Source organism: Saccharopolyspora sp. NPDC002578 (genome assembly GCF_053592695.1).
Genome location: NZ_JBSFWJ010000052.1, coordinates 1 through 45,210 on the forward strand (window position 1 = coordinate 1; position 45,210 = coordinate 45,210).

The window sequence follows — 45,210 nt, forward strand, 5'->3', positions numbered from 1 at the left end:
TCAGTGGCTTCCTCGCGAGGACAGCTTTTTCCCTCGTGGCGGAGCCACTTGGGAAAAAGATCCCGCAGCGAGGAAGCCACTGAGGTTCCGCCACCTGACCCCTACCCAGGCCAGGGACAACCTCTCACGGCCAAGGCGGGAGGTAGTCCGGGAAGTCGGTGGTGACCCTGCCTGGGAAGTCGGCGGGGCGCTTCTCCAGGAACGAGGACACGCCTTCGGCCGCGTCCGGGCTCGCGCCGAGGCCGTGGATGGCGCGGGAATCGAGGCGGTGCGCCTCGAAGGGGTTGTCCGCGCTGAGCATGCTCCACATCAACCGCCTGGTCGCGGCGACCGACACCGGAGCGGTGTTGTGCACGATCTCCGCCGCGAGCTCCCGCGCGGTGGCGAGCAGGTCCGCGGCCGGGACCACGCGGGAGACCAGGCCGCCGGACTTCGCCTCGGTCGCGTCGAAGATGCGGCCGGTCGCGGCCCACTCCATCGCCTGCGAGATGCCGACCAGGCGCGGCAAGAACCACGTGGAGGCCGCCTCCGGCACCAGTCCGCGGCGGGCGAACACGAACCCGAACCGGGCGGCCGCACCTGCGAGGCGGATGTCGGCGGGCAGCAGCATCGTCGCGCCCACCCCGACCGCGGCGCCGTTGACGGCGGCGATCACCGGTTTCTTCGATGCCGCGATGCGCAGCGAGCAGGTGCCGCCGCCGTCGCGCGGCACGCCGTCCTCGGTCAGGCCCGTCGCCCGCGACTCCGGGTCTCGGGAGTCGTAGTCGAACGTGCCCGCGCCGCTGCTGAGGTCGGCGCCGGCGCAGAACGCCCGTCCCGCGCCGGTGAGGATCACCGCGCGCACCTCGTCGTCGGCGTCGGTGGCGTCGAAGGCGCCGAGCAGTTCGCGGCGCATCACGTCGGTGAACGCGTTGAGCTTCTCGGGGCGGTTCAACGTGATCGTGGCGACCTGCTCGTGCACCTCGTAGGAAATCTGCTGGTAGGTCAACCCACACCTCACATCCGCGACGGAGCGTTCAACGGGAATTTCTTGCGGAACCCTGCTGATCCGGACGACGAGGACCGCTCGGCGGTGCTCGTCCGTCCACCACGCCCGCCAAGGCTGCCGCCGGAGTCGTGCGGGGACTACACGCCCATCAGGTCCGCCAGCCGCAGCCGCCGGTCCCGTTCCGAGCCGAAAAGGACCTCGGAGGTCTTGGCGCGCTTGTAGTACAGGTGCGCGTCGTGCTCCCAGGTGTAGCCGATGCCGCCGTGCAGCACGACACCGTCGGCCGCCGCCCGGAACGCGGCCGGAGCGCAGAAGACCTGCGCGACGGCGGCGGCGATCGGCAGCTCGTCCGGGTCCTCGTCGGCGGCCCACGCGGCGTGGCGCAGCACGGAGACCGCCTGCTCCCAGGAGCCGTGGAGGTCCGCCAGCGCGTGCTTCACGCCCTGGTAGGAGCCGATCCGCCTGCCGAACTGCACCCGGACCTTCGCGTACTCGGTGGTCATCTCCAGCACGCGGCGCATCCCGCCCACCTGCTCGGCGGCCAGCGCCACCGCGGCCAGGTCGTCCACGCTCGACCGCACCGCGTCCGGGTCGGCCGTGTCCAGTCGCGTCGCGCGAGCGCCCGAGAGGTCGATCCGGGCGAGCCGCCGGGTCGGGTCGAGGGCGCGCAAGGTCGTGCGGTGCACTCCGGACGCCGTCGTGTCGAGGGCGAACCAGCCGGTGCCGTCCGGCGTCGCGGCGTGCACCAGCACCACATCGGCCACGTCACCGGAGATCACCGGTGCGAGCCTGCCGTCCAACCGCCAGCCACCGTCGCGTTCGGCGGCCTCGGCGCCGTGCGCGACGGTGCCGATGAGCTCCCCCGCCGCCAGCGGCGGCAGGTACCGCTCCCGCATCCCGACGTCGTCGACGGCGTTGAGCACGTCGACCGCCAGCACCGCCGAGGCGAGGAACGGGGACGGCACCAGCGTGGCGCCGAGTTCCTCCGCCACGACGGACCGCTCGACGTGCCCCGCGCCCGCTCCGCCGTGCTCCTCGGCGACGACGAGCCCGAGCACGCCGAGCTCCGCGCCGGCACGTCGCCACAGCACCCGGTCGAACCCGTCGGCGGTCTCCAGCACGTCCCGGACCCGCTCAGGCCCGGCCTGGTCGGCGAGGAAGTCGCGCACCGCCGTGCGCAGGTCCTCCTGCTGTCCGGTCAACACCAATCGCATGTGCGCACTCCCGGGTTCAGGTGGTTTCGCGTTGCGTGCCGACGCGGAGGTCGCGGAACGGCACGTCCCGATCGACCTGGGGTTCCTTGGGCAGGCCGAGGATCCGCTCGCCGATGATGTTGCGCTGCACGTTGTTCGTGCCACCGGCGATGCTGGAGGCGGGCACCGCGTTGATCGCCACCGCCAGTTCCTCCGCCGCCTCGTCACCGGGTTCCCAGGCCACCGCGTCGGTACCGGCGATCTCCCCGGCGGCGTGCAGGGCCTGCCACAGCAGCATGGCGCCGCCGAGCTTGCCCACCGAGCCGCGCGCGCCGGGTGGGGTCCCGGACTCCGCTTCCTGGCGCAGCCGGACGCTGAACAGCTCCAACGCCCGCTCCGCCGCGTGCAGACCGGCGAGTTCGGCGCGCACCTGCGGGTCGGCCGCGGTGCCGTTCTCACGCGCCAGCCGCGCCAGGTTCGCCGCACCCAGCGGCTCGTCGCGGCGCCGGGTGGCGCCGCCCAGCGAGACCCGCTCGTGGCCGAGCATCGTCACCGCCGCGCGCCAGCCCGCGCCGACCTCGCCGAGCACCGCGTCCGCGGGCAGCCGCACCTGGTCGAAGTGCACCTCGTTGAACGGGCTCCGGCCGGTCATGTCCCGCAGCGGGCGCACCGCGACGCCCGGGGCGCGCATGTCCACGATGAACATCGTCAAGCCCGCGTGCTTGGGCACGTCCGGGTCGGTGCGGGCCAGCAGCGCGCCGAAGTCGGCGTGCCGCGCGCCGGAGGTCCACACCTTCTGGCCCGTGACGATCCAGTCCTCGCCGTCGCGCACGGCCTTCGTCCGCAGGCTCGCCACGTCCGATCCGGCGTCGGGTTCGGAGAACAACTGGCACCAGATCTCCTCGCCGCGCAGCAGCGGCCGGACGTAGCGCTCCCGCTGCCGGTCGGTGCCGAGGTCGACCAGCGTCGGCCCGCACATCCCGAGGCCGATCACGAACGGCCCGGTCGGCAGGTCGTGCCCGGCGGCCTGCTCCCGGAACGCCTGCTCGTGGGCGGCGGTGGCGCCTTGGCCGCCGCACTCGGCGGGCCAGGTGATGCCGGCGAAACCGGCGTCGTAGAGCGCGGCCTGGAACTCCCGCGCGACCGGGATCAGCTCGGCCGGCTCCAGCTCCGACCAGTTCGCGGGTATCGCCGAGTCCAGGAATTCCCCGGCCCGCCGGGAGAATTCGCCGAGCGAAGCGGCCTCGGCCGCCGCGCCGGATCCGGTCGGCTCCGTCATCTGCGCCACCGTCCCTGTCCGAAGTCCGTGCGGAACGTTCTTTCCGCTGTGCTCGTCAGCGGCGGAACCGCTGCTTGACCAGGTCCACCACCGGCTGCGCTTCCTCGGAGCGTCCCACCGGGCAAGTCCGCCGGGAACGACTCGGTCAGAGCCGTTCCAAGATCGTCGCGTTGGCCTGGCCGCCGCCCTCGCACATGGTCTGCAGGCCGAACTCCGCGCCGCTGTCGCGCAAGTGGTGCACCAGGGTCGTCATGATGCGCGCCCCGCTCGCGCCCAGCGGATGCCCGAGCGCGATGGCACCGCCCAGCGGGTTGAGCGACTTGACGTCGGCACCGATCTCGGCGAGCCAGGCCAGCGGCACCGGCGCGAACGCCTCGTTCACCTCGAAGGCACCGATACGGTCCACCGACAACCCGCTGCGGCGCAACGCCTTCTTCGTCGCGGGGATCGGCGCGGTCAGCATGATCACCGGATCGTCCCCGGCGAGCACGGCGGTGTGCACGCGCGCCAGCGGGCGCAGGCCCAGCTGCGCGGCCTTCTCCCCGGTCATCATCAGCAGCGCCGCCGAGCCGTCGCTGATCTGCGAACTGTTCGCGGCGGTGATCACGCCGTCCTCGCGGAACGCGGGCTTGAGCCCGCCGAGCTTCTCGACGGTCCCGCCACGGCGGATGCCCTCGTCCTCGTCGACGACGGTGCCGTCGGGCAGCGCGATCGGCGCGATCTGCGCGTCGAAGGCTCCGGAATCCTGCGCGGCGGCGGCCTTCTCGTGCGAGCCGATGCTGAACTCGTCGAGCCGAGCGCGGCTGAGGCCCCAGCGCTGCGCGATCATCTCCGCGCCGATGCCCTGGTTCGGCGGGGTGCCGCCGTAGCGCTGCATCAGCCGCGTGCCGAACGGGTCGGCGCCGTTGACGGTGCTGCCCATCGGCACCCGGCTCATCGACTCGATGCCGCCCGCCACGACCACGTCGTAGTGCCCGGCGACGAGCCCGGCCGCGGCGAAGTGCACCGATTGCTGCGAGGAGCCGCACTGGCGGTCCACCGTCACGCCGGTCACCGTGTCCGGCCAGCCCGCCGCGAGCACCGCGTTGCGGGCGATGTCCAGGGTCTGCTCGCCGCCTTGGCCGACGCAGCCCCACACGACGTCGTCGACGACACCGGGGTCGATGCCGGTCCGGTCCACGAGCGCGTCCAGCACTTGGGCCGACAGGTCGACCGGGTGCACTCCGGACAGCGCTCCGTTCCGCTTGCCGACCGGGGTGCGCACTGCCTCCACGATCACCGCGTCGCGCATGGCGTTCCTCCCACCGAGATAAGCAGTCAACTCTGACTGTAAACGAGGTGGCGCCGTCCGGCGTTACGCCGAACGAGCGCGGTTCACACCGGTTCGGCCGCGTACCTGGCTTTCAGCACGCCCTTGACGAGCTTGCCCGTCGGCGTGCGCGGCAACTCGTCGAGGAAGTCCACGCTGCGCGGCACCTTGTAGTGCGCGATCCGGGCGCGCACGAACTCCAGCAGCTCCCGCTCCAGCTCCGGCCCGGACTCGACGCCGGGCGCGGGCTGCACCACCGCCTTCACCGCCTCGCCCATCTCCGGATCCGGGACGCCGATGACCGCCACGTCCGCGATCCGCGGGTGCAGCGCGAGCAGATCCTCGATCTCCTGCGGGTAGATGTTCACCCCACCGGAGATGATCATGAACGCCTTCCGGTCGGTGAGGAACAGGAAGTCCTCGTCGTCCAGGTAGCCCACGTCCCCGACCGTCGCCCAGTTCTCGTGCTCCGGATGCCGGGCCGCGCGGGTCTTGTCCGCATCGCCCCAGTACTCGAACGCCTGCTCCTCGCGGTCGAAGTAGACCGTGCCGACCTGGCCGACCGGGAGCTCGACCCCGTCGTCGTCGCAGATCCGCACCGTGCCGAGCACCGATTTCCCCACCGAGCCCGGTTTCCGCTGCCACTGCTGCGAATCGATGAACGTCATGCCGATGCCCTCGGTCGAGGAGTAGTACTCGTAGAGCACCGGCCCCCACCAGTCGATCATCGCCTGCTTCACCTCCGCCGGACACGGAGCCGCGGCGTGCACCGCGACCCGGTGACTGGAGAGGTCGTAGCGGTTCCGGACCTGCTCGGGCAGCTTCAACATCCGGATGAACATCGTCGGCACCCACTGGCTGTGCGTGGCGCCGTAGCGCTCGATCGCCCGCAGCGCCTGCTCCGGTTCGAACTTCTCCATCAGCACCACCGTGCCGCCCAGCGCGTGCGTCGAGGCGCAGTAGCGCAGCGGCGCCGCGTGGTAGATCGGCGCGGGCGAGAGGTACACCGAACCCGAGTCGATCCCGTACAGCTGCGAGGCGACCACCGTGAGGATGTCGCCCTCCTCGCCGACCTGGCGATCCGGGAGTTCCGGGCGAATCCCCTTGGGGCGCCCCGTGGTTCCCGACGAGTACAGCATGTCCGCGCCCCGCGGCTGGTCCGCGGGCGGCACCGGCGAGGACTCCGCCAGCGCCGCCTCGTAGTCGCCGTAGCCGTCGACCTCGCCGCCGAAGGCCAACCGGACCCGCACGTCCGGCGCGGACGCGGCCACTTCGGACGCCGCATCGGCGAGCGCGGCGGACGCGATCAGCGCCGCGGCTCCGGAATCGCCGACGATGTAGGAGATCTCGGCCGGGGTGAGGTGGCTGTTGACCGCGGTGACGTAGAGACCGGACCGCACGGCGGCCCAGTACACCTCGAAGGCCGGCAGCGCGTTGTCGGTCAGCAGCGCCACCACGTCGCCGCGCTCCAAGCCCGCTTCGCGCAGCGAGTGCGCCAGCCGGACCGACCGCTCCTCCAGCTCGCCGTAGGTGAGCCGATCCCCGGAACCCGCCATGATCACGGCGGGCCGGTCCGGGGCGGTCGCGGCATGGGCACCTGGATACATGCGGTTCCTCCTCGAACCTCGACCTCGCCGCGCGCCCGGCCGCCCACGCCGCGGGCCTCCGCCGCCCGGCGACGCGGCGGAGGCCACCGCGGCCCGGCGGCACCCGGCTCGGGCGCCCCGGACCAACCGAGCCTGGCACCGCCGCACGGCGGCGGTCAATGCCGACTGCTTCCGGGTCATGTTCAGTCCACCAGCGGGTACGCTGTCCCGGTGGTCGAGTCCGAAACGGCGAACGCACGCACCCCGAGCTCCGGCGGCGCACCCCGCACGCGCGAGGAACGCACCGCCGACAGCCGAGCGCTCATCCTCGACGCCGCCGTGGACTGCCTCATCGAGCACGGCTACGCCGGCGCCTCCACCCTCGTGATCCAGGCGAAGGCCGGAGTGTCCCGAGGGCGGCTGCTGCACCACTTCCCCTCGCGCGACGGGCTGCTGGTCGCCGCCGCGCAGCACCTGGCGAACACCCGGCTCGCGCAGACCCAGGTGCACGCCCAGCACAAGCTCGCCGAAGAACCCGAGGGCCCGGCGCGCGTCGACCGCTGCATCGAACTGCTGTGGGAGACCTTCCAGGAACCGCACTTCTGGGCCGCGATCGAACTGTGGACCGCCGCCCGCACCAACCCCGCGCTCGGCGCCGCGCTGCGCCCCGAGGAACGCGGGCTGCGCGCCGCGATCCGCGACGTCACCGACGGCATCTGGGGACCGGCCGTGCGCGAACACCCGCAGTACGAACTGCTCCGCGAGCTGCTGTTCACCAGCATGCGCGGCGCCGCGATGCCCTACGCCTTCGAAGACCGCTCCCCCGCCACCGACCCGCACTTGGCGCTGTGGAAGGGATTGGCCCGCAGGCTGCTGTTCGACCAGGAGTGAGCGGGTTCGGCGCCCTGGCGCGTGCGGCACCAGCTCGGTGGGTGCGTTCGCCCGTGAGTTCCGGCAGATCCTGAACGACCTCATGATGATCTTCGAAAGCACCGCGCCGCGATGGCCGCCGCGCGACAGCCGAGCACGCCCTCATCGCTCCGCCACCCCGAGAGCCGCAACCCTGTCCGGAGTGAACGGACCGTTCGTCCAATCCCGTTGGACAAGCGGTCCGTTCACCCACCGACCACCCGACTCCGCCGATGAGTGAACGGCCTGTTCGTCCAATCCCGTTGGACGAACAGGCCGTTCACTCCGAACCACAGCCGCACTGATGCACTGCTCATCGCGCCATGCGACGAATCTCCGCATGGCGCACGGGCTTTCCCGAGTGAACGGACCGTTCGTCCCATCTCGTTGGACGAACAGTCCGTTCACTCCGCGATCGCAGGTCTCGGCCGGAACCCGGAGGTGAGGTGAACGGCCCGTTCGCCCAATCCCGCTGGACGAACAGTCCGTTCACTCCGCGATCGCGGGCCTCGGCCGGAACCCGGAGGTGAGGTGAACGGCCCGTTCGCCCAATCCCGTTGGACGAACAGTCCGTTCACTCCGCGATCGCGGGCCTCGGCCGGAACCCGGAGGTGAGGTGAACGGCCCGTTCGCCCAATCCCGTTGGACGAACGGTCCGTTCACTCCGCGGGTCAGCGGGGTGCCATGCGGATGGAGCCGTCGAGGCGGATGACCTCGCCGTTGAGCATCGGGTTGGCGACGATGTGTTCGGCCAGAGCGCCGAATTCGTCGGGTTCGCCGAGCCGCGAGGGGTGCGGGACCTGCTCGCCGAGGGAGGCCTTGACCTCCTCGGACGCACCCGCCAGCAGCGGGGTGTTGAACAGGCCGGGTGCGATGGTGACGACCCGGATCAGGTGTTCGGCGAGGTCGCGGGCGATCGGCAGCGTCATGCCGACCACGCCACCCTTGGAGGCGGAGTAGGCGGCCTGCCCGACCTGGCCGTCGAAGGCGGCGGCGGAGGCGGTGTTGATGATGACGCCGCGCTCCTCCCCGACCGGTTCGTGCGCGATCATCCGCTCCGCCCCGAGGCGCAGCACGTTGAACGTGCCGATCAGGTTGATGTTGATGATCTTCGTGAACGCCTCCAGCGGGAACGGGCCGCGCTTGCGGCTCACGACCCGCAGCGCGTTGCCGAGGCCAGCGCAGTTGACGACCGCGCGCAGCGGCCCGAGCTCGTCGGCCACGTCGAGCGCGGCGGCAACCTGGGTCTCGTCGGTGACGTCGGCTGCCGCGAACCGCGCGGCGGAGCCGAGTTCGGCCGCGACCTGCTCGCCCTGGGACGTCGGCAGGTCCAGCAGCACGACGCTGCCGCCCGCCGCCACCAGCCGCTTGGCGGTGGCCAGTCCGAGCCCGGACGCTCCCCCGGTGATGACGGCGACGCCACCCGCGATGTCCATGCGTTCCTCCTCGCCCCGACGGGGCCGACCGAGGCCCCAGCCAGTCAGTGATGACTGTTTTCTACGGCACGCGGGGCGCGGAGGGCAAGAACCCCCTGAGCAGTCAGGGTTGACCGCCACAGGTCGACGATCGCACCATGGACACCGGACGACGCAAGCGGTCCGCACCCTCGACGACCGGCCGCCGAACGGTTCCCCCGGCTCGCAACACCCCATCGCCGACACGCCACGGCCCCCTGCCTCGTTGTCCTGACGTCACCGGATTTCGCCGCCCCATCCGCCCCTCAACGCCGAGGAACGCCGATGCACACGCCCCAGTCCGCAGGTACCGGCATGACCAGCAGCGACCAGGTCGCCCGGCACGCGCGCAAGATCCCCGACGCGGTCGCGCTGCGCTTCGGCGAGGACGGCCGCACCTACCGCGAGCTCGACGAGCGGCTCAGCAGGCTCGCGAACGCGCTGCTGGCGCGCGGGGTGCGGCCGGGAGACCGGGTCGCGGTGCTCGGGCTCAACGGACTCGAGGTCGCGGAGGCCTACCACGCCTGCGGGCGGATCGGGGCGATCTGCGTGCCGATCAACTTCCGCCTGGTCGCCGACGAGGTCGCCTACGCGCTCACCGACAGCGGAGCCGCCGCGGTCGTCGTCGACGCGCCGCTCGCGCCCGTGCTGGGCAAGGCCCGCGAGCAGGCCGACGTGCGGACCTGCCTGGTCGTCGGCGAGGACGCCACCGCAGCCGGGCCGGGCGCGGAGCGCTACGAGGACGTGCTCGCCGCGGCCGGTCCGGAACACCCCGGCATCGACGTGGACGAACGCTCACCGGCGTACATCATGTACACCTCCGGGACCACCGGCCGCCCCAAGGGCGCGGTGCTCACCCACCACAACCTGCTGCTGCACTCGTTCAGCATGATGGCGCACCTGGGCACGCCCGCCGGGGAGCGCGTCGGGATCTCCGGCGCTCCGCTGTTCCACATCGCCGGGGTCTCCGGCATGCTGCCGAACCTGCTGCTGGGCGGGAAGACGGTGCTCTCGCGCTCCGGGCGGTTCGACCCGGCGGAGATCGTGGACGTGCTGGAGCGCGAGCGCGTCTCGGACTGCTTCTTCGTTCCCGCGCAGTGGCAGGCGATCTGCGCGGTGCCGGGCGTCGCCGAGCGCGACCTCTCCGCGCTGCACCGGATCTCCTGGGGCGCCGCCCCCGCGTCCACCACGCTGCTGCGCACGATGATCGACACGTTCCCGCAGGCCCAAGTGGTGACCTCGTTCGGCCAGACCGAGTGCAGCCCGGTCACCACGTTGCTGCGCGGTGAGGACGCGTTGCGCAAGATCGGCTCCGTCGGCACGCCGATGCTCAACGTCGAGGTCCGCGTGGTGGACGTGGCGATGAACGACGTCCCGCGCGGCGAGGTCGGCGAGATCGTCTACCGCGGCCCGACGGTGATGCGGGAGTACTGGGGCAAGCCCGCCGAGACCGCGGACGCGTTCGAAGGCGGCTGGTTCCACTCCGGCGACCTGGTGCGCGAGGACGAGGACGGCTACTACTACGTGGTCGACCGGAAGAAGGACATGATCATCTCGGGCGGGGAGAACATCTACTGCGCCGAGGTGGAGGACGTGCTCGCCGGGCACCCGAAGGTCGCCGAGGTCGCGCTGATCGGCGTGCCGGACGAGAAGTGGGGCGAGACGCCGCTGGCGGTGCTCGTGGCCCGTGACCCGGCGGACCCGCCGACACCGCAGGACGTCGAGCGGTACTGCCGCGAGCACCTGGCCGGCTACAAGCGACCGCGCCACGTCACGATCCTGCCGGAACTGCCCCGGAATCCGAGCGGGAAGGTCCTCAAGACCCGCCTCCGGGCCGATCGCGAAGCGGGCGACCTCCCCGACGCGTGAGGGGCCGCCGATCGTGTTCCGCGCGGCGGCGGACCACGATCGGCCGCCGGTCAGTACCGGTCGCGCTGCCAGCTCGGAAGGCGGGAGTCGCCGAAGATCCGGCTGGCCTGCTCGGCGCTGGGCACGACGAACACCCCGGACGCCTCCACCAGCACCCGATCCGGTTCGTCCTGGGTGGTGATGGTGGCCTGCGGGCCGGTGCGGCGGTCGGTGATGGACTCCTCCGGAACCCACGCGGTCAGCCGCAGCGGTGTCTCCAGCGGAACGGGCCTCCGGTAGCGCAGCGACAGCGCCACGGTCATGCCGGGCCGCCCGAGGGCGGCGTGCGCGTGCCCGAGGATCTGGTCGATGAGCATCGCGCTCACCCCGCCGTGGGTGTAGCTGTGCGGCCCTTCGTAGGCGAGCCCGAGCGTGCAGGTGCCGACGACGACGCCGTCGCCGACCTCGACGCGCATCGGCGGTGCGATCGGGTTTCCCGGCCCGACCGCGGGGTTGTACATCCGCCTGCCCGGCTTGGCGTCGTCGATGGACGGCGCCGTGTGCCGGGTGCGGGAGGCCGCACTCAGCGGCCCGGTCAGGTCCCGCGCCTGATCGGCGATCTTGCGCAAGGTCGCGGCGTCCACCTCCGTGCTGGTGGCGGCGGCGGTGAGCGCGCGCAGCGCGTCGCCGAGTTCGCGCGCCGCGCGGGCTCGGTCCTGGTCTCGGTCCTCGCCGGAGCCTTCGGGGTCGGTCTCGGCGTCGGACTGGCGGTACGGGGCGATGGCGGTGCTCTCCTTGCTGGTCGTACGAGGCGGGTGCGGTTCGGTCACTCGCCGCGCCAGACGGGGGCGCGCTTCTCGGCGAACGCGCGGGCGCCTTCCTGGGCGTCGGCCGACGCGAACACCGGCCCCACCAGGTCGGCCTGCGCGGCGAACGCCTCGGCGTCGGTCCAGCGCACCGCGCCGGAGACGATCTGCTTGGTGGCGCGCACCGCGAGCGGCCCGTTGGCGGCGACGCGCGCCGCGAGCTCCTTCGCGCCGTCGAGCGCGCCGCCCGGTTCGGTGAGGGTGTTGATCAGGCCGTGAGCGTGCGCTTTCTCCGCGGTCAGCGGGTCGCCGGTGAGCGCGATCTCCATCGCCAGCTGGTAGGGCAGCGCCTTCGGCAGCCGCAGCAGCCCTCCTGCGGCGGCGACCAGTCCGCGCTTGACCTCGGGCAGCCCGAACTTCGCCTCCCGCGAGGCGACGACGAGGTCCGCCGACAGCGCCAGCTCGCACCCTCCGGCCAGCGCCCAGCCTTCGACGGCGGCGATGAGCGGCTTCTGCGGCGGCTGTTCGGTGAGCCCGCCGAAACCGCGGCCTGGCAGCGCGGGCCGCTCTCCTCGGGTGAACGCCTTGAGGTCCATGCCCGCGCAGAACGTGCCACCCGCTCCGGTGAGGATGCCGATGACCAGGTCGCTGCGGGATTCGAACTCGTCGATGGCGGCGGCGATGCCTTCGGCGACCGACTTGTCGACGGCGTTGCGCGCCTCGGGCCGGTCGATGGTGATCACGGCGATGCCGTCGCCGAATTCGGTGCGGACGCTGTCGCTCACGTGCTGTTCTCCTCTGTTCGCTGAGGGAATCGGCCGCCTCGCCGGTGGTTCGTCCCGCTGCGGAGCGCTGCCGGACTTCGAGTGTTACCCGCCCCCGGAAAAACAGTCAAGTCAGACCGTTCCAGGTCGATACCGGGACCCACCTGGCGATCTTCTCATCCACCCCGCCCGACGACCCGCCGACCGGGACGGCGACCGACCCTCCGGGCACGGTGCGCGAAGTGGAGTGTCGGGGGCGGGAGGGATGCTGCGGGGGCTTTCCGTTTGGGGAGCGGCGAGGGGCAGGAGGTGTCGGGTGCGGCAGGTCGCGTTGCTTCGCGGGATCAACCTGGGCAAGCACAACAGGATTCCGATGGCGGGATTGCGGGAGCTGCTGGCTCGGCTCGGCTTCGACGAGGCCGGGACGCACCTGCAGAGCGGCAACGCCGTGTTCTCCGCCGACATCTCCGCCGCGGAGTCGGAACGGGTGATCTCGGCGGGCATCGCCGAGGAGTTCGGGCTGGACGTGCCCGTGGTGGTCCGGACCCGCGACGAGCTGGCCGCGGTGGTGGCCGCCGACCCGCTGGCCGGGATCGCCGCGGTTCCGGCGCAGTACCTGGTCATCTTCCTGTCCGCGCGCCCCGATCCGGCGGTGCTCGCCGAGCTCGACCCGGCGGCCTTCGCGCCGGACGAGGTGCGGTTCGGCGAGCGCGAGGTCTACGTCTGGTGCCCGGAAGGAGTGCGGAACTCGCGGGTCCCGCAGTCCTGGTGGGAACGCCGGCTCGGCGTGCGCGCCACGGCCCGCAACTGGACCACGGTGACCCGGCTGCTGGAGCTCGCGAACTCCTGACCGTCCCGTTCCGGCGCGTCGCGGGACCACGGCGCGCCGCCGTCCGGCAAGGACGTTGTCCCCTACCGATGTGCCGCGCCGACCTCCGAGCCTGGAAGCAGGAGCCACGTGGTGACGCCGCACGGCCGGGCTGCGGTGTGGCCGAGGCGAGGAGGCGCAATGGGGCGAGCGGTGGGCATCGACCTGGGCACGACGAACTCCGTCGTGGCCGTGCTCGAAGGCGGCGACGCGACGGTCATCGCGAACTCGGAAGGGGCGCGCACCACGCCGTCGGTGGTGGCATTCGCCCGCAGCGGCGAACTGCTGACGGGACAACCGGCGAAGAACCAGGCGGTGACGAACGTCGACCGCACCATCCGGTCGGTCAAGCGCCACATGGGCACCGACTGGAAGACGACGATCGACGACAAGGACTACACCGCGCAGGAGATCAGCGCGCGAGTGCTGATGAAGCTCAAGCGCGACGCGGAGACCTACCTCGGCGAGGAGGTCACCGACGCGGTCGTCACCGTCCCCGCCTACTTCGACGACGCGCAGCGCCAGACCACGAAGGAAGCCGGTCAGATCGCCGGGCTCACCGTGCTGCGCATCATCAACGAGCCGACCGCCGCCGCGCTCGCCTACGGGCTGGAGAAGGGCGAGAAGGAGCAGACGATCCTGGTCTTCGACCTGGGCGGCGGCACGTTCGACGTGTCGCTGCTCGACGTGGGCGAGGGCCTGGTCGAGGTGAAGGCGACGTCCGGGGACACCGACCTCGGCGGCGACGACTGGGACCAGCGCATCGTCGACTGGCTGGTGGAGAAGTTCAAGGCGTCCTCCGGCATCGACCTCACCAAGGACAAGATGGCCTTGCAGCGGATCAAGGAAGCCGCGGAGAAGGCCAAGATCGAGCTCTCCAGCTCGTCGACCACCAACATCAACCTGCCCTACATCACGGTCGATTCCGAGAAGAACCCGATGTTCCTCGACGAGACGCTGTCCCGCGCGGAGTTCCAGCGGATCACCTCCGACCTGCTGGAGCGCACCCGCAAGCCATTCGAGAACGCGGTGCGCGACGCGGGGATCTCGGTGCAGGACGTGGACCACGTGGTGCTGGTGGGCGGGTCGACCCGGATGCCCGCGGTCACCGAGCTCGTCAAGGAGCTCACCGGCGGCAAGGAACCGCACAAGGGCGTCAACCCCGATGAGGTCGTCGCCGTCGGCGCCGCCCTGCAGGCCGGTGTGCTGCGCGGTGAGGTCAAGGACGTCCTGCTGCTCGACGTCACCCCGCTGTCGCTCGGGATCGAGACCAAGGGCGGCATCATGACCAAGCTGATCGAGCGCAACACCACGATCCCGACGAAGCGCTCCGAGACCTTCACGACGGCCGACGACAACCAGCCGTCCGTGCAGATCCAGGTCTTCCAGGGCGAGCGCGAGATGGCCGCGCACAACAAGAAGCTCGGCAGCTTCGACCTGACCGGGCTGCCGCCCGCTCCGCGCGGGGTGCCGCAGATCGAGGTGTCCTTCGACATCGACGCCAACGGCATCGTGCACGTCAACGCGAAGGACTTGGGGACCGGCAAGGAGCAGTCCATCCAGATCTCCGGCGGCTCGGCGCTGCCGAAGGAGGACATCGACCGGATGGTCTCCGACGCCGAAGCCCACGCCGACGAGGACAAGCAGCGCCGCGACGAGGCGGAAGCCCGCAACCAGGCCGAAACCCTCGTGTACCAGACCGAGAAGGTCCTGGCCGACAACGACGAGAAGCTGCCCGCCGACGTCAAGGACCGGGTGCGCGCGGCAATCGGCGAGACCAACGAGGCGTTGCGCGGCCAGGACGTCGCCGCGATCCAGGCGGCGGTGGAGAAGCTCGCCACCGAATCCCAAGCGCTGGGCCAGGCCCTCTACAGCGACACCGAATCCCCCGCCGGCGGCGCTTCGACGGGCGGAGCCGGTGCGGGCGGCGGATCCACCGGCGGTGGTTCGGGTTCCGACGACGTGGTGGACGCGGAGATCGTCGACGAGCCCGGTACCAAGGAGTGAGCGATGGACGACGATCGCCCCGACGGCCCGCGCCGGAACTCGTTGCCGGTGCCCGCGGAACATCGCCCCGGCAGGCCGCACGTCGTGACTTCGCCCAGGACCGAACCTCCGGGGACGACTCCCCCCGCCGAAGGCGGCGGCTCGGCTGAACCCGACGAGCAGATCAGCAGGCTGCGCGGGGAGCGCGACGCCCACTTGGAGACGTTGCGCCGGGTGACGGCGGAGTTCGACAACTACCGCAAGCGGATGCTGCGGGAGCAGACCGCGCACTTGGACCGCGCGGCCGAAGGCCTGCTGCGGGACCTGCTGCCGGTGCTCGACGCCGTCGAGATCGGCGCTGCGCACAACCCGGAGGCGCTGAGCGCCGTGCACTCGCAGTTGCAGCAGACTCTCGCCGCCGAAGGCCTGCACCGCATCGACCCGCTCGGCGAACCGTTCGACCCGGCCGAGCACGAGGCGGTACCGCCCGAGCGCTCCGAGCCGCGTGCCGTGATCCCGCTGCACCGCGAGGAGATCGGCCCGGGCGCGGTGATCACCGAAGTGCTCCGGCCCGGCTACCAGGTGCACGGCCACTTGATCCGGCCCGCGCTGGTGCGCGTCGGCCACTAACGCGCGGGACCGTTCAGCCGCAGTGAGCGCGGACCGCGTCGAGGATGAGGTCGAGCCGCCGGGCCGTCTTCTCCGGGGCGGCCTCGGCCGCGGCGGAGAAGAACACCCCGAGCAGCAGGGCGACGACGTCGTCGGCCGCCACGTCGGCGCGCAGCGAACCGGCGCGCACCCCGGCCGCGAGGATCGACTCGATCGCGGTGGTGATCCGCTCCCTCGTGGCGGGTGCGGCCATGCTGCCGGATTCCCACCCGGCGCGGAGCGTGTCGAGCATCCCGCGCTTCGTGGCGACGAAGGCCGCATACCGCTCCATCCACGCGCGCAGCGCCGCGTCGGGCGGCAGTTCGTCGAGCAGGGCGGTGGCGCTGGCGACCACGTCGTCGAGCTCGGCCGCGTAGACGGCCTCGACGAGCGCTTCGCGGGTCGGGAAGTGGCGGTAGAGGGTGCCGATGCCGACGCCCGCGTCGCGAGCGACGGCCTCCAGCGAGACGGTGCCCTCGGCGTCGGTGAACGCGGCGCACGCGGCGGCGAGGACCTTCTCGCGGTTGCGGCGCGCGTCGGCGCGGGCTGGACGGGTGTGCGCCGGGTCAGGCTCGGTCAAAATGGAGGTCCCTCCGTCTGTGCTACGGTCGCCATTACCGGAGGCGCCTCCGCCTCCTTCTCCCATCATCTCACCTGCGAGGACCGACCATGACTTCACCCACCTCTTCCTCTGGCGCGGCACGGCCCGGCGGTGTCGGCCACCTCACGGGCCGCACCGTGGCGCGGATCGGCTACGGAGCGATGCAGCTCGAACGACTGCGCGGCGACCGCCCGGCAGGTCTCGCGATCCTGCGCCGCGCCCTCGAACTCGGCGTCGACCACATCGACACCGCGCAGTTCTACGGGGACGGCTTCGCCAACGACGTCATCCGCGAGGCCGCCCGCGACGGCGTGCTCGTCGCCAGCAAGCTCGGCGCCACCCCCGACTCCGGCGGCCCGCTGCCCCTGCGCCTCGCGCAGCGTCCGGAAGAACTGCGCGCGGATCTCGAAGCCAACCTCGCGAGCCTCGGGCTCGACCGGATTCCCCTGGTCAACCTGCGGCGCGCGGACGTCGGCCCCGGACTGATCGCCGACGGCGACCAGCGGGTCGGCATCGACGACCAGCTCGCGGCGCTCACCGCGATGCGCGACGAGGGCAAGATCGGCGCGATCGGCCTCAGCAACGTCACCCTCGACGATCTGCGCCGCGCGCTCCCGGTGGGCATCGCCTGCGTGCAGAACGCTTACAGCCTGGTGGCCCGCAACGACGAGGAACTCTTGCGGCTCTGCGAGGCGCAGGACATCGCCTGGGTTCCGTTCTTCCCGCTGGGCAGCGCCTTCCCCGGCATGCCGAAGGTGACCGACGAACCCGCCGTCATCGCCGCCGCGCGTGCTTCGGGCAGCACGCCTTCGCAGATCGGCCTCGCCTGGCTGCTGCACCGCGCCCCGAACGTGCTGCTCATCCCGGGCACCGCGACCCTCCGGCACCTCGAGGAGAACATCGCCGCGGGTGCGATCACCCTCGACGAGGCGCCCCTCGCCTCGCTCAACGCGATCACGACCAAGCACGGCGACATCATCGGCCGTTGAGGTCGGGCATAGCGCCGAACCTGCGGCCCGCACCCCTACGCCGACGACGCGATTTCCGTGAGAACGTGCAACGCGCGAAGTGCGACGAACCGCGAGTCATATCTTGAGCACGCCGCTCGCATGAACATTCTGATTGGGGCCACCCTGTCCGATTCCGCGAAATCGCGCGTCGCCGAAACGAACGACGACGGGCGAGCGGTTCACGGGTGCAGGGCGAGGCGCTGCGCACTTGGAGCGCGACCCACACCCGCGGCTGCGCGTTGCCGGTGCCCGCGAAACGACCAGCTGCTGCCGGTGCTGGACGCCGTCGAGATCGGCGCCCGGCACCACCCCGAGGCGCTGAGCGCGGTGCACAAGCAGCTGCAACAGACGCTCGCCGCCGAGGGCCTGCACCGCATGGACCCGCTCGGCGAACCGTTCGACCCGAGCACGAGGCCGCTCACCGCGCCATTGGGTCCGCCCAGATCAGGTGCAGCTTGCGGCGGCGGGACAGGTGTCCGACGGCGGATTCGACGGACTTGAACCGCGCCCGGAAGTTCCCCACGGCGGCGACCAGTTCAGCGCAGTCGTCGAAGGCCAGACCCCAGTACCGGACGTGCCCGTCCTCGCGCTCACCGATCTCCTCGCACAACGCGAACACCCGCGGCGGATCGGCCGTCACCATCTCGCGCAATTCCCGCTGAAAATCCGCATACGTCGGTGCGGCGAAAATTCCCGACCAATCCACAACTTCCTCCATCAGTTCACTTTGGACACTCCGGCGGATCCGGCGAGAACGGGGATCGCTACGCTCTCGCCCAACTCGCTGACGGCCGGGAACGTAGCAACACCCGGCACAGCCTGAGAAGCAGCGGATCGCGGTGACACGTTCAGGTAATGCACGCGATCTCGAACATCCGGGGAGGTCGGAATTGCCGAAGTACGCGGGTTCTCAAGCCCGAGCCATCGGAGCTGAGATACGCCAGGCCCGAGATTCACTCGATTGGACACTTGAGAAGCTGGCAGCGGCAACGGACATCTCCCGCTCCACCCTCTCCAGAATCGAGACGGGCGCCCGGCGAGCCGACGTCAGCGAAGTCGCCTCCATCCTCACCGCCCTCGCGGTGACAGGAACGGCGAAGGACCGGCTGATCCGGCTCGCGGGCGACACATCAACAACCTGGGTCGGTATCGGAGATGGAATCCCGCCTCAGCTGAAGGCGATCTCCTCGTACGAAGCCGATGCCCACGCGATCCACGAGTTCCAGGTCTCGGTGATCCCCGGATTGCTCCAAACACCTGCGTACGCACGCTCGTTGATCGGTACATCACCACTGGGGTCCGTCGAACGCGAGCGAGCCGTGTTCTCCAGAGTTGAGCGCCAGGCCGTGCTGACCCGGCCTGGGCTTCGATGCCACAACGTCTTCATCGACGAAGCCGCGCTACGCCGAAACGTCACCGCGAACGCGCGCACGATGATGGAACAGTTGCAGAACTTGATCGCCGTAGGACATCTACCAGGACGATCCGTTCGGGTGATCCCCTTTTCCGCCGGTGCGTACTGGGGCTGCGAAAGCTCTTTCACGCTATACGAGCTCGACGGCAATCACGTGGCATACCAGGAGAACCAGGCCAGCGGGGTGTTCATCGAAGGCAAAGATGCAGACATATACGTGAAAGTCCTGGACAATCTCACCGATGTTGCACTGAGCTCGTCGGAGTCGAACGACTTGATGTCCACCTACCTGAAGGAACACGATCATGATCTTTGAGTTCCGCAAGAGCAGCTACAGCGGCGGCGGGGGCAGTGGGACCTGCGTCGAGGTCGCCCTCAACATCCCCGCAACCTGCGCCATCCGCGACAGCAAGAACCCCACCGCCACACCTCTGATCTTCTCCCGCCGACACTTCGCCACCTTCCTCGAAGGCCTCAAGCACAACACCCTCACCTCCTGACGCCGATGGAGCGAACGACCCCTTCGCCCAACGAGAACGGGCGAAGGCGGCGTTCATTCCCGGGGAACACGCATCGCGTCGAGCACGAGGTCGAGCCGCCGGGACGCCTGATCCTCGTCCCCCGTTCCCCGCTTCCGCGAAATCGCGTGTCGCCGAAACGAACGGCGTCGGGCGACCGGTTCACGGGTGCAGGACGAGCTTGCCGACGTGGTTGCGGCGCGCGAGTTCCTCCTGTGCCCGGGCGGCTTGCTCCAGCGGGAACGTCGCGGCGATCACGGGCTGGACCTCGGCGCGGCGGGCGAGGTCCACGAGCAGTTCGAAGTGGGCGGGCGTGTGCATCGCGGAGCCGATCACCTGCGCGTTGTGCAGGTAGAGGCGGCGCACGTCCAGGGTCGTGCGGTATCCGCCGAGCGCGCCCGCGATCACCCACCGGCCGCCTTCCCGCAGCAGCGCAACCCCTTCGCTCACCAGGTCTCCCGCCACGACGTCGAGCGCGACGTCGACGCCACCGGGCGCGGCGGCGCGGAGCTGGTCGACGACGTCGCCCGCGCGGTCGACGACAGCGTGCGCGCCCGCCTCCCGCACCGCCCGGATCTTGGATCCGCTGCTGATCGCGAGCACCGTCGCCCCGCGAGCACGGGCGAGCTGCACCAGCGCGATGCCGACGCCGCCGGAGGCGCCGGAGACCAGCACCGTCTCGCCCGCCCGCACCCGGCCCCGCTCGATCATGCCCAGCGCGGTGCCGTACGCGGTCGGCAGCGCCGCGATCTGGTCGTCGGTGAGCGGGGAGTCGGTGACGTCGTGGACCCGCCGCGCCGGTGCGGTCACGTACTCGGCGTAGCCGCCGTCGCGTTCGCTGCCCATCAGCCCGACCGGGTTCGCGTCCGGGCCGTCGGCGTCGTAGATCGCCGGGTCGACGACCACTCGGCGGCCGACGAGGTCGTCGGCCACGCCCGCGCCGACCGCGACGATCCGCCCCGCCACGTCGGCGCCCTGGATCCGCGGGAAGTCGATGGGGCCGCGCCAGCCCGACAGCGCCTCGGGGTCGTCCGGACGGCCGTAGGCACCGCCCCTGGTCCACAGGTCGGTGTTGTTCAACGCCACCGAAGCGACCCGCACCAGCACTTCCCCTTCGCCCGCGGCGGGCACTGCCGCTTCCACCGGTTCGAGGACCTCCGGTCCCCCGTGCGTCGTGATCCGGACCGCGCGCATGGTCTCGGGCATGACCATCGTGAACCTCCCTAGATATACTGATCGGTGAACCCCTGCCCACGGTACACCGACCTGTGAAGTGAGCTCGATGCAGGAAGCACGCCCCCTGACAGCGGCCGGGAGCCGCATCGCGACGGCCGCCGAGGAACTGTTCTACGCCAACGGAATCACCGCGGTCGGCGTTGACCTGATCGCCGAACGCTCCGGCGTCACCAAGCGAACCCTCTACAACCAGTTCGGGTCCAAGGACCGGCTCGTCGCGATCTACCTGGCGCAACGCGGCGAGCGCTGGCGGTCGCTGGTGCGCGCCACCGCGGACGCCTGCGAAGACCCCGCCGAGGCCGTCACCGCGCCCTTCGAAGCGCTGCGGACCTGGAGCGCGACCCACGCCCGCGGCTGCGCGTTCACCAACGCGCTGGCCGAGATCCCGGACCCCGCGCACCCGGCGCACGGCATCATCGCGGACCAGAAGTCCTGGTTGCGGGACCTCTTCGAGGAGCTCGCCACCGCCGCCGGCTGCCCGGACCCCGGCACCCTCGCCACCCGGCTCCTCCTCCTGCACGAGGGCGCGCTGGCGATGCAGCCACTCCCCCTCGACACCCTCGCGGACGCCATCGAGCTCGCGCGCGTCCTGGTCCGCTCGGACACCTCGCGCTGACGCACCGGCGGCGACCGGGCACGCATGGTCCCGGTCGCCGTCGCACCTCGCGTTCTCGCGGAGTCACCGGCCCCACCGGACCGGCGGCGGACAGCGGTCAGCTCGCCCGGACTGCCAGGCGGTGCAGCCGGAGCGCGGACAGCAGGAAGAAGATGCCGCCCAGCAGCGCATAACCGGCGATGGAGCCGAGCGAGGCGTCCGGCCCGTCGGCCATCAGGACGAAGCCGGTGCCCGCGATCGTGGAGATGCCCCCGCTGAGGATCATCGGCCACTGGCCGCCGAGCCGGTAGCGCAGGATCGCGACGAGCAGCTGCACGAGGCCCGCGGTGATCGCCCACGCCCCCCACACCCGCAGCACGCCGGGGATGCCGACGGGGATCGCGACGACCAGACCTGCCGCGGTGAGCAGGCTCAGCCCCATGTTGACGCAGAGCGGCGCCTTCGGTCGGCCGGCGCCCGACGAGCGGAAGTCGAGCACCGCCGCCGCCACGTCGAACAGCGGGTAGAGCACCAGCAGGACGATGACCGCCGGGCCGAGGGTCCCGGCCAGCACCGCCATCAGCGCTGCCCAGACCAGCGCGAATCCGAACCGGACGTAGTACAGCGCGCGCAGCGACTTGGTGGCCTCGGCGGCGGCCGTGCCGGTGCCGTCGGCTCGGGCGGCTGTTGCGGAGCTGGACATCGGAGCCCTCCCAGGGTGCGGTGTTCCGTTCCATCAGGGAGATAGAACGGTCGGTACACTTGAGCCTGCATCACCCGTCGCGCCGCGTCAAGACCGACCGTTCTATCTGCTAACCTCGCGGCGGCACTCCAGCGAAACGAACGGAGGACGGATGTCGGAGGCACGGGCTCGCCTGCTCGACGCGGCGACGGAGCTCTTCTACGCCGAAGGCCTGCACTCCGTGGGGGTCGATCGCGTCATCGCCCGAGCGCAGGTCACGCGCGCCACGCTCTACCGGCACTTCCCCAGCAAGGACGACCTGCTCGTCGCATACCTGTCCCGCGCCGACGAGGCCATCCGGGCGCGGACGGAGCAGGCGCGCGCCACCGGCACCGATCCGGACGACGTCGTGCGAGCCGTCGGCCGAGCCGTCACCGACGACATCCGGGGACCGGGATTCCGGGGCTGCGCGTTCCTCAACGCCGCCGCCGAGTACCCCGACCCGGAACACCCCGTCCACCAGGCAGTCCAGGCGCACCGGCAGTGGTACCTGGCGACGATGGTCGACCTGTTCACCGGGATCGGGAAGATCGACCCGGCCCCCGCCGCCCGGCACTTCGTGATGCTGCGCGACGGCGCGATGGCCGCGGGCTGCCTGACCGACCCGCAACCCGTGTGCGACACGTTCACGCGCGGAGTCGAGGGGCTGCTCACCTTCCGCAGCCGCGCGGAGCCCGAATCCTGACCTGAACGCGCGCGAACGGCCCGCCCTCCCGGCGAAGGGAGGACGGGCCGTTCGGGTGCGGCGGTCAGCCCAGGAACTTCTCCAGGGCATCGGCTCCGGCGGAGGCTCCACCCCCGGCGAGGACGGCCTCGCGCATCTCGGCCAGGTTGGCGCGGATCCGCTCGTCCGCTGCGACCTCGTCCACGGTCGTGCGCAGCAGCTCCGGCGTGAGGTCCGCGGCTTGCAAGCGCTTGCCGAGGCCGAGCTCTTCGGCGCGGTCGGCGTTGGCCGCCTGCTCCGGCATCTGCGGAACGGCGATCGGTGGCACGCCGTAGTACAGCGTCTCCATCGTCGAGTTCATGCCGGTGTGGGTGAGGAACGCCGACGCGTGCTGGAGCACCGCGGGCTGCGGGAAGCTCGGGCGCACCTCGAAGTTCTCCGGGATCTCGCCCAGGTCGGCGACGTCGACGACCTTGCCGATGGACATCGCGACCTGCCAGCCGGAGTCCCGGAACGCCTCGATGCACAGCTGGAAGAAGTCCGGGCGCTGGTTGAACACGGTGCCCAGCGAGATGAACAGCAGCGGCGACTCGGGGTGCGCCGGCTTCCAGTCGACGATGCCGCGCTGACCGACCGACGGGCCGATGAACTCGAACCGGTCGTCGAAGGTCTCCGGGCGCAGCTGGAACTTCTTCGGCAGGAACACCAGGTTCAGCGGCGACGGCGGCGCCTGGCCGAACGCGGCCGGGTCGAAGCTCACCCCGAACTCGGTGGTGATCTCCTTGAGCCGAGCCATGAAATCCTGCAGGACCGGGTGGCTCGGGTCGAACGCGTCCTCGTCCTCGTTCGTCATGATGTCGCGCAGCGAGAACTCCTCGTTGCCCGCGAAGTGCGGCACCAGCGCGACTTCCGGCACGCCGAGCTTCTCGGCGAGCATCCGGCCGGTGAGCTCGCCCTGGTCGAAGCACACCGCGTCCGGCCGGTCCTGCTCGAAGTGCGCCAGCAGCTTCGGGAAGGACTCCCGGACGTCCTTCAACCGGAATTCGAGCAGCGGGGCCATGGCTTCGGGCGTGAACTTCGTGAAGTTCGTGGGCATCTCGGGCATCACGGTGCCGGTGTCGAGCAGCCCCGCACCGACCGCCTGGACGGCGGCGTGGAATTCGGGGCCGATGGCGTAGGTGACGCGGTGCCCGCGCCGGACGAGCTCCTCCACCAGCGGCAAGGTCGGATTGACGTGCCCGTGCGCGGTCATGCTGACGAACGCGAAGTGCTTGCTCATGTTCCCCTCGGGATGCCCCTTGCCCGGTCGGCCGCATCGCCGCACCCGGATGACGGCGCCCATGTTCCTCCGAACGCCACGCACGGCAAAGGTGTTTTCCGCGACGCGAACCGGTCTCCACCTCGTCCGCACGCCTGATGAGCAGCGGGAATCCATGCGATCAGGTTCGTGTGTGATACGCGTCGGGATGGAACAAGACCGACCAATCGGTCAGCTCGGCGGGCAGCGACGTCCCGTCGGGAACGACCCGGCCGGAGACGACCGGAAACGACGGAGCGCCCCGAGATCGCGCGGATCCCGGGGCGCTCGTGACGTCGACCGATCAGACCATCGGGCGGTCCGTCGGTGCGATCGGAGCGGGCAGCACGTCCCGGCCCGTCAGGTAGCGGTCGACCCCGGCGGCGGCCGAACGGCCCTCCGAGATCGCCCACACGATCAGCGACTGGCCGCGGCCCATGTCGCCCGCCGTGAACACACCGTCCACAGTGGTCATGAAGTCCGAGTCGCGGGCGACGTTGCCGCGCTCGTCGAGCTCCACGCCGAGGTCGGTGAGCAGACCTTCCTTCTCCGGGCCGACGAAGCCCATCGCCAGGAACGCCAGCTGGCAGGGCAGTTCCCGCTCGGTGCCCTCGACCGGCACGAAGCGGCCGTCCTCCCGACGCACTTCCGCGAGGCGCAGCGCACGCAGGTTCCCAGCCTCGTCCTTGAGGAACTCCTGGGTGTTGACGGAGAACAGCCGGTCCCCGCCCTCCTCGTGCGCCGAGGTCACCTTGAACGTCATCGGGTACGTCGGCCACGGCTGGCTGTCGGGCCGCTCGGACGGCGGCGTCGGCATGATCTCCAGCTGGGTCACCGACGCGGCGCCCTGGCGGTGCGCGGTGCCGACGCAGTCGGCACCGGTGTCACCGCCGCCGATCACGACGACGTCCTTGCCCGCGGCGTCGATCGGCGAGGACTGGAGGTCGCCCTCCTGCACCCGGTTCGACAGCGGCAGGTACTCCATCGCCTGGTGCACGCCGACGGCCTCCCGGCCGGTGATCGGCAGGTCGCGGGCCGCGGTCGCGCCGCCGGAGAGGACCACCGCGTCGTAGTCCGCCTTCAGCTGCTCCACCGTCACGTCCACGCCGACGTTGACGCCGGCGCGGAACTCGGTGCCCTCGGCCCGCATCTGCCCGAGCCGCCGGTCCAGCCGGCGCTTCTCCATCTTGAACTCGGGAATGCCGTAGCGCAGCAGCCCGCCGATGCGGTCGGCCCGCTCGTAGACCACGACGTCGTGGCCCGCGCGGGTCAACTGCTGGGCGGCGGCCAGCCCGGACGGGCCGGAACCGATCACCGCGACCTTCTTGCCGGTCTTCGCCGCGGGCGCCTGCGGGGTCACCCAGCCCTCGTCCCAGGCCTTGTCGATGATCTCGATCTCGACCTGCTTGATCGTCACCGGGTCGGAGTTGATGCCGACCACGCACGCCGCCTCGCACGGGGCGGGGCACAACGTCCCGGTGAACTCCGGGAAGTTGTTCGTGGCGTGCAGGCGCTCGACCGCGTCGCTCCAGTCGCCGCGCCAGGTGAGGTCGTTCCACTCCGGGATCAGGTTGCCCAGCGGACAACCGTTGTGACAGAAGGGGATGCCGCAATCCATGCAGCGCCCTGCCTGCTCCTTGACCCGGCCCGGCTCGAAGTCCAGGTAGACCTCGCGCCAGTCCTTGATCCTGATGTCCACGGGGCGGCGCTGGGGCGTTTGGCGCGCCGTGGTGATGAATCCCTTCGGGTCAGCCATGAGCCGCCTCCATGATCGCCTTGTTGACGTCGCGACCGTCGCGCTCGGCGGCGTCCTGCGCTTCCAGCACGCGCTTGAAGTCGCGCGGCATGACCTTGCCGAAGCGCTCCACCGAACGGTCCCAGTCGGCCAGCAGTTCGCTCGCCACCTGCGAGGCGGTCTGCTCGAAGTGCCTGCGGATCCGGTCGTGCAGGAACTCGCGGTCGGCGTCGTCGAGCGGGTCGAGGTCGACCATCTCCGGGTTGACGCGGTCCTCGCGCAGGTCCAGCACGTAGGCGATGCCGCCGGACATGCCGGCCGCGAAGTTGCGCCCGGTGCCACCGAGGATCACCGCGCGGCCACCGGTCATGTACTCGCAACCGTGATCGCCGATGCCCTCGACGACGGCCACCGCGCCGGAGTTGCGCACGCAGAACCGCTCCCCCACGACACCGCGCACGAACAGCTCGCCGCCGGTCGCGCCGTAGAGCAGCACGTTGCCCGCGATGACGTTGTCCTCGGCGGTGTAGGAGGCGTTCTCCGGTGGCCGCACCACGATGCGCCCGCCCGAGAGGCCCTTGCCGACGTAGTCGTTGCCGTCGCCCAGCAACCGCAGCGTGATGCCGCGCGGCACGAACGCGCCGAAGCTCTGCCCGGCCGAACCGGTGAACGTCACGTCGATCGTGTCGTCCGGCAGGCCCTCGCCGCCCCACCTGGTGGTCAGCTCGTGGCCGAGCATGGTGCCCACCGTGCGGTTGACGTTGCGCACCGGCAGTTCCAGCCGCACCGGCGAGCCGTCCTTGAGCGCACCCTCGCTGAGCTGGATCAGCGTGTGGTCCAGGGCCTTGTCCAGCCCGTGGTCCTGGGTGGTCGTGTTGTGCAGCGCCGCGCCCGCGGGCAGTTCCGGCACGTGGGTGATGGCCGAGAGGTCGAGCTCCTCGGTCTTCCAGTGCCGCACCGCGTCGTCGGTGTCGATCAGCTCGGCGTGCCCGATGGCCTCTTCGATGGAGCGGAAACCGAGTTCTGCCAGGTATTCCCGCACTTCTTCGGCGATGAACTTGAAGAAGTTCACCACGTACTCGGCCTTGCCGTCGAACTTCGCCCGCAGATCCGGGTTCTGCGTCGCCACGCCCACCGGACAGGTGTCGAGGTGGCACACCCGCATCATGATGCAGCCGGACACGACCAGCGGAGCGGTGGCGAAACCGAACTCCTCCGCGCCGAGCAGCGCGGCGATCACCACGTCGCGACCGGTCTTGAGCTGACCGTCGGTCTGCACCACGATCCGGTCGCGCAGGTCGTTGGCCAGCAGCGTCTGCTGCGTCTCGGCCAGCCCCAGCTCCCAGGGCCCGCCCGCGTGCTTGATCGACGACAGCGGTGAGGCGCCGGTGCCGCCGTCGTGCCCGGAGATGAGCACCACGTCGGCGTGGGCCTTGCTCACGCCCGCCGCGACCGTGCCGACACCGACCTCGCTGACCAGCTTGACGTGGATCCGCGCCTTCGGGTTGGCGTTCTTCAGGTCGTGGATCAGCTGCGCGAGGTCTTCGATCGAGTAGATGTCGTGGTGCGGCGGCGGGGAGATCAGCCCCACGCCCGGCGTGGAGTGCCGGGTCTTGCCGACCCACGGGTACACCTTGTGGCCGGGCAGCTGGCCGCCCTCACCGGGCTTGGCGCCCTGGGCCATCTTGATCTGGATGTCGTCGGCGTTGACCAGGTATTCGCTGGTGACGCCGAACCGCCCGGAGGCGACCTGCTTGATCGCGGAGCGGCGCGAGTCGCCGTTGGCGTCCGGGGTGAACCGGTCGGCGTCCTCACCGCCCTCACCGGTGTTGGACTTGCCGCCGAGGCGGTTCATCGCGATCGCCAGCGTCTCGTGCATCTCCTGCGAGATCGACCCGTAGGAGATGGCGCCGGTGGCGAACCGCTTCACGATCGACTCGACGGACTCGACCTCGTCGATCGGCACCGGCTTGCGCACGCCGTCGCGGAACTTGAACAGCCCGCGCAGCGTCATCAGGTCGCGCGACTGGTCGTCGACGGCCTTCGTGTACTCCTTGAAGACCTCGTAGCGACCGGCCCGCGTGGAGTGCTGCAGCTTGAACACGGTGCGCGGGTTGAACAGGTGCGGGTCGCCTTCGCGCCGCCACTGGTACTCACCGCCCACCGCCAGGCTCCGGTGCGAGGCCTGGACGCCGTCGGCCGGGTAGGCCTTGCGGTGCCGCTCGGCGACCTCCTTGGCCAGCAGGTCGAAGCCGACGCCGCCGAGCCGCGAGGTGGTGCCCGCGAAGCACCGCTCGATGACCTCCGCGCCGAGACCGATCGCCTCGAAGATCTGCGCGCCGGTGTAGGAGGCCACCGTGGACACGCCCATCTTGGACATGGTCTTGCGCACGCCCTTGCCGAGCGCCTTGATCAGGTTGCCGGTGGCCTGCGTGCCGTCGAGTCCCTGGAGCACGCCGTTGTGCACCAGGTCCTCGACGCTGGCCATCGCCAGGTACGGGTTGACCGCGGCGGCGCCGTAGCCGATCAGCAGCGCGACGTGGTGCACCTCGCGCACGTCGCCCGCCTCGATCACCAGGCCGACCCGGGTGCGGGTCTTCTCGCGCACCAGGTGGTGGTGCACGGCGCCGGTGACCAGCAGCGACGGGATCGGGGCGTGATCGGCGTCGGCGGTGCGGTCGGAGAGCACCAGGACGTGCGCCCCGTCTGCGACGGCGGCCGAGACCTCGTCGCAGATCTCGTCCAGCCGGTCCCGCAGCGCCTGCCCGCCACCGCCGACCTCGTAGGTGCTGCGGATCGTGGCGGGCTTGAGGCCGGGCCGGTCGCCGTCGTCGTTGATGTGCACGATCTTGGCGAGCTGGTCGTTGTCCAGCACCGGGAACGGCAGCACCAGCTGCTTGCAGGCGTCCGGGTCGTGGTCGAGCAGGTTGTGCTCAGGTCCCACGTGGGTGGCCAGCGAGGTCACCAGCTCTTCCCGGATCGCGTCCAGCGGCGGGTTCGTGACCTGCGCGAACAACTGGGTGAAGTAGTCGAACAGTTGCCGGGGGCGCTTGGAGAACGCCGCGAACGGCACGTCGTTGCCCATCGAGCCGATCGGTTCCGCACCACCGGCGGCCATCGGCTTGAGCAGCACTCCCAGTTCTTCCTGGGTGTAGCCGAACACCTGCTGGCTGTGCACCAGCGACGCGTGCGAGGGCACCTCGCGGTCGCGGTCGGGCAGGTCGCCCAGGTGCACCACGCCGTCGTCCAGCCACTGCTGGTACGGGTGCGCGGCGGCCAGCTCGCCCTTGATCTCCTCGTCGTCGACGATGCGGCCGGCGCCGGTGTCGACGAGGAACATGCGGCCCGGCTGCAACCGGCCCTTGCGCACCACGCGCGCCGGGTCCAGGTCGAGCACGCCGACTTCGCTGGCCAGCACGACCAGGCCGTCGTCGGTGACCCAGTAGCGGCCGGGGCGCAGCCCGTTGCGGTCGAGGACCGCGCCGATCTGGGTGCCGTCGGTGAACGCCACCAGCGCGGGACCGTCCCAGGGCTCCATCAGGTAGTTGTGGAACTCGTAGAACGCCTTGCGCCGCGGGTCCATCTCGGCGTGGTTCTCCCACGCCTCCGGGATCATCATCAGCACCGAGTGCGGCAGCGAACGGCCGCCGAGGTGCAGCAGCTCCAAGACCTCGTCGAAGGTCGCCGAGTCGCTGCCGTCGGGCGTGGCGATCGGGAACAGCCGCTTGAGCTCACCGGGGATGAGGTCGGTCGCGAGCATGCTCTCGCGAGTCCGCATCCAGTTCCGGTTGCCCTTCATCGTGTTGATCTCGCCGTTGTGCGCGATAAAACGGTACGGGTGCGCCAGCGGCCACGACGGGAACGTGTTCGTGGAGAACCGCGAGTGCACCAGGCCGATCGCGCTCGTGAACCGCTCGTCGAGCAGGTCCGGGAAGAACGCGTCGAGCTGGGTCTCGCTGAGCATTCCCTTGTAGACGAAGGTCCGGGCCGACAGGCTCGGGAAGTACACCGCCGCCTCGTGCTCGGCACGCTTGCGCACGCAGAAGGCGCGGCGTTCGAACTGGAGCGCCGATTCCTGCTCGGCACCGTCGGTTCCGTGCCCGATGAACAGCTGCCGGAAGCTCGGCATCACCTCGCGGGCGGAGCGGCCCGCGTTCTCGGCGATGATCGGCGCTTCGCGCCAGCCGAGCAGGGTGAGCCCTTCCTCGGCCACGATCCGCTCGATGACTCCGACGGCCTCCTCGGCCGCGGACCCGTCCGCGGGCAGGAAGGCGGTCCCCGCCGCGTACCCGCCCGCTTCGGGCAGGTCGAAGGGGACGACGGCGCGGAAGAAGGCGTCCGGGACCTGCGTGAGCAGGCCGACGCCGTCTCCGGTCTCCGGGTCGGCGCCCTTGGCTCCCCGGTGTTCCAGGTTTCGCAATGCCGTGAGCGCGTTCTCCACCAGGGCATGGCTGCGTCGCCCGTGCATATCGGCCACGAACGCCACTCCGCAGGCGTCGTGGTCGTGAGCCGGGTCGTACAGACCCCGCTCGGCGGCGCGACGTTGCGCCTCATTTCTCAAATACTGGGAATCCGGCATCGATCCTCCCGTCGCCAGGCCCGGATCGAGCGAGGGAATTGTGAGCACTCGCCATCGATCCGCGAAAACCTATCGGGCACTGACAAAAGGATGCGCCGTTGCATCGTCGGTCAGTTTGAGGCACTGTACAGACCGATGCCGCTCAAGGCTACGCCTGAGTAACGCGGGTAAAAATCACATGGCGCCTTCCCGTCGACCGCGACGATCCCCTTCGGGCACTTCCACCGCAGGTCACGTTCGATCAACGGCCCGTGCCCGCCACTTCCGGCGAGCGGCGGCCCGCAGCGCGCCACCGAGAGTCGTCTTCCCAGCTCAGAGCGGCTTTTTCGGTCCAGCCCGCGTTACTGGTGATGTAGGCCACAGCACAGGAACCCTTGCGCGCAGCGGCTTTCCGCCGCACCGTCCCCTGTGGAATGGCCGATTCTCCGGCGACGGGGCGAAGTTCACACGGATGCCGCAACCCGCGCGGTCGCCTTTCCCGCTATGCGCGGGAACGCGAGCGCACCGACCCGCCCAGCCGCACACAGACGGCCCTGAACCAGGTCGGACACCTCCCTGACCAGGACGGATCCGACACCGCGGCCGCCACGCCCGGCCGCCCACCGCGGGACCGGTCCACTCCGGAAAGGCCGCACCGGCACGCTGCGCAATTCCGCTGCCACGCTGAGCGAACCGCCGAGAAGACCATTCTTGATCGATTATCGGGAATGCTGCGGAGCGGAGCGGAATCGGACGATTTCACACCGTCACGGCAGATTCCCGCCCGCTCCGATCAATCGCGCGGGAGGCGACCGGTGAGCACTCCCGGCTGTTCGGGCAACCGACCCGGACGCGCCGCATAACGCGACAGCAGCAAAAGCATTGCGATACCGATCAGCAGATAGGAATCGCCGATCACGTGCTGTACGGCATTCCAGTCGCCGCTCGCGGGCAGCATCCGGAACGTGGCCGCGAACGCGGCGACGGTGACGACCGCTCCGGCGGCGAGCCAGCCCGTGCTGCGCCTGCGCAGGGCGGTACCGGCCACGACGAGCAGGCCCGGCGCCACCCACACCCAGTGGTCCGACCAGGACGTCGGCGAGATCAGCAGGGCCAGCAGCGCGGTCCCCAACAGCGCATGCCCGACCTCCGCCGACCGCAGCACGCGGACCGTCACCAGCGTCAGCACCAGCGCGAACAGCGCCCACAGCGAGTACTGGGTCAACGTGGGCAGGTCCAACCTGGCGAGCCCGCCCATGACCGATTGGTTGGTGTGGAACGCGGAACCACTCACCCCGGCCGCGGGGCCGCTGCCGAACCAGTAGTCCATCGAGGCCGACCGGTTGAGCACGAAGCCGAAGCAGGTTCCGGCCGTGGCGGTGACCGCCGCGACGGCGGCGGCCCGGTAGTCCTTGCGCACCAGGAAGAACAGCAGGAACGCGGCGGGCGTGAGCTTGATCGCGGCGGCGAGGCCGACCAGCAGACCGCGCGGCCACCGAGGGCTCTCGGCGAGGCAGTCGACGGCCACCAGCGCCATCAGCAGGATGTTGATCTGGCCCAGTCCGAACGACGCGTACACCGGTTCCAGCAGCAGCGTTCCCGGCAGCGCGAGCGCGGCCACCGCCAGCGCGCTCTCCCGCCCGGCCAGCGGCCACATCCGCCGCGCCACGAGGTACAGCACCACCCCGATGGCGGCCAGGTCCGTCAGGTAGATCAGCCACAGGCCGACGACGTGCGGCAGCAGCGCGGGCACCGACAGCGGGAGCAGCGCGAACGGCGGGTACACCCACGGCAGGATGCGATCCGCGCTGGTCATCGGCCCGCCGACCGTGATGTCCCCGCCGCTGAGCCAGGTGTGCACCGCCCACCGGTAGACCTGGTAGTCGATGCCCGCGTCGTGCCCGAGCCCGGCGCGGCGCATCAGGAACATCGCCACCGTCGAGACCACCAGCGCGGCCGCTCCGACGGCGATCACGGAACGCGGCCGTGCGAGCACCTGGGCGCGCAAGAGCTCCGTCCACCGCTGCGCGGTGGCGAGGTGCGAAGCGAGGGCCGAGCGGAATCCGGTCTGCTCAGGCGGGCCGGACGTGCCCGATAAGTCAGGGTGCAGCGGGGTGGCCAACGAGATCCTTCCGTCGCGCGGCCACCAGCATCGACTGCCCGATCCCCGACGAGGAGCATCCGGCCGCGGGGTGCACCTGAATGCAGGCACGAAACTCTATCCAACCCTGCCACAAGGGCTTCGAGGCGGTCCGCGGGCGGGGCGAGTGGCCGCCGTCCCCGTCGGCCCAGCGGGCGTCCCCGCTTCCCTCGTCGGCGGCGGAGCCGCCGCGCAGCGGCCACCAAGGCGCCCCACCACGGGGACGGGTTCCCGGCAGCCCGCTCCCGGAATCAGCAATCGGACGAACGCCAGAAATCGACCCCGTGGCGAGAAGGCGGCGTCAGAGCGCGTAGAGCTCCGGGAGGTTCACGACGATCGCCTCCTGGGTGCTGCGGGAGATGACGACGACGGCCTTGTTGTCCGGGTCGGGGTTCTCCTCGCGGTGCGGGACGTAGGGCGGGACGAAGATGTAGTCGCCCGGTTCGGTCTTGATGCGGACCTCTTCGGTGCCGTCGTGGAAGACGAACTCGGGGTTGCCGCTCGCGACGTAGATCGCCGTCTCGGACTCGCCGTGGTGGTGGTTGTCGGAGGAGGTGGACGGGGCGACGTGCGTCTCGCCGGTCCAGATCCGCTCGGAGCCGACGGTGTCCCCGCTGATCGCGGCGAGCCGCTGCATCCCCTCGGTCTGCGCGGTGTTGCGGTCCAGCGAATCACCACGGATGTGGTGCAGCCGTGCCCGCAGCGGCCGGTCGTCCGCGGGTGCGTCCTGCGAGCTGAAGTCGGGGTGGAAGGCGTCGGACATGTCGAGCTCCGTTCTGCGCGTGGTTCACGGCGAGGGTCGCCCCGGCTCGGGGTTCCTCGCGACCCGGGCGGTCGGGCGGGTCAGGCCACCGGGGTTCGGTCGGCGGCGAGGTCGGCGATGGTGACGTGGTCGAGGAACTCGGCGACCGTGCCGCCCAGCCGCGCCCACACGCCGTCCTGCGGCGCGTCGTCGTGGCGGGAGGTCACCGAGCCCTCCACGACGCGGATCACCTCCGCGAGAGTGATCTCCTCGGCCGGTTTCGCCGGCCAGTAGCCGCCTTCGCAGCCGCGCTGGCTGTTGACGAGGCGGCCGCGGCGCAGCTCCACCATCAGGTTCACCAGGGAGTTCAGCGGAATTCCCTGGGTGCGGGCCATCGACTCGCAGGTCTGCTGCCTGCCGCTGCGGGCGAGTTCGGTGAGCGCCCGCACCGAGTAGTCCACCCGCGCCGAGATGTGCACGGGCGCGGCGCGGCGCACCCGCGAGCTCTTCGCGGCGGTGACCTCGGGCAGCACCACGGCTCCCTTGGCGATCTCCTCGCAGAACAGCACGATCCGGGCGGCGACGCTGCGGTGCACCTTGTCGTTGAGGATGTCGTGCACGCCGTCCTTGAACACCGCCGCGGTGGCCTGCGGATGCGCGGCGCCGAGCCGCGTCACCGGGTCCACCGGCGCGATGGCGTCGCCGTCGCCGTGCAGCAGCAGCACCGGGATCTCCGGGAGACCTCGCGGCGGCACCGAAGTGCCCGCGTCGAGCTCGCCCCACCTGAAGTCGGGGTCGGCGTCGAGGCGTTCCCGGTGGATCGGGCAGGACGTGCGCGCGGAGATCTCGTCGTCACGGCCCGCGGGCGCCTCCGTCGCCGCCGACAGCGGCGTGCCCGCCAGCACCAGGCCGTCGACGGACGAGCTCAGCGCCGCCTCCCAGGCTCGCAGCGCCCCGGTGTCGGTCCCGACGAGGATGCGGGCCGTGTCGCCCGCGTCGGCGAACCACGCCGCGGGCTCACCCGGCTCCGCGGCCAGGTCCGGTACGACCACCGTGTAGCCGTCGACGGCGAGCCTGCGCCCGAACCGCTCGTACACACCGGGATGTTCGCCCCTGCCGTGCAGCACTACGACGTGGCCCCGCGAAGCGCTGTCGGGCACCCACGTGCGCGTCATGTCGACTCCATTCGTTCCATCCCCGGCATCATGCCCCGCCGGAGTACAGGTCGGGCACGCTGGATGCCGCGACGTCGATCGGCTCCCGGATCACCCCGGCGGCGCGGAACCGGTCGGCGGTGCGCTGCAACTCGGCGAGCACCTCCGGGCTCAGCGGCCGGATCTCTTGCCGGGTCCGGGTGAGGATGTTGCGGGCCACCTGGGGTTCCAGGGACGTCAGGTCCGAGTAGACCCGCTGGTATTCGGCTTGGTTCTCGTCGCTCCACTGCCAGGCTCGGGCGAATCGGCGCATGGCGTCGGCCAACGCCTCCCGCTTCAGCGGGTCCGCCAGGGAGGACTCGGCGACGGATATGAATCCGTTGTGGCCGTTGATGCCGGTGCCGTCGCGGAGCACCCGCGCTCCCGCGTCCTGCGCGATGGCGAGGTACGGGTCGAACGTCGCCCACGCCTCGATGTGGCCGGCGCGGAAACCGGCTTGAGCGTCGGTGGGCAGGCTGAAGGTGATCTCCACATCGCGCGGGTCCAAGCCCGCCTCCTCCAGTGCTCCGAGCACGGTGAGCTGCGAGATGCTGCCCGCGGCCGAGGAGATCACGATGTGCTTGCCGCGCAGGTCGGCCACGGTGCGGATCGGCGAGTCCGGCGGCACCACGATCGCCGTGGACGACTGCGCGGCGGCGGTGGCGACGGCCGGGCGGATCGGCACTCCCCCGGCCAGCGCCTGCAAGGTGGGGGTGTCCCCGGCGACGGCGGTGTCCACTTCGCCGGAACGCACCGCCTCGAACAGCGGCGCGGCGCCTTGGAAATTGGCCCACCGCACCCGGTACGGCGCGTCCTCGAACGCCTTCGCCGCCTCGGCCCGCGCCCGGGTGCCGCCGGCTTGGTCACCGAGCACCAGGGTCACGTCCGAGAGCCGGTCCGCGGGTCGTCCGCCGCCGCAGCCTGCCAGCACCGAGAGCAGCGCTAGCACCACCGCCACCACCGCCGTGCGATGTCGAGCCACGATCACTCCTCATGTCCGTTTAGGACGGTCAGTCCAGCAGGTCGGGCTGTTCGTGCACGATCTCCTCGTACAGCGGCGCGAACGTGACCCAGCCCGGGTCGGCGTGCCTGCTGTACTGCTCGTGGGTGTGGCGGGCGATGTCGTCGGGGATCAGCTGCGGCTCGCCCGCCGACGAGGCGAGGATCTGCGTCTTCGCGTTGCGCTCGGCGGCCACGTACAGCGACACCGCCTCCTCCACCGACCGCCCGACGGTGAGCAGGCCGTGGTTCGCGAGGATCGCCACCCGCCGCTGTCCCAGGGTTTCGGCGATGCGGCGGCCCTCTTCCAGGTCCAGCACCACACCGGAGAAGTCCGGCACGATCACGTTGTCGCCGTAGAACTGCGCGCCGTCCTGCGAGATCGGCCGCAGCTCGGTGCCCAGCGCGGCCAGCGCCTTGCCCCAGATGGAGTGGCTGTGCGCGGCCGCGTCCAGGTGCGGGTGGGCGCGGTGGATCTGCGAGTGGATCGCGAAAGCGGCCTGGTTGACCGGGTGGTCGCCGTGCACGATCTCGCCGTCGTGGTTGACCAGCAGCAGATCGGAGGCCTTGATGCGGCTGAACGCGCGGCCCAAGGGGTTGACCCAGAAGTGGTCGGTCAGTTCCGGGTCGCGCACGGTGATGTGCCCGGCTGCGCCCTCGTTGTAGCCGAGCTTGCCGAAGATCCGGAACCCGGCGGCGAGGCGCTGCTTGCGGAAGAGCCGCTCGTCCTCCACGGAGTCGAACTTCGGCCGCGGCGGGAAGGTGTTGGTGCGGGGCCGCAGGTTCCGGGCGAATTCCGAGAGTTGCGAGGAAGGTGCGGTGGCGGTCATGCCGGGGTCCTTTCGCTCTGGTCCTGCTCGGTGGTCGCGCCCGCGCGGGCGCGGCGGGCGACTTCTTCGCGGACGGCCGGGAGGAGTTCGCGGCCGTAGTCGATGGCGTCGTCGAGCGGGTCGTAACCGCGGATCAGCAACGTGGTCACGCCGATGTCGACGTAGTCGGCCAGCGCCTTCGCCACGGTCTCGGCGGTGCCGACGAGCGCGGTGGAGTTGCCCGCCGCGTTCGTGGCCTGCGAGGTCGGGGTCCACAGCGCGCGGTCGTGCAGCTCGCCCTTCGCGGCGGCGGCGAGCAGGCGCTGCGAGCCGACGTTGGCGACCTCGGTGCCCTTGCCGAGGGTCTTCGGCCCGGTGAACGAGCCGAACCCGCCGCGGGCGGCGTGGATCCGGTCCAGCACGGAATGCGCGCGTTCCCAGGCGAGCTCCTCGGTGGCGCCGAGGATCGGCCGGAACGACACGCTGATTCCGGGGGTGTCGGTGCGCCCGGCCGCGCGGGCGGCGGCGCGCACCGAGGCGATCTGCTCGGCGGTCTCGGCCAGCGGTTCGCCCCACAGCGCGAACACGTCGGCGTGCTTGCCGCCGACCCGGTATGCGGCCTCGGAGGAACCGCCGAAGTACAGCGGAATCCGGGGCCGCTGAACGGGTTTCACCGCGGTCTGGAAGTCCTCGAAGCGGTAGTTCGGGCCGTCGTGGCTGATCGGGCCGTCCTCGGTCCACGCCCGCTTCAGGACGTCGAGGTATTCGTCGGTGCGGGCGTAGCGCTGCTCCTTGTCCAGGTAGTCGCCGTCGCGGCGCTGCTCGGAGTCGCTGCCGCCGGTGATGATGTGCACCGCGATCCGGCCGCCCGCGAGGGTGTCCAGCGTCGAGAAGGTGCGCGCCGCCAGCGTCGGCGACACGAAGCCCGGCCGGTGCGCCACCAGGAACCCGAGCCGGTCGGTGTGCGCGGCGACGTGCGCGGCGATCTGGGTGCCGTCCGGTGAGCCGGAGCCGTGGCCGATGAGCACGCGGTCGAACCCGCCGTCCTCGTGGGCGCGGGCGAAACGCCGCAGGAACTCCGGGTCGATCGCGGGCCCTTCTGCTCGGTGGATCTCCGAGACGTGCTGGGGGCCGATCATGCCGACGATTTCCACACTCATGACAACACTTCCTGTTCGGTCCTGATCCGCGAGCGGACGCGTCGGCTCGCCCCGGCTCCGGTGGAGCCGCGGTGGTGATCGCGCGTCCGTGCGGCGAATGTCGTTGCGCCGCTATGGAGAAGTCGTGCTCAGTGCACTCCCAGCCAGGAGAGGAGCTCGGCGCGCTGCGCCACGAACGCCGGTGCGGACACGTCGCGCGGGCGGGGGTGTTCGACGAGCTGGTCGTGCACGATGCCGCCGCCGTCCATCACCAGCACCCGATCCGCGAGCAGCAGCGCCTCCTCGACGTCGTGGGTGACGAGCAGGATCGCGCAGCCGTGGCGCTGCCACAGCTCCCCGACCAGCGCCTGCACCTTCAGCCGGGTGAGGGCGTCGAGCGCGGAGAACGGCTCGTCCAGCAGCAGCAGGTCCGGTTCGCGCACCAGCGCGCGGGCCAGCGAGGCGCGCTGCGCCTCACCGCCGGAGAGCACCTTCGGCCACACGTCCACCCGGTGCCCGAGGCCGACCTCCTCCAGCGCGGCGACGGCCTTCGCCCGGTTCGGCTTGCCGCGCAGGCCGAGGACCACGTTGCGCCACACCCGCTTCCACGGCAGCAGCCGCGGCGCTTGGAACGCCACCGCGCGCCGCTGCGCCACCTGGACCTCGCCGGTGATCTCGCGGTCGAGGTCGGCGAGGATGCGCAGCAGGGTGCTCTTGCCGCACCCGCTGGGGCCGAGCAGCGCCACGAACTGGCCCGGTTCGATGTCCAGGTCGAGACCGTCGATGACGGTGTGGTCGCCGAAGCTCTTCGTGAGGCCGCGCACCGTGGCGGGCAGCGCGCCCTTCGACGCGGACTCGGTGGCGGTCTCCGGCGCACCGCCCGGGTCGGTGGTGGCCCCGCCCGGACCGGTGGTGGCCGCGTCGACGTGCTCGTCGGGGGCGGCCTCGGGGGCCGCGGTCTCGGGGGCGGATTCCGTCACGCTCCGCGGAAAGCCGGTCGCCATGCCAGCACGGTCCTTTCGAGAAGTCGAACGATGAAGTCGGCCACCAGGCCGAGCAGGGCGTAGAGCACCAGGCAGACCACGATGACGTCGGTCTGGAAGAACTCGCGGGCCATGTTCATCTCGTAGCCGATGCCCGCGTTCGCGTTGATCGTTTCGCCGAACACCAGCGCCAGCCACGCCGAGCCGAGCGAGAACCGCAGCCCCACCAGCGCGTTCGGCATCGCCGCGGGCAGGATCACGTGCCGCACCTGGGCGAACCAGCCGAGACCGAGGGTCTTGGCGGCCTCCACCAGGCCCGCGTCCACGTTGCGGATGCCGCCGAAGATGTTCATGTACAGCGGGAAGGTCACCGCGAGCGCGATGAGCACGATCTTCGGCGTCTCCCCGATGCCGAACCAGATGATCAGCAGCGGGATCAGGCCGATCACGGGCACCGTGCGCAGCATCTGCATCGGCGCGTCGGCGATGTCCTCACCGCGCCGGAACAACCCGGAGATCGTGGCCAGCACGACCGCCGCGATCAGGCCGAAGACCAGCCCGATCGCCACGCGCTGCACGGAGGCCAGCACCGCGTCCTGCAGCCTGCCCTCCTGCCACATCTCCCAGGCGGTGGCGGCGACCGTCGCCGGCGAGGCGAGCGTGTCGTCGTCGAGCACGCCGATCGAGCTGAGCAGTTGCCACAGCGCGATCAGCGCGATCGGGCTGAAGGTCTTGACCAGCCAGCGGGGAACGCGCTGCTCCCCTTTGGATCGGCTGGTCCGCACCGTTGTGACGGCGATGCCGCCGGTGTCGGATCGGGCGCTCGGAGGCGCCGCGGGCGAAGTCATCGTCACGCTCCACTGGCGACAAGGATCTGCGGAGGACGGCACTGGTTCGCGACCGGTGCCGCCGAAGAACGGGGCGCCGCACCGACTCGCATCAGGCGTGCGGTGTCACCGGAGAAGGTCGGTCAGCGGGCGCGGCAGTGCCGGCTCGGCCGAGCGGTCCGGCTCGGCCACGGCAGTGCGGAAGGAAGGGCTCAGGCGCTACAGAGCGCGGAGGACACCCGTGCGTTGTCCACGTATTCGCGCGTGGTGAGCGTCGCCGTCCGGGCCATGCGATCACGGTAGCCACGCCGCCCAGCGGATGTAAACCCAACCCACCAGACCAAGATTGTGCCTCTCACAGTGTGGGAGTTCGTCGTGCCGGGGTGCGGAGGGCCCTTCCATCGCCGGGGAGCGCCGGAATCCGCCGTCACCCGAGCGACCGGCGAACTTCGCGGAGCCCCGGATATCCGGGAACGCGGGATCCGCCGTCTTCATAGCGTCGATGGCATGATCCGACCACTCCCGCTCGACCCGCTCGAAATCCGGTTCCAGCGCGCGGCGCAGGACCGATGGCGGCTGCGCCTGGGTGTGTGGACGACCGAGGGCGTGCTGATCGCGGCCTTGCTGATCGCGGCGGTGTTCGGCGCGCTGGGCTTCTCGGTGCAGTGGCTGTTGTGGCCGGTGCTCGCGATCACGATCCCGCTCGGCATCGGCCTGCGAGTCGTGCTGGCGGTCGCCGACCGGCGCCACCGGTACCTGGGCGAGCTGATCTCCGAGCGCAACGGCGTTCCGGTGCGCGTCCGCCCCGCCCACGGGATCAGCATCGTGCTGCCGTGGCAGCTGGCCCGCGCGCTGTTCCGGCCGTACGCCGTGGACAAGGAGACCCGGACGCTGGAGCGGGTCGCGTTCTGGCGTTCGGCGAGCGGTCTGCTGACCGTCAGCATCGCGACGGGGCTGTACCAGAAGTCGGTGCTGGAGAACCTCACGGAGGCCTCCGAGAAGACGTTCTGGACCGCCCTGCTCGCGCTGTGCGTCGTCCCGGTGGTGCTGCCGCTGCTGTTCTTCGCCACCCACCGGCGGTTCCGCGGCCGGTTCGGGGCGGGGTTCTCCCGCCTGGGAGGACGGCTCCTGGCTGGCTTGGGCACCGTCGTCATCCCGGTCGCGGTGGCCGTCGGATGCATCGTGGCGCTCTGGGCCGGTTCGGACGGCGAGGAGACCCAGGTGATCACCGAGGGATGGCAGTACGCGGTCGGACTCACCGCATTCCTGTTCGTCGGCTGGCTCGCGGGGTACGCGCTGTGCTTCGTGTACTGGGCGGCGCGGACGGCGATGTGGACGAGCGACGTGCACCCGCTGCTCGCGCCGGTCATCTCGGCGGCGCTGGCCGTCACGATGACCGGGATCGAGTTCGTCGGCCGGTGGACCACCGCGCAGGACCCCGTACCCGATGAACTCTCGTACGCGCTGAACCTGTGCGGGCTGGTGACCACGCTGGCACTGGCGTTCGTCGAGTACCGGCACCTGCGCGGAACCGGCATCGGCTGGCTGACCGGACCCGATCCGCTGGAGCAGGACACCGTGCCGATCCCGCGGGTGGAGCCCGTGACCGATCGCCTCCAGGCAGTGCAAGGCACAGCCGATCCGATCGTTCACGGCCTGACGCCCCGCCCCCGGCGGCCGGTGCGGCGCCACGGCCCGGGGAACCCCTAGAAACCGCGCGAACCGGCCGAGCACCGGCATTCGTTCGGATACGATCGCGGCATCATGAGCTCCACTTCCGGCGAACTGCTGGCCGTCAGCGACCTGCACGTCGCGATGGCCGAGAACAAGGACATCGCGCGCGCCCTGCGTCCGCGCACCGAGCACGACTGGCTGATCGTCGCGGGCGACGTGGGCGAGCTCGCCGACGAGATCTCCTGGGCGCTGGGCATGCTCGCGGAGCGGTTCGCGAAGGTCATCTGGGTGCCCGGCAACCACGAGCTGTGGACGCCGAAGCAGGATTCGCTGCAGCTGCGCGGTGAAGCCCGTTACCTGGAGCTGGTGCGCCGCTGCCGCGAGCTCGGCGTGGTCACCCCGGAGGACGAGTTCCCGGTGTGGACCGGGCGCGGCGGCCCGGTGACCATCGCGCCGCTGTTCGTGCTCTACGACTACACCTTCCGCCCCGCCGGGACCTCCACGAAGGAGGAGGCGCTGGCCGTGGCGCACGAGTCCGGCGTGGTGTGCAGCGACGAGTTCCTGCTGCACCCGGATCCGTACGCGACCCGCGACGACTGGTGCCGGGCGCGGCTCGCCTACAGCGAGAAGCGGCTCGCCGAGTGCGATCCGGAACTGCCGACGGTGCTGGTGAACCACTACCCGCTGGTGCGCGAACCCACCGACGTGCTCTGGTACCCGCAGTTCGCGCAGTGGTGCGGCACCGTGCACACCGCCGACTGGCACCTGCGCCACCGGGCCGCGGCCGTGATCTACGGGCACCTGCACATCCCCCGCACCACCTGGCACGACGGCGTGCGGTTCCAGGAGGTGTCGGTCGGCTACCCGCGCGAGTGGAAGCGCCGCGGCCTGCCCGACGACCCGCTGCGCCTGGTGTTCCCCGAGGAGACGTCGTGATCGAACGCCTGCTGCCCGGCGAGCTCGCCTGGGAGGAGACCCGCACCGACCCGCCGGACGCCTGGCTGTTCGACGAGGAGGCCGCGGTGATCGCGCGCGCGGTGGACAAGCGCCGCCGCGAGTTCACCACGGTCCGCCACTGCGCCCGAGCCGCGCTGGCGAAGGTCGGTGTGCCGGCCGCACCGCTGCTGCCCGGCGAACGCGGCGCGCCCGGCTGGCCCGCCGGGGTCGTGGGCAGCATGACGCACTGCGCCGGTTACCGGGCCGCCGTCGTCGGCCTGGAGAGCTCGGTGCTCACCGTCGGCATCGACGCGGAACCGCACGACGTGCTGCCGGACGGCGTCCTCAACGCCGTGACCCTCCCCGCCGAGCGCCCGCGGATCGAGGCGCTGTCCGCCGAGGACCCTTCGGTGCACTGGGACCGGATTCTGTTCAGCGCCAAGGAATCCGTCTACAAGGCGTGGTTCCCGATCACCGGCGAGTGGCTGGGCTTCGAGGACGCCGACCTCACCATCGACCCCGGCGGCACCTTCTCCGCGCGGCTGCTCAAGACCGGCCCCGAAGTGGAGGGGGCCCCGCTCACCTCGTTCACCGGCCGCTGGCTGGCCGACGACGGCCTCATCATCACCGCCATCGCACGCCTGCCCCGGACCCGCTGACCCGCCCGGTCCTCACACCTCGGCGAGAACTGCGTCGAGCACCCGGTGCTGCGCGACGGCGGACTCTCCGAGCGGGTCGGCGGCGAGCGTGATCAGCGCTTTCCACAACGCCCAGCCGCGAGCGCGCGCCCACGTCGCGTCGTCCAGTCCGACGGCCGCGCGGAACGCGTCCCGGCTCGCGCCGGTGAACAACGTCCACGCGATCACCAGGTCGCAGGCGGGGTCCCCGACTCCGCAGGACCCGAAGTCGATGACCGCGCTGAGCCGGCCGTCGCGCACCAGCAGGTTCCCCACGGCGACGTCGCCGTGGAACCACACCGGGTCGCCGCCCCAGGTCGAGTCGAGCGCCGCGTCCCACACCGCGGCGACCGCGTCCACGTCGATCCGGCCGTCGAGCTCCGCCAGCGCGGCCCGGGTCTCACCGTCGTAGTGCGCGGGCGGCGCTCCCCGGTGGAAGTTGTGCGCCCCCGGTGGCGGGCCGCCGGACGCGTCGATCCGGTGCAGGGCCGACAGGAACTCCGCGACCGACACGGCGAAGGAGGTCAGATCCGCGATGCGCCCCGGCGCGGCGGTCGCGCCGTCCAGCCAGCGCCGGATCGACCAGCTGCGCGGAAAACCGCACCCAGGCTCGCCTTTGGCCAGCGGCTCCGGGATCGCCACGGGCAGCGACGGCGCGAGCAGCGGGAGCCAGTGGTGCTCCTTGTGGATCGCCGCCTCGTACTCGGGCGCCGTCGGCAGCCGCACCGTCATCCGCTCGCCGAGCCGATAGGTCCGGTTGTCCCACCCGTCGACCTCCACGGGCGTCACCGGCAGCCCGCCCCACCGCGGGAACCGGGTCGCGACCAAGCGCCCGACCAGCTCCGCATCGATCCCCGCACGCCCGTCCCGAGCCCCCTCGACCACACCGGAACCCTGCCCGCCCCCACCACGACCGAGCAACCGAATTTCACCGGCCGAGGCGCGAGGTGATGCCCGACACGTCGGGTTGACCGTGCCGCGACGGCACGGCGTGTGCTGGTTGCAGCGCCTCACCAGCCCGATGAAAGGACTCCGATGACCTCACCCGCACGCCTCTCCGTCGAGGACCTGGTCGGCCCGCCCGAGCGCGCCGGTGCGTCGATCTCCCCGGACGGCGACCGGATCGCCTTCCTCGCGCCGTGGAAGAACCGGCTCAACGTCTGGGTGCAGGACCTCGGCCGGGACGGAGGAGCCGACGGCGAGCCGCGCTGCGTGACCGCCGACGAAGTCCGCAGCGTCACGAGCTTCGAGTGGACGCACGACCCGCGCTGGCTGATCTACGCGCAGGACAGCGGTGGCGACGAGAACCACCACCTGTTCCGCGTAGACCTCACCGACCCGGAGGCACCGGCCGTCGACCTGACGCCGTACCCGGGGGCGCGGGTGCTGAGCCACGAGCAACCGCACGGGCGCCCGGGCACGGTGCTGCTTCAGATCAACCACCGCGAGGTCACCGAGATGGACCTCGCCGAGCTCGACATCGCGACCGGCGAGCTCACCGTGCTCGCGGAGAACCCGGGCCAGGTCATGGACTGGCTGCTCACGCCCGATCAGGAGCCGCACGCGCTGACCCTCAACGACGGCGGTGACATCGTCCTGTCCCGCTGGAACGCGGGCGACCCCGTCGAGATCGCGGTGTTCCCCGGCAGCGATCACCCGCTGGGCATGTTCCCGTTCGAACTCGCCGCCGACGGCGGCGGCGTGTGGCTGGGTTCGTGGGCGGGCGGCGACCGGCTGCTGCTGGCCCGGGTCGACCTGACCACCGGCGCGGAGACGCTGGTCGACGAGCACCCGGAGCTGGAGCTCGACGGGATGCGCCGCGGGGTGGAGCAGATCGGGTCACCGCTGATCCGCAGCCCGCGCGACGGTGCGCTGCTGGGCGTGCGGTACCTCGGCGAGAAGCAGGTGATCCGGCCGCTGACCCCACGGTTCGCCGCCGTGCTGGAGGCGCTGGACGCGCTGTCGGACGGGACCATCGGGCGGTTGTCCTGCGACCAGGACGAGCAGCGCTGGGTCGTCGGCTTCGACCACGACCGCGAGCCCGGCGCCACCTGGCTCTACGACCACGCGACCGGGGAGAGCAGGCTGCTGTTCCGCCCCTACCCGCACCTGGATCCCGCGGCGCTGGCGCCGATGACACCGGTGACGATCCCGGCCCGCGACGGGCTGGCGCTGCCGTCGTTCCTGACGCTGCCGGTCGGAGTCGAACCGAGCCGGTTGCCGTTGGTCCTGCTGGTGCACGGCGGCCCGTGGTACCGCGACTCGTGGGGCTTCAACGAGGCCGTCCAGCTGCTGGCGAACCGGGGCTACGCGGTGCTTCAGGTCAACTTCCGCGGCTCCGTCGGCTACGGCAAGGCGCACATGCAGGCCGCGATCGGCGAATTCGCCGGAGCCATGCACGACGACCTGATCGACGCGGTCGGCTGGGCCGTGGCGCAGGGCTACGCCGACCCGGACCGGGTCGCGATCTTCGGCGGCTCCTACGGCGGCTACGCCACGCTGGTGGCGGTCACCCTCACCCCGGACGTGTTCGCCGCCGCCATCGACTACGTCGGCATCTCGGACCTGGAGAACTTCATGCGGACCGTTCCGGTGTTCGCCCGCAAGCAGCTGACCAACAACTTCCACCACTACATCGGCGACCCCGACGTGCCCGAGCACGTCGCCGACATCCGGGCGCGGTCCCCGATCCACCACGTCGACGAGATCCGCACGCCGCTGATGGTGGCCCAGGGCGCCAACGACGTCCGGGTGGTGCGGGCCGAGTCCGACAACCTCGTCGCCGCCCTGCGCGACCGCGGCGTGGACGTCGAGTACCTGGTCAAGGACGACGAGGGCCACGGCTTCCTCAACCCGGAGAACCAGATCGACTTCTACCGCAGAGCCGACCACTTCCTCGCGCGCCACCTCACCGGTTCCTCCGACGTGGCCTGCTGATCGGTCGTCGGTAGCGGAACCTCAGCGGTTTCCTCGCTGCGGGATCTTTTTCTCCGACGCCGCTGCCACCGATTCCTCCGCATCCGAGAAGTCCGATTCCGCTGCCGGTGAGCCGGAGAACGCGGACTCGACGGCTGGGGAGGACG

The 45,210-nt window shown here is 71.0% G+C and carries 38 protein-coding genes; 14 read left to right on the top strand and 24 right to left on the bottom strand.

Translation table 11 applies throughout. The features are described 5' to 3' along the window. Window positions 1-124: 124 nt before the first annotated feature. From ACWD38_RS21980 to ACWD38_RS22000, 5 genes are all read right to left on the bottom strand, one after another. Window positions 125-988, bottom strand: a complete 864-nt coding sequence (locus ACWD38_RS21980; RefSeq protein WP_184479127.1) for a crotonase/enoyl-CoA hydratase family protein — start codon at window positions 986-988, stop codon at window positions 125-127. Window positions 989-1,125: 137 nt separating this feature from the next. After that, on the bottom strand, window positions 1,126-2,202 hold the full coding sequence (locus tag ACWD38_RS21985; protein ID WP_450124798.1) for an acyl-CoA dehydrogenase family protein: 1,077 nt from the start codon (window positions 2,200-2,202) through the stop codon (window positions 1,126-1,128). A 16-nt stretch (window positions 2,203-2,218) separates the two neighbouring features. After that, window positions 2,219-3,460 carry an acyl-CoA dehydrogenase family protein gene (locus ACWD38_RS21990; RefSeq protein WP_450124799.1) on the bottom strand — a complete coding sequence of 414 codons (1,242 nt, stop codon included), beginning with the start codon at window positions 3,458-3,460 and terminating at the stop codon, window positions 2,219-2,221. 145 nt (window positions 3,461-3,605) lie between these two features. Continuing rightward, on the bottom strand, window positions 3,606-4,751 hold the full coding sequence (locus tag ACWD38_RS21995) for a thiolase family protein (RefSeq protein WP_450124800.1): 1,146 nt from the start codon (window positions 4,749-4,751) through the stop codon (window positions 3,606-3,608). 83 nt (window positions 4,752-4,834) lie between these two features. After that, window positions 4,835-6,376, bottom strand: a complete 1,542-nt coding sequence (locus ACWD38_RS22000; protein WP_184479123.1) for an acyl-CoA synthetase — start codon at window positions 6,374-6,376, stop codon at window positions 4,835-4,837. A gap of 210 nt (window positions 6,377-6,586) precedes the next feature. Between ACWD38_RS22000 and ACWD38_RS22005 the strand changes: the two genes are divergently transcribed. Beyond that, window positions 6,587-7,246, top strand: coding sequence for a TetR/AcrR family transcriptional regulator (locus ACWD38_RS22005; RefSeq protein WP_343071363.1), 660 nt, complete (start codon window positions 6,587-6,589; stop codon window positions 7,244-7,246). Window positions 7,247-7,935: 689 nt separating this feature from the next. Here ACWD38_RS22005 and ACWD38_RS22010 read toward each other — a convergent pair. After that, window positions 7,936-8,700 carry a 3-hydroxyacyl-CoA dehydrogenase gene (locus ACWD38_RS22010; protein ID WP_184479121.1) on the bottom strand — a complete coding sequence of 255 codons (765 nt, stop codon included), beginning with the start codon at window positions 8,698-8,700 and terminating at the stop codon, window positions 7,936-7,938. A 303-nt stretch (window positions 8,701-9,003) separates the two neighbouring features. Here ACWD38_RS22010 and ACWD38_RS22015 point away from each other — a divergent pair, with 303 nt between their 5' ends. Continuing rightward, the gene (locus ACWD38_RS22015) at window positions 9,004-10,587 is read left to right on the top strand and encodes a long-chain-fatty-acid--CoA ligase (RefSeq protein ID WP_450124801.1); all 1,584 of its coding nucleotides are present in this window, start codon (window positions 9,004-9,006) and stop codon (window positions 10,585-10,587) included. Window positions 10,588-10,637: 50 nt separating this feature from the next. Here ACWD38_RS22015 and ACWD38_RS22020 read toward each other — a convergent pair whose 3' ends face one another. Both ACWD38_RS22020 and ACWD38_RS22025 read right to left on the bottom strand, forming a co-directional pair. Beyond that, on the bottom strand, window positions 10,638-11,396 hold the full coding sequence (locus tag ACWD38_RS22020) for a PaaI family thioesterase (RefSeq protein ID WP_450124802.1): 759 nt from the start codon (window positions 11,394-11,396) through the stop codon (window positions 10,638-10,640). Continuing rightward, complete coding sequence (locus tag ACWD38_RS22025; RefSeq protein WP_184479120.1) at window positions 11,393-12,157, bottom strand: crotonase/enoyl-CoA hydratase family protein; 765 nt, start codon at window positions 12,155-12,157, stop codon at window positions 11,393-11,395. Before ACWD38_RS22025 ends, ACWD38_RS22020 begins: the two co-directional genes overlap by 4 nt. Window positions 12,158-12,452: 295 nt before the next feature. On the opposite strand from ACWD38_RS22025, the gene ACWD38_RS22030 reads away from it, so the two are divergent. The 3 genes from ACWD38_RS22030 to ACWD38_RS22040 all read left to right on the top strand — a co-directional run bounded on the left by ACWD38_RS22030 (window position 12,453) and on the right by ACWD38_RS22040 (window position 15,620). Then, on the top strand, window positions 12,453-12,986 hold the full coding sequence (locus ACWD38_RS22030) for a DUF1697 domain-containing protein (RefSeq protein WP_450124803.1): 534 nt from the start codon (window positions 12,453-12,455) through the stop codon (window positions 12,984-12,986). A 159-nt stretch (window positions 12,987-13,145) separates the two neighbouring features. After that, a complete protein-coding gene (gene dnaK / locus ACWD38_RS22035) occupies window positions 13,146-15,011 on the top strand; it encodes a molecular chaperone DnaK (protein WP_184479118.1) in 1,866 nt (621 codons plus the stop codon). 3 nt (window positions 15,012-15,014) lie between these two features. Then, window positions 15,015-15,620, top strand: a complete 606-nt coding sequence (locus ACWD38_RS22040; RefSeq protein WP_184479117.1) for a nucleotide exchange factor GrpE — start codon at window positions 15,015-15,017, stop codon at window positions 15,618-15,620. Between the two features lie 13 nt (window positions 15,621-15,633). On the opposite strand, the gene ACWD38_RS22045 is transcribed toward ACWD38_RS22040, so the two are convergent. Next, window positions 15,634-16,218, bottom strand: coding sequence for a TetR/AcrR family transcriptional regulator (locus tag ACWD38_RS22045; RefSeq protein WP_246456764.1), 585 nt, complete (start codon window positions 16,216-16,218; stop codon window positions 15,634-15,636). 89 nt (window positions 16,219-16,307) lie between these two features. On the opposite strand from ACWD38_RS22045, the gene ACWD38_RS22050 reads away from it, so the two are divergent. After that, entirely contained in the window at window positions 16,308-17,228 is a 921-nt protein-coding gene (locus ACWD38_RS22050; RefSeq protein WP_450124804.1) for an aldo/keto reductase, read from the top strand. Between the two features lie 439 nt (window positions 17,229-17,667). On the opposite strand, the gene ACWD38_RS22055 is transcribed toward ACWD38_RS22050, so the two are convergent. Then, a complete protein-coding gene (locus ACWD38_RS22055) occupies window positions 17,668-17,892 on the bottom strand; it encodes a hypothetical protein (protein ID WP_450124805.1) in 225 nt (74 codons plus the stop codon). A gap of 247 nt (window positions 17,893-18,139) precedes the next feature. Here ACWD38_RS22055 and ACWD38_RS22060 point away from each other — a divergent pair, with 247 nt between their 5' ends. Both ACWD38_RS22060 and ACWD38_RS22065 read left to right on the top strand, forming a co-directional pair. Further along, window positions 18,140-18,979, top strand: coding sequence for a helix-turn-helix domain-containing protein (locus ACWD38_RS22060; protein ID WP_450124806.1), 840 nt, complete (start codon window positions 18,140-18,142; stop codon window positions 18,977-18,979). Further along, window positions 18,969-19,163, top strand: coding sequence for a DUF397 domain-containing protein (locus ACWD38_RS22065; RefSeq protein ID WP_450124807.1), 195 nt, complete (start codon window positions 18,969-18,971; stop codon window positions 19,161-19,163). The genes ACWD38_RS22060 and ACWD38_RS22065 overlap by 11 nt, the downstream gene beginning before the upstream one ends. Before the next feature lie 180 nt (window positions 19,164-19,343). Here ACWD38_RS22065 and ACWD38_RS22070 read toward each other — a convergent pair whose 3' ends face one another. Then, entirely contained in the window at window positions 19,344-20,393 is a 1,050-nt protein-coding gene (locus ACWD38_RS22070; protein ID WP_450124808.1) for a zinc-binding dehydrogenase, read from the bottom strand. Window positions 20,394-20,463: 70 nt separating this feature from the next. Here ACWD38_RS22070 and ACWD38_RS22075 point away from each other — a divergent pair, with 70 nt between their 5' ends. Then, on the top strand, window positions 20,464-21,033 hold the full coding sequence (locus tag ACWD38_RS22075) for a TetR/AcrR family transcriptional regulator (RefSeq protein WP_184479112.1): 570 nt from the start codon (window positions 20,464-20,466) through the stop codon (window positions 21,031-21,033). A gap of 97 nt (window positions 21,034-21,130) precedes the next feature. On the opposite strand, the gene ACWD38_RS22080 is transcribed toward ACWD38_RS22075, so the two are convergent. Then, complete coding sequence (locus ACWD38_RS22080) at window positions 21,131-21,715, bottom strand: hypothetical protein (protein WP_450124809.1); 585 nt, start codon at window positions 21,713-21,715, stop codon at window positions 21,131-21,133. Window positions 21,716-21,866: 151 nt separating this feature from the next. On the opposite strand from ACWD38_RS22080, the gene ACWD38_RS22085 reads away from it, so the two are divergent. Then, entirely contained in the window at window positions 21,867-22,439 is a 573-nt protein-coding gene (locus tag ACWD38_RS22085) for a TetR/AcrR family transcriptional regulator (RefSeq protein WP_184479110.1), read from the top strand. A gap of 64 nt (window positions 22,440-22,503) precedes the next feature. Here the strand turns inward: ACWD38_RS22085 and ACWD38_RS22090 are convergent, their stop codons facing one another. From ACWD38_RS22090 to ACWD38_RS22140, 11 genes are all read right to left on the bottom strand, one after another. After that, the gene (locus tag ACWD38_RS22090) at window positions 22,504-23,697 is read right to left on the bottom strand and encodes a macrolide family glycosyltransferase (protein WP_450124810.1); all 1,194 of its coding nucleotides are present in this window, start codon (window positions 23,695-23,697) and stop codon (window positions 22,504-22,506) included. A gap of 322 nt (window positions 23,698-24,019) precedes the next feature. Next, window positions 24,020-25,471: a glutamate synthase subunit beta gene (locus tag ACWD38_RS22095; RefSeq protein WP_450124811.1), complete on the bottom strand. Its 1,452-nt coding sequence runs from the start codon at window positions 25,469-25,471 to the stop codon at window positions 24,020-24,022. Then, window positions 25,464-30,029, bottom strand: coding sequence for a glutamate synthase large subunit (gene gltB, locus ACWD38_RS22100; protein WP_450124812.1), 4,566 nt, complete (start codon window positions 30,027-30,029; stop codon window positions 25,464-25,466). Before gltB ends, ACWD38_RS22095 begins: the two co-directional genes overlap by 8 nt. 772 nt (window positions 30,030-30,801) lie before the next feature. Next, entirely contained in the window at window positions 30,802-32,130 is a 1,329-nt protein-coding gene (locus ACWD38_RS22105; protein ID WP_450124813.1) for a glycosyltransferase family 87 protein, read from the bottom strand. 319 nt (window positions 32,131-32,449) lie between these two features. Then, window positions 32,450-32,911 (bottom strand): cupin domain-containing protein, encoded by a 462-nt coding sequence (locus ACWD38_RS22110; protein WP_184479105.1) that lies wholly within the window; start codon window positions 32,909-32,911, stop codon window positions 32,450-32,452. Window positions 32,912-32,991: 80 nt separating this feature from the next. Beyond that, window positions 32,992-34,065, bottom strand: coding sequence for an Rrf2 family transcriptional regulator (locus tag ACWD38_RS22115; protein ID WP_450124814.1), 1,074 nt, complete (start codon window positions 34,063-34,065; stop codon window positions 32,992-32,994). Between the two features lie 28 nt (window positions 34,066-34,093). Beyond that, a complete protein-coding gene (locus tag ACWD38_RS22120) occupies window positions 34,094-35,065 on the bottom strand; it encodes an ABC transporter substrate-binding protein (protein WP_184479103.1) in 972 nt (323 codons plus the stop codon). 28 nt (window positions 35,066-35,093) lie between these two features. Further along, window positions 35,094-35,912 carry a class II aldolase/adducin family protein gene (locus tag ACWD38_RS22125; protein ID WP_450124815.1) on the bottom strand — a complete coding sequence of 273 codons (819 nt, stop codon included), beginning with the start codon at window positions 35,910-35,912 and terminating at the stop codon, window positions 35,094-35,096. Then, window positions 35,909-37,051 carry an LLM class flavin-dependent oxidoreductase gene (locus tag ACWD38_RS22130; RefSeq protein WP_184479101.1) on the bottom strand — a complete coding sequence of 381 codons (1,143 nt, stop codon included), beginning with the start codon at window positions 37,049-37,051 and terminating at the stop codon, window positions 35,909-35,911. The genes ACWD38_RS22125 and ACWD38_RS22130 overlap by 4 nt, the downstream gene beginning before the upstream one ends. Window positions 37,052-37,179: 128 nt before the next feature. Then, window positions 37,180-37,866: an ABC transporter ATP-binding protein gene (locus ACWD38_RS22135; RefSeq protein ID WP_450124818.1), complete on the bottom strand. Its 687-nt coding sequence runs from the start codon at window positions 37,864-37,866 to the stop codon at window positions 37,180-37,182. Window positions 37,867-38,006: 140 nt separating this feature from the next. Beyond that, on the bottom strand, window positions 38,007-38,861 hold the full coding sequence (locus ACWD38_RS22140) for an ABC transporter permease (protein WP_184479099.1): 855 nt from the start codon (window positions 38,859-38,861) through the stop codon (window positions 38,007-38,009). A gap of 486 nt (window positions 38,862-39,347) precedes the next feature. Between ACWD38_RS22140 and ACWD38_RS22145 the strand changes: the two genes are divergently transcribed. Genes ACWD38_RS22145 through ACWD38_RS22155 form a run of 3 tightly spaced genes read left to right on the top strand, consistent with a single transcriptional unit; the run spans window position 39,348 to window position 42,109 of the window. Then, a complete protein-coding gene (locus ACWD38_RS22145; RefSeq protein ID WP_450124816.1) occupies window positions 39,348-40,550 on the top strand; it encodes a hypothetical protein in 1,203 nt (400 codons plus the stop codon). Between the two features lie 54 nt (window positions 40,551-40,604). Next, window positions 40,605-41,450, top strand: a complete 846-nt coding sequence (locus ACWD38_RS22150) for a metallophosphoesterase family protein (RefSeq protein ID WP_184479097.1) — start codon at window positions 40,605-40,607, stop codon at window positions 41,448-41,450. Continuing rightward, complete coding sequence (locus ACWD38_RS22155) at window positions 41,447-42,109, top strand: 4'-phosphopantetheinyl transferase superfamily protein (RefSeq protein ID WP_184479096.1); 663 nt, start codon at window positions 41,447-41,449, stop codon at window positions 42,107-42,109. The genes ACWD38_RS22150 and ACWD38_RS22155 overlap by 4 nt, the downstream gene beginning before the upstream one ends. Window positions 42,110-42,121: 12 nt before the next feature. On the opposite strand, the gene ACWD38_RS22160 is transcribed toward ACWD38_RS22155, so the two are convergent. Continuing rightward, a complete protein-coding gene (locus tag ACWD38_RS22160) occupies window positions 42,122-43,012 on the bottom strand; it encodes a phosphotransferase (RefSeq protein WP_184479095.1) in 891 nt (296 codons plus the stop codon). Between the two features lie 150 nt (window positions 43,013-43,162). Here ACWD38_RS22160 and ACWD38_RS22165 point away from each other — a divergent pair, with 150 nt between their 5' ends. Further along, window positions 43,163-45,064: a S9 family peptidase gene (locus tag ACWD38_RS22165; RefSeq protein WP_450124817.1), complete on the top strand. Its 1,902-nt coding sequence runs from the start codon at window positions 43,163-43,165 to the stop codon at window positions 45,062-45,064. Window positions 45,065-45,210 lie beyond the last annotated feature (146 nt).

Excerpts from the sequence above, each read along its gene's own strand:
- ACWD38_RS22165 (WP_450124817.1), top strand. The coding sequence starts at position 43,163 with ATGACCTCACCCGCACGCCTCTCCGTCGAGGACCTGGTCGGCCCGCCC.
- ACWD38_RS22000 (WP_184479123.1), bottom strand. The coding sequence starts at position 6,376 with ATGTATCCAGGTGCCCATGCCGCGACCGCCCCGGACCGGCCCGCCGTG.
- ACWD38_RS22075 (WP_184479112.1), top strand. The coding sequence starts at position 20,464 with ATGCAGGAAGCACGCCCCCTGACAGCGGCCGGGAGCCGCATCGCGACG.
- gltB (WP_450124812.1), bottom strand. The coding sequence starts at position 30,029 with ATGCCGGATTCCCAGTATTTGAGAAATGAGGCGCAACGTCGCGCCGCC.
- ACWD38_RS21995 (WP_450124800.1), bottom strand. The coding sequence starts at position 4,751 with ATGCGCGACGCGGTGATCGTGGAGGCAGTGCGCACCCCGGTCGGCAAG.
- ACWD38_RS22055 (WP_450124805.1), bottom strand. The coding sequence starts at position 17,892 with ATGGTGACGGCCGATCCGCCGCGGGTGTTCGCGTTGTGCGAGGAGATC.
- ACWD38_RS22070 (WP_450124808.1), bottom strand. The coding sequence starts at position 20,393 with ATGGTCATGCCCGAGACCATGCGCGCGGTCCGGATCACGACGCACGGG.
- ACWD38_RS22130 (WP_184479101.1), bottom strand. The coding sequence starts at position 37,051 with ATGAGTGTGGAAATCGTCGGCATGATCGGCCCCCAGCACGTCTCGGAG.
- ACWD38_RS22065 (WP_450124807.1), top strand. The coding sequence starts at position 18,969 with ATGATCTTTGAGTTCCGCAAGAGCAGCTACAGCGGCGGCGGGGGCAGT.
- ACWD38_RS22015 (WP_450124801.1), top strand. The coding sequence starts at position 9,004 with ATGCACACGCCCCAGTCCGCAGGTACCGGCATGACCAGCAGCGACCAG.
- ACWD38_RS22110 (WP_184479105.1), bottom strand. The coding sequence starts at position 32,911 with ATGTCCGACGCCTTCCACCCCGACTTCAGCTCGCAGGACGCACCCGCG.
- ACWD38_RS22050 (WP_450124804.1), top strand. The coding sequence starts at position 16,308 with ATGACTTCACCCACCTCTTCCTCTGGCGCGGCACGGCCCGGCGGTGTC.
- ACWD38_RS22125 (WP_450124815.1), bottom strand. The coding sequence starts at position 35,912 with ATGACCGCCACCGCACCTTCCTCGCAACTCTCGGAATTCGCCCGGAAC.
- ACWD38_RS22115 (WP_450124814.1), bottom strand. The coding sequence starts at position 34,065 with ATGACGCGCACGTGGGTGCCCGACAGCGCTTCGCGGGGCCACGTCGTA.
- ACWD38_RS22145 (WP_450124816.1), top strand. The coding sequence starts at position 39,348 with ATGATCCGACCACTCCCGCTCGACCCGCTCGAAATCCGGTTCCAGCGC.
- ACWD38_RS22080 (WP_450124809.1), bottom strand. The coding sequence starts at position 21,715 with ATGTCCAGCTCCGCAACAGCCGCCCGAGCCGACGGCACCGGCACGGCC.
- ACWD38_RS22040 (WP_184479117.1), top strand. The coding sequence starts at position 15,015 with ATGGACGACGATCGCCCCGACGGCCCGCGCCGGAACTCGTTGCCGGTG.
- ACWD38_RS22085 (WP_184479110.1), top strand. The coding sequence starts at position 21,867 with ATGTCGGAGGCACGGGCTCGCCTGCTCGACGCGGCGACGGAGCTCTTC.
- ACWD38_RS21990 (WP_450124799.1), bottom strand. The coding sequence starts at position 3,460 with ATGACGGAGCCGACCGGATCCGGCGCGGCGGCCGAGGCCGCTTCGCTC.
- dnaK (WP_184479118.1), top strand. The coding sequence starts at position 13,146 with ATGGGGCGAGCGGTGGGCATCGACCTGGGCACGACGAACTCCGTCGTG.
- ACWD38_RS22090 (WP_450124810.1), bottom strand. The coding sequence starts at position 23,697 with ATGAGCAAGCACTTCGCGTTCGTCAGCATGACCGCGCACGGGCACGTC.
- ACWD38_RS22140 (WP_184479099.1), bottom strand. The coding sequence starts at position 38,861 with ATGACTTCGCCCGCGGCGCCTCCGAGCGCCCGATCCGACACCGGCGGC.
- ACWD38_RS22095 (WP_450124811.1), bottom strand. The coding sequence starts at position 25,471 with ATGGCTGACCCGAAGGGATTCATCACCACGGCGCGCCAAACGCCCCAG.
- ACWD38_RS21985 (WP_450124798.1), bottom strand. The coding sequence starts at position 2,202 with ATGCGATTGGTGTTGACCGGACAGCAGGAGGACCTGCGCACGGCGGTG.
- ACWD38_RS22150 (WP_184479097.1), top strand. The coding sequence starts at position 40,605 with ATGAGCTCCACTTCCGGCGAACTGCTGGCCGTCAGCGACCTGCACGTC.
- ACWD38_RS22010 (WP_184479121.1), bottom strand. The coding sequence starts at position 8,700 with ATGGACATCGCGGGTGGCGTCGCCGTCATCACCGGGGGAGCGTCCGGG.